The 57,671-nt window shown below is 60.1% G+C and carries 41 protein-coding genes and 2 pseudogenes (1 of these 43 running past the window's edge); 21 read left to right on the top strand and 22 right to left on the bottom strand.

Annotation, left to right across the window (positions count from 1 at the left end):
• Positions 1-110 precede the first annotated feature (110 nt).
• Both glmS and ACFR99_RS12370 read left to right on the top strand, forming a co-directional pair.
• Positions 111-1,922, top strand: a complete 1,812-nt coding sequence (gene glmS / locus ACFR99_RS12375; RefSeq protein ID WP_390287798.1) for a glutamine--fructose-6-phosphate transaminase (isomerizing) — start codon at positions 111-113, stop codon at positions 1,920-1,922.
• Between the two features lie 617 nt (positions 1,923-2,539).
• Positions 2,540-2,746 carry a DUF7563 family protein gene (locus tag ACFR99_RS12370; protein ID WP_373617812.1) on the top strand — a complete coding sequence of 69 codons (207 nt, stop codon included), beginning with the start codon at positions 2,540-2,542 and terminating at the stop codon, positions 2,744-2,746.
• A 76-nt stretch (positions 2,747-2,822) separates the two neighbouring features.
• Here ACFR99_RS12370 and glmM read toward each other — a convergent pair whose 3' ends face one another.
• The gene (gene glmM, locus ACFR99_RS12365) at positions 2,823-4,148 is read right to left on the bottom strand and encodes a phosphoglucosamine mutase (protein ID WP_390287796.1); all 1,326 of its coding nucleotides are present in this window, start codon (positions 4,146-4,148) and stop codon (positions 2,823-2,825) included.
• 354 nt (positions 4,149-4,502) lie between these two features.
• Between glmM and ACFR99_RS12360 the strand changes: the two genes are divergently transcribed.
• Positions 4,503-4,775, top strand: a complete 273-nt coding sequence (locus tag ACFR99_RS12360; protein WP_390287794.1) for a MarR family transcriptional regulator — start codon at positions 4,503-4,505, stop codon at positions 4,773-4,775.
• A gap of 130 nt (positions 4,776-4,905) precedes the next feature.
• Here ACFR99_RS12360 and ACFR99_RS12355 read toward each other — a convergent pair whose 3' ends face one another.
• Both ACFR99_RS12355 and ACFR99_RS12350 read right to left on the bottom strand, forming a co-directional pair.
• Positions 4,906-5,916, bottom strand: coding sequence for a lipid II:glycine glycyltransferase FemX (locus tag ACFR99_RS12355; protein WP_390287792.1), 1,011 nt, complete (start codon positions 5,914-5,916; stop codon positions 4,906-4,908).
• Positions 5,913-7,541: an alkaline phosphatase family protein gene (locus tag ACFR99_RS12350; RefSeq protein ID WP_390287790.1), complete on the bottom strand. Its 1,629-nt coding sequence runs from the start codon at positions 7,539-7,541 to the stop codon at positions 5,913-5,915. Before ACFR99_RS12350 ends, ACFR99_RS12355 begins: the two co-directional genes overlap by 4 nt.
• Positions 7,542-7,774: 233 nt before the next feature.
• On the opposite strand from ACFR99_RS12350, the gene ACFR99_RS12345 reads away from it, so the two are divergent.
• The gene (locus ACFR99_RS12345; RefSeq protein WP_390287788.1) at positions 7,775-8,890 is read left to right on the top strand and encodes a DegT/DnrJ/EryC1/StrS family aminotransferase; all 1,116 of its coding nucleotides are present in this window, start codon (positions 7,775-7,777) and stop codon (positions 8,888-8,890) included.
• Here the strand turns inward: ACFR99_RS12345 and ACFR99_RS12340 are convergent.
• Both ACFR99_RS12340 and ACFR99_RS12335 read right to left on the bottom strand, forming a co-directional pair.
• Complete coding sequence (locus ACFR99_RS12340) at positions 8,881-10,560, bottom strand: ATP-binding protein (protein WP_390287786.1); 1,680 nt, start codon at positions 10,558-10,560, stop codon at positions 8,881-8,883. The genes ACFR99_RS12345 and ACFR99_RS12340 overlap by 10 nt on opposite strands.
• Positions 10,561-11,005: 445 nt before the next feature.
• Entirely contained in the window at positions 11,006-12,928 is a 1,923-nt protein-coding gene (locus ACFR99_RS12335; RefSeq protein WP_390287784.1) for a DEAD/DEAH box helicase family protein, read from the bottom strand.
• 162 nt (positions 12,929-13,090) lie between these two features.
• Here ACFR99_RS12335 and ACFR99_RS12330 point away from each other — a divergent pair, with 162 nt between their 5' ends.
• Complete coding sequence (locus tag ACFR99_RS12330) at positions 13,091-13,267, top strand: hypothetical protein (protein WP_390287782.1); 177 nt, start codon at positions 13,091-13,093, stop codon at positions 13,265-13,267.
• Here ACFR99_RS12330 and ACFR99_RS12325 read toward each other — a convergent pair.
• Positions 13,260-14,225: a transcription initiation factor IIB gene (locus tag ACFR99_RS12325; protein ID WP_390287780.1), complete on the bottom strand. Its 966-nt coding sequence runs from the start codon at positions 14,223-14,225 to the stop codon at positions 13,260-13,262. The two genes, ACFR99_RS12330 and ACFR99_RS12325, sit on opposite strands and share 8 nt — an antisense overlap.
• A gap of 728 nt (positions 14,226-14,953) precedes the next feature.
• Between ACFR99_RS12325 and ACFR99_RS12320 the strand changes: the two genes are divergently transcribed.
• Positions 14,954-15,547: a DUF7344 domain-containing protein gene (locus tag ACFR99_RS12320; protein ID WP_390287778.1), complete on the top strand. Its 594-nt coding sequence runs from the start codon at positions 14,954-14,956 to the stop codon at positions 15,545-15,547.
• Positions 15,548-15,994: 447 nt separating this feature from the next.
• On the opposite strand, the gene ACFR99_RS12315 is transcribed toward ACFR99_RS12320, so the two are convergent.
• The 3 genes from ACFR99_RS12315 to ACFR99_RS12305 all read right to left on the bottom strand — a co-directional run bounded on the left by ACFR99_RS12315 (position 15,995) and on the right by ACFR99_RS12305 (position 21,430).
• The gene (locus ACFR99_RS12315; protein WP_390287776.1) at positions 15,995-17,806 is read right to left on the bottom strand and encodes a hypothetical protein; all 1,812 of its coding nucleotides are present in this window, start codon (positions 17,804-17,806) and stop codon (positions 15,995-15,997) included.
• A gap of 466 nt (positions 17,807-18,272) precedes the next feature.
• Positions 18,273-19,223 carry a hypothetical protein gene (locus ACFR99_RS12310; RefSeq protein WP_390287774.1) on the bottom strand — a complete coding sequence of 317 codons (951 nt, stop codon included), beginning with the start codon at positions 19,221-19,223 and terminating at the stop codon, positions 18,273-18,275.
• 413 nt (positions 19,224-19,636) lie between these two features.
• Positions 19,637-21,430 carry a hypothetical protein gene (locus tag ACFR99_RS12305; RefSeq protein ID WP_390287772.1) on the bottom strand — a complete coding sequence of 598 codons (1,794 nt, stop codon included), beginning with the start codon at positions 21,428-21,430 and terminating at the stop codon, positions 19,637-19,639.
• A gap of 286 nt (positions 21,431-21,716) precedes the next feature.
• Here ACFR99_RS12305 and ACFR99_RS12300 point away from each other — a divergent pair, with 286 nt between their 5' ends.
• Positions 21,717-23,024, top strand: coding sequence for a hypothetical protein (locus tag ACFR99_RS12300; RefSeq protein ID WP_390287770.1), 1,308 nt, complete (start codon positions 21,717-21,719; stop codon positions 23,022-23,024).
• A gap of 94 nt (positions 23,025-23,118) precedes the next feature.
• On the opposite strand, the gene ACFR99_RS12295 is transcribed toward ACFR99_RS12300, so the two are convergent.
• Positions 23,119-24,732, bottom strand: coding sequence for an alkaline phosphatase family protein (locus tag ACFR99_RS12295; protein WP_390287768.1), 1,614 nt, complete (start codon positions 24,730-24,732; stop codon positions 23,119-23,121).
• A gap of 371 nt (positions 24,733-25,103) precedes the next feature.
• On the opposite strand from ACFR99_RS12295, the gene ACFR99_RS12290 reads away from it, so the two are divergent.
• The 3 genes from ACFR99_RS12290 (at position 25,104) to ACFR99_RS12280 (ending at position 28,633) form a co-directional block, all read left to right on the top strand.
• Entirely contained in the window at positions 25,104-26,033 is a 930-nt protein-coding gene (locus tag ACFR99_RS12290) for a polysaccharide deacetylase family protein (RefSeq protein WP_390287766.1), read from the top strand.
• Positions 26,026-27,123: a GNAT family N-acetyltransferase gene (locus ACFR99_RS12285; RefSeq protein ID WP_390287764.1), complete on the top strand. Its 1,098-nt coding sequence runs from the start codon at positions 26,026-26,028 to the stop codon at positions 27,121-27,123. The genes ACFR99_RS12290 and ACFR99_RS12285 overlap by 8 nt, the downstream gene beginning before the upstream one ends.
• A gap of 259 nt (positions 27,124-27,382) precedes the next feature.
• Complete coding sequence (locus ACFR99_RS12280; RefSeq protein WP_390287762.1) at positions 27,383-28,633, top strand: RNA-guided endonuclease InsQ/TnpB family protein; 1,251 nt, start codon at positions 27,383-27,385, stop codon at positions 28,631-28,633.
• Between the two features lie 58 nt (positions 28,634-28,691).
• Here ACFR99_RS12280 and ACFR99_RS12275 read toward each other — a convergent pair whose 3' ends face one another.
• Complete coding sequence (locus ACFR99_RS12275) at positions 28,692-29,702, bottom strand: lipid II:glycine glycyltransferase FemX (protein WP_390287760.1); 1,011 nt, start codon at positions 29,700-29,702, stop codon at positions 28,692-28,694.
• A gap of 236 nt (positions 29,703-29,938) precedes the next feature.
• Positions 29,939-30,523, bottom strand: coding sequence for a metal-dependent hydrolase (locus ACFR99_RS12270; protein WP_390287758.1), 585 nt, complete (start codon positions 30,521-30,523; stop codon positions 29,939-29,941).
• Positions 30,524-30,641: 118 nt separating this feature from the next.
• Between ACFR99_RS12270 and ACFR99_RS12265 the strand changes: the two genes are divergently transcribed.
• From ACFR99_RS12265 to ACFR99_RS12250, 4 genes and pseudogenes are all read left to right on the top strand, one after another.
• A complete protein-coding gene (locus ACFR99_RS12265) occupies positions 30,642-31,922 on the top strand; it encodes a DUF1616 domain-containing protein (RefSeq protein WP_390287756.1) in 1,281 nt (426 codons plus the stop codon).
• A gap of 218 nt (positions 31,923-32,140) precedes the next feature.
• Positions 32,141-32,968 (top strand): annotated as a pseudogene (locus ACFR99_RS12260) (IS5 family transposase).
• A 337-nt stretch (positions 32,969-33,305) separates the two neighbouring features.
• Positions 33,306-35,123: a DUF6541 family protein gene (locus ACFR99_RS12255; RefSeq protein WP_390287754.1), complete on the top strand. Its 1,818-nt coding sequence runs from the start codon at positions 33,306-33,308 to the stop codon at positions 35,121-35,123.
• A 79-nt stretch (positions 35,124-35,202) separates the two neighbouring features.
• Positions 35,203-35,894, top strand: a pseudogene (locus ACFR99_RS12250) (transposase); the annotation flags it as partial.
• Positions 35,895-36,184: 290 nt separating this feature from the next.
• Here the strand turns inward: ACFR99_RS12250 and ACFR99_RS12245 are convergent.
• Positions 36,185-37,192, bottom strand: coding sequence for a sugar phosphate nucleotidyltransferase (locus tag ACFR99_RS12245; RefSeq protein WP_390287752.1), 1,008 nt, complete (start codon positions 37,190-37,192; stop codon positions 36,185-36,187).
• 395 nt (positions 37,193-37,587) lie between these two features.
• Here ACFR99_RS12245 and ACFR99_RS12240 point away from each other — a divergent pair, with 395 nt between their 5' ends.
• Positions 37,588-39,141 (top strand): flippase, encoded by a 1,554-nt coding sequence (locus ACFR99_RS12240; protein WP_390287750.1) that lies wholly within the window; start codon positions 37,588-37,590, stop codon positions 39,139-39,141.
• A gap of 156 nt (positions 39,142-39,297) precedes the next feature.
• On the opposite strand, the gene ACFR99_RS12235 is transcribed toward ACFR99_RS12240, so the two are convergent.
• Complete coding sequence (locus ACFR99_RS12235) at positions 39,298-40,473, bottom strand: glycosyltransferase family 61 protein (protein WP_390287748.1); 1,176 nt, start codon at positions 40,471-40,473, stop codon at positions 39,298-39,300.
• A 403-nt stretch (positions 40,474-40,876) separates the two neighbouring features.
• Between ACFR99_RS12235 and ACFR99_RS12230 the strand changes: the two genes are divergently transcribed.
• Entirely contained in the window at positions 40,877-42,388 is a 1,512-nt protein-coding gene (locus ACFR99_RS12230) for a hypothetical protein (RefSeq protein ID WP_390287746.1), read from the top strand.
• A gap of 133 nt (positions 42,389-42,521) precedes the next feature.
• Here the strand turns inward: ACFR99_RS12230 and ACFR99_RS12225 are convergent, their stop codons facing one another.
• From ACFR99_RS12225 to ACFR99_RS12215, 3 genes are all read right to left on the bottom strand, one after another.
• On the bottom strand, positions 42,522-43,541 hold the full coding sequence (locus tag ACFR99_RS12225; RefSeq protein WP_390287744.1) for a GNAT family N-acetyltransferase: 1,020 nt from the start codon (positions 43,539-43,541) through the stop codon (positions 42,522-42,524).
• A gap of 239 nt (positions 43,542-43,780) precedes the next feature.
• Entirely contained in the window at positions 43,781-44,944 is a 1,164-nt protein-coding gene (locus tag ACFR99_RS12220) for a glycosyltransferase (RefSeq protein ID WP_390287742.1), read from the bottom strand.
• A 29-nt stretch (positions 44,945-44,973) separates the two neighbouring features.
• A complete protein-coding gene (locus tag ACFR99_RS12215; protein ID WP_390287740.1) occupies positions 44,974-46,341 on the bottom strand; it encodes a prenyltransferase/squalene oxidase repeat-containing protein in 1,368 nt (455 codons plus the stop codon).
• A 252-nt stretch (positions 46,342-46,593) separates the two neighbouring features.
• On the opposite strand from ACFR99_RS12215, the gene ACFR99_RS12210 reads away from it, so the two are divergent.
• A complete protein-coding gene (locus ACFR99_RS12210) occupies positions 46,594-47,712 on the top strand; it encodes a DUF354 domain-containing protein (RefSeq protein WP_390287738.1) in 1,119 nt (372 codons plus the stop codon).
• 322 nt (positions 47,713-48,034) lie between these two features.
• On the opposite strand, the gene ACFR99_RS12205 is transcribed toward ACFR99_RS12210, so the two are convergent.
• From ACFR99_RS12205 to ACFR99_RS12185, 5 genes are all read right to left on the bottom strand, one after another.
• Positions 48,035-49,357: a PGF-pre-PGF domain-containing protein gene (locus ACFR99_RS12205; protein WP_390287736.1), complete on the bottom strand. Its 1,323-nt coding sequence runs from the start codon at positions 49,355-49,357 to the stop codon at positions 48,035-48,037.
• A complete protein-coding gene (locus ACFR99_RS12200) occupies positions 49,354-50,343 on the bottom strand; it encodes a polysaccharide deacetylase family protein (protein WP_390287830.1) in 990 nt (329 codons plus the stop codon). The genes ACFR99_RS12205 and ACFR99_RS12200 overlap by 4 nt, the downstream gene beginning before the upstream one ends.
• Positions 50,344-50,353: 10 nt before the next feature.
• The gene (wecB, locus tag ACFR99_RS12195) at positions 50,354-51,412 is read right to left on the bottom strand and encodes a non-hydrolyzing UDP-N-acetylglucosamine 2-epimerase (RefSeq protein WP_390287734.1); all 1,059 of its coding nucleotides are present in this window, start codon (positions 51,410-51,412) and stop codon (positions 50,354-50,356) included.
• 178 nt (positions 51,413-51,590) lie between these two features.
• Positions 51,591-51,833 (bottom strand): hypothetical protein, encoded by a 243-nt coding sequence (locus ACFR99_RS12190; RefSeq protein ID WP_390287732.1) that lies wholly within the window; start codon positions 51,831-51,833, stop codon positions 51,591-51,593.
• Positions 51,834-52,186: 353 nt separating this feature from the next.
• Entirely contained in the window at positions 52,187-53,779 is a 1,593-nt protein-coding gene (locus tag ACFR99_RS12185; protein ID WP_390287730.1) for an alkaline phosphatase family protein, read from the bottom strand.
• 268 nt (positions 53,780-54,047) lie between these two features.
• Here ACFR99_RS12185 and ACFR99_RS12180 point away from each other — a divergent pair, with 268 nt between their 5' ends.
• The 4 genes from ACFR99_RS12180 to ACFR99_RS12165 all read left to right on the top strand — a co-directional run.
• Positions 54,048-54,983, top strand: coding sequence for a polysaccharide deacetylase family protein (locus ACFR99_RS12180; RefSeq protein WP_390287728.1), 936 nt, complete (start codon positions 54,048-54,050; stop codon positions 54,981-54,983).
• A 185-nt stretch (positions 54,984-55,168) separates the two neighbouring features.
• Positions 55,169-56,284 carry a Gfo/Idh/MocA family protein gene (locus ACFR99_RS12175; protein ID WP_390287726.1) on the top strand — a complete coding sequence of 372 codons (1,116 nt, stop codon included), beginning with the start codon at positions 55,169-55,171 and terminating at the stop codon, positions 56,282-56,284.
• Entirely contained in the window at positions 56,281-57,216 is a 936-nt protein-coding gene (locus ACFR99_RS12170; protein ID WP_390287724.1) for a DUF362 domain-containing protein, read from the top strand. The genes ACFR99_RS12175 and ACFR99_RS12170 overlap by 4 nt, the downstream gene beginning before the upstream one ends.
• A gap of 5 nt (positions 57,217-57,221) precedes the next feature.
• On the top strand, positions 57,222-57,671 hold the beginning of the coding sequence (locus ACFR99_RS12165; protein WP_390287722.1) for an NAD-dependent epimerase/dehydratase family protein. It continues 522 nt past the right edge of the window; only the first 450 of its 972 coding nucleotides appear in the window; the start codon lies at positions 57,222-57,224; its stop codon lies beyond the right edge, outside the window.

Below are 57,671 nucleotides of genomic sequence, written 5' to 3'. Positions count from 1 at the left end.
GTCACCGTCGGGTGCACAGCCCAGACAGGCCGCCGTCCCGTCCGCCAAATCGGTGCTTCTCTCCGGGCCGTCCGACCACTCCCAGCGGCCCAACAGGCGGTGATCGATCGATGTGTGGAATTATCGGTCGCGTCGGCGACGGGAACGCCATCGAGCCACTGTTGACGGGACTCGAAAACCTCGAGTATCGTGGCTACGATTCGGCGGGTGTCGCCGTTCAGAACGGCTCCGGCATCGATATCGAGAAACGCTCGGGGAAGGTCGAAGAGCTGAAAGAATCGATCGGCGAACCGCTGCAGGGAGAAGTCGGCATCGGACACACCCGCTGGAGTACCCACGGGCCGCCGACCGACGCCAACGCGCACCCCCATACTGACGAGAGCGCGGACGTTGCCGTCGTTCACAACGGGATCATCGAGAACTACGCCGAGCTCAAGGAGCGACTGGCCGCCAACGGCTACGAGTTCACGAGCGACACCGATACCGAGGTCATCCCGCATCTCATCCAGTACTACCTCGACGCGGGCTTCGACAGCGAGCGTGCGTTCCGCCAGGCGATCAGCGAACTCGAGGGCAGCTACGCCGTCACCGCCATGATGTCGGGCGAGCACGTTCTCTACGCGGCCCGGCAGGGCTCGCCGCTGGTCGTCGGCGTTGAAGACGGCGAGTACTTCCTCGCGAGCGACGTCCCCGCGTTCCTCGAGTACACCGACAGCGTGGTCTACCTCGAGGACGGCGACGTCGTCATCGTCGACGAGAACGGCGTCGAGTTCACCGACCTCGAGGGGAATCCAGTCACGCGCACGCCCGAGACGGTCGAGTGGGACCCCGAACAGGCCGGAAAGGGTGAGTACGACCACTTCATGCTCAAAGAGATCCACGAGCAGCCGACCTCGCTGGCCCAGGCGATCGAGGGCCGGATCGATACCCGGAACGACCGGATCGCGCTCTCGGATTTCGAACCGGGGACGTTCGACGACGTTGAGAGCGTCCAGTTCGTCGCCTGTGGGACGTCGTATCACGCCGCGCTCTATGGCTCGCTCGGACTGAACCAGGCCGGCGTCCGATCGACCGCGCTGCTGGCCAACGAGTACAGCGTCTCCGCGCCGCCGGTCGACGACGACACGCTCGTCATCGCGGTCACGCAAAGCGGCGAGACCGCCGACACATTGAACGCACTCCGACAGGCCACCGCCGAGGGCGCACGGACGCTCACGGTGACGAACGTCGTCGGCTCGACGGCTGCTCGCGAAGCTGACGATGCCCTCTTCATTCGCGCCGGGCCGGAGATCGGCGTCGCCGCGACGAAGACGTTCTCCTCACAGGCCGTCATGCTCACGCTGCTGTGTCAGCGTATCGCCGCCGACCGGCAGGGGGAGCCGCCGGCCGACCTCGAGTCGCTGTTGCCGGCCGTCGAGTCGATGCCGAGTGCGCTCGACGAGGTGCTCGACTCCTCCGACGCCGCGGCGATCGCCAGGCAGTACGACGACAGCCAGTCGTACTTCTTCATCGGCCGCGGGCTCGGGTTCCCCGTGGCGCTCGAGGGCGCGTTGAAGTTCAAGGAGATCACCTACGAGCACGCCGAGGGCTTTGCCTCCGGTGAGTTGAAACACGGGCCGCTGGCACTGGTCACGCCCGACACACCGGTGTTCGCGATCTTCACCGGCCAGGAAGACGAGAAGACCCTGAAAAACGCCGAGGAGGCCCAGACACGTGGCGCACCCGTCGTCGCGGTCTGTCCCGACGAGCACGCCGCCGTCGCGGTGGCCGACGAACATCTCGCCATTCCCGACACGAACGCCAAGCTGGCGGGACTGCTGGCGAACGTCCAACTCCAGCTCGTCTCCTATCACGCCGCCGACCTCCTCGATCGCCCGATCGACAAACCGCGAAACCTCGCGAAAAGCGTCACGGTCGAATAAGACGACAGCAGGCCGTGAATCGGCCACGCGGCCGATTCGGTCACTATTCTCGAGCACCACACTGTCGTGTCTTCTCGACTCCGATCTCAGTGCAACGGTAAGCGATTCGAGGCCGCAGAACGTGAGGCCACCCCCGTAGTTCTGAGCCCACACGGCATCGGTAGCGACAATTCGTACTCGACCGCTGTCGAACGTGGAGGGTCCGCGGCGATTGAGACGCGATGACGATGTCCCCGCTATCGTGAATATCGAACACACCCTCCAATTCAGGCAGAGGTTTGCTACTGCATAAACGACACACCAGATCACTCCGGGCCGCCGGCGCGATCATCTGTGGGCGGTTTTCCCATAATCACTACGAATTGAGTGGCCCGCACAGACGAGAGAGATCGACTCGGCTCGAAGGCAACGAAATGTGAACACAAACACAGTAATTTCGGCCCGAAATACGGTATTTCGAGAGGGTAATATTATATTTCTCAGGAGAGTGGCGCTGATACGTTCGATATCCGGAGTGTTTCGTTCGAGTGCTACTCGTCGCCAACTGACTGACCGAGCGGTGGTCACACTGATTATGCGGTCTATAGTAAATACCGTTCTGTGGCTATGGACTGTTGATGTCGACGGACCCATCCGCGAAGTGGACGCCAATGACGTCCGGCCAGCAAACGACTGCCCCCCGATGTGTCAACTGTGGCAATCAGGTGACTCGACAGTTCGCTCGTGTCTTCGGTGACAACCGGGACGTCGTTCACGCCTGTCCCGACTGCGCGACGTACCGTGAGATGAAGACGTCCGATTTCATTCCGAAAGACGCCCGATAACTGGTCGTGCCAGTGGTGTCTGTCTGCCAGCACTTGTCGATGACTCCCTTCACGCGGGCCACCCCGAACCGGTCAGTTAAGACCTCCTCGTGACGGTTTCGGTCACCAGTGTCTGTGCGTCCGCGAACAACGTTTCGGCGTCCGCTGCCGACCGCGCTTCCGCCGTCACGCGGATCAACGGCTGCGTACCACTCGCGCGAAGCAGGAACCACCCGTCTTCGGTCTCGACCCGGACGCCGTCGAGCGTCTCGATGTCGTCGTAACGGTCGTGCACCGCCTCGCTGACTTCGGCCATCACCCCCTCCTTGTCCGTTACCTCGATCGACGTTCGCCGGATGGGATAGCCCTCGATCTCGGCGACGAGTTCGGACAACGGCCCTCGATCCGCGACGAGTTCGACCAGCTTACACGCCGCGAGCGGGCCGTCGGGACACCGCGTTTCGTCGGGCCAGATCCACGCCCCACTCGGCTCGCCGCCAAAGACGACGTCCGGTTCGGTCGTCCGTTCGGCGACGTAGACGTCGCCGACCTGTGTTCGCGTTACCGACGCGCCGACGGTCTCGAGCGCGTCGTCGACGGCGAGGCTCGTGTCGACCGGTGCTGCGACGCGATCCCCGTCACCGGCTGCCTCGCGGGCGAACAGGGCGAGCAAGGCGTCTTTCGGGACGAAGGTACCTGTCTCGTCGACGGCGACCATCCGATCGGCGTCGCCGTCGTGGCCGATCCCTACGTCGGCGTCCGTCTCTGCGACCAGCGTCGACAGCGTCTCGAGAGTCTCCGCGTTCGGCTCGCTGGGCCGGCCGGGGAAGGAACCGTCTTCCTGACCGTTGAGCGTCCGGACGTGACAACCCAGTTCGGAGAGCACCGCCGCGGTAACGCCGCCGGCTCCGGTGCCGAGATCCACGACGACGCTGAGTGGCCGCTCGAGATCGACCGCCGCGGTGAGTGCGTCGGCGTGGATCGATCGAACGCCGTCGTGACCCGTGCGATCGCCGACGCCGTCCCAGGCGGCCAGCTCGTAGTCGTCCTCGCGAATCCGGCGTTCGATCGCGTCGCGTTGGTCGGGGCCAAACGCCTTCCCTGACGGGTTCCAGAGCTTGAGCCCGTTGTCAGTCGCCGGATTGTGCGACGCCGTCACCACGACCCCCGCGTCGGCCTCGAGCGGGTCGATCGCCCGCGCGACCGTCGGTGTCGCCTCGACGCCGACCGTGACGACATCCGATCCACACTCACACAGGCCCGCGCTGACCGCGTCGACGAGCATCGCACCGCTGTCCCGAACGTCACGACCGACGACGACCCGATCGTAGCCCTCCGAGGCAACCGCACGACCGACGGCGAGCGCTACGTCCGCCGTCACCTCATCGCCGACGCGACCGCGAATGCCACTGGTTCCGAACATATCGGCTCTGAGACGGGCGAGTGCCTTACTATGCACGGGTTACTTCCGAACCGAGCGGGATGGGATCGATTCGAGCATGGCGGATACCGCCGCTCTCAGACGCCTGTCAGCGCTGATCGCGAACGCCATGACGGTGTGGATCCCACGAGCGAAACCGTCTTCCGTTAGTTCCTCCCTGTGATTCTGAACTGTCAGTGCCGTATATAGGACTCACGCGGATACGCTCGAGTGTACGATGAATCCGGCACAGCGTCTCTCCCACTACCGGTCACCCACAGCCGATACGATCGCCATCCGAACGGCCCCTCCGCGTCGTCCAGCAACCGCTCCCAGTCTCCAGACAGGTCGATCCGTATGAGTGCGACCGAACCGAACACCGAGGGCGACGAGCGAGCAGAGCGTGACGAGGCGGGCGACGTGCTCGGCGATCTCCCGCCCAGCGCGAAACTGGTCTACAAGGTCCTCGAGTACGAGGCGCCGCTGACCCAGGAGGGGATCGCGGCCGAGTCGCGGCTCTGTCCACGGACCGTCCGCTACGCGCTGGGGAAACTCGAGGATCGGGGACTCGTGACCAGCCGTGCCTGTCTCGAGGACGCACGGCAATCGAAGTATCGAATCGACGCGTAAACTACCCCACCCTACTCCCTCGGCGCTCCGCGCCTCGGTCCTTGAGGCCGGAGGCTCCACCTCGAATTACGCTGAAATTCGTCCGGTACCGGGTGCGGCAATCGGCATCCGAACGACTTTGACGGCTTCGCTACCGGTGTTTCTGATACTGGTCGACCAGCAGGTCGACCCCGAACGCGCCCGACGTGATCTCGTAGTGGATCTCGAGCCGCGGGTTGAACTTCGCCTTGTACCGGTTGATGCTTGGAACGCCGGCACCGACGAGGTCGTACTCCTCGATTCCCGCGTGGAGGCCATCGCGCATGACGTGCCAGTCGAGCAGGTCGTTGATCGCGATGTCGACGTCGGCGTCCGGTTTGACGCCGCCCTGCCATCGATACCGCGTCCGATCCGACTCGACGACGAGAATCCCGCCGAGGAACTCGCCGTCGACGCGACAGACGTAGGGCCGGATCGCGCCCTCGGGAAGCTGTTCGTGGACGGATCGAGCGAAGTCGACGCTCAGTCGGAACGGCTGGCCTTGACTCTCGTAGCGCTGGCGGACCTTTTCGACGATGCGTTCAACGTCGTCCGTATCACCTTCCTCGATGGTGTAGCTGTCCTCGTCGGCGTTCCGGATGTTGCTTCGTGCGTCGCTGCTGAACCGATCGAGTAGGTCGTCTTCGGAGCCATCGAGGTCGACGACGTACGTGTGGCTTGGCTTGACGTCGTAGTCGTTCCAGACGAACGGACGGACGTCGTCGAGCTTGCCGGTGACGAACTTGCTATACAGCGGCGAGAGTTCGGTATCGATCCACTCGAGACAGCCGTCGATGAACCGTTTGATCCGGCGGTCGGCCTTGCGCTGTTTGAGCTTGTCGATGTTCAACAGGGCCGGGCCAAGATACGTCGTCCACGAGTGCGGTGCCGGGGAGAACGCGCCGGTCACCGGCCCCTTGGTGTATTCGAAGACGGGGAAGATCCCGACCGGCTCCTGGCCCTTGAATCCGGCGAGGAGAAACGGTTTCGTGTCGGTATCCGTTGCCTGCAACCGGAGCGCTTCCGCACGGAAAAAGGGGTTCGAGCCGTCCGAGCGTTCGACGTACCGGTTCCACTCTTCCGCGTCGGCGTGCGGGTTGAGGGTGCGGATTTCGACGGTCATAGATACCCCAGGTCGGAGAGTCGGTCTTCGACGGCCCCATCGTCGGTTGCCGTGATCGGCTCGGGATCGTACGCCGGATACGATCGTTCGGTGCTCCCCTCGATGACCGGCAGTGGATCGCCGTCCATTGCGACGTCGATCGGAACGTCGAACAGCGAGCAGATCGTCGGCGCGATATCGAAAATCGTCGCCCCGGTGAGCGGAGCGGACTCGTCGAAGGCCGATCCGGCGGCCGCGACGATCCCAGTCCGCTTGTGGTTCCACCGCTCCATCGGCTCGCCGAACTGGCCGTTCCCGAGGGACGCGGCGATCGCGTTGTCGAAGTCCGCCGGGACGGTCAGGATGTCGGGTGCTTTCTCGAGATATGGTCCCTCGAAATAGGTCTCTCTGGGTTCGACGGCGTCGAACATCGGGTCGCCGTCGGGCGTCCGAACCGCCGACAGTTCGTCGATGAGCTCCTTGCGGACGCGCTCGTAGTCGTCGGTCGGCACCTGGCCGTTCGGCTCGCGACCCTCGAGGTTGATCCGGACGCCGAGTTCGCTTTTCGAACGGACGTACGCCCGGGAGTTCGGGAAGTCGACCTGCTCGCTTGCCGCCCGGATCATGTCGTTTGGCACCCGCTTGCCGATCGGCTCTTTCAGTCCGACAGTGTCGAGCGCGTTCGCGACCCGCTGGGTCGTGACCCCGACTTTCGCGGCCAGGTTCATCGCCCGCTCGAGCGTGCTCGGTCCGTCGTCGCTGGCGTCCGACCCCTCGAGTAAGTCGTTCTCCCAGGATTTCGACCAGTCGGGCATCCCTTCGCCCCCGCTCTGGGCGCTCACGTACCCTTTCGATCGGAGGAACTCGTTGACCCGGAACTCGTCGCCGGTCACCTTCCCCATGCCGTGATCGCTGACGAGCAGGACGTTCTCGGGGTCGGTCCGCTCGATGGTCTCCTCGAGCTGGCGGTCGACCGCCCGATACACGGCCTCGATCGCCGCCTTGTCCCCTGGGCGCTCGTGAAACACCGAGTCAGTCTGCTGGAACTGGAGGAAGCCGAAATCCGGCGCGATCCGCCGACAGAGGTATCGAAAGGCCTTCCCTCGGAGTTCGATCGTCCGCTCGTAGCCCTCGATCGACCGGTCCGATGCCGGGCTGTTCTGGGGATAGATCCAGTAGTCGCCGCCACACGCCAGTTTGACGTCCTCGAGGATCCCCTCGGGGTGACAGTCCGGGTCCTCGGGGGCGGTCAGTCCCGGAATCAGGGCCCCGTCGAACGCTCGAGCGGGATGGGTCACGGGCATGTTGACGACGACGCTCGAGTACCCGTGCTCGCTCAACAGCTCCCAGACCGGTCGTTCCCGGACGTGAGTCGCGTTGACGACGTCCCAGTCGTAGCCGTCGAACGAGAGGAAATCGTAGACGCCGTGTTTGCCCGGATTCTTCCCGGTATACAGCGATGGCCACGCGCTTGCGGTCCAGGGCGGGATCTGGGATTCGAGGGGGCCGGCAGTTCCCATCTCGAACAGCCGCTGGATGGTCGGCACCTCGCCCGATTCGAACAGGGGCTCGAGTATCGGTCGACACCCGGCGTCGAGTCCCACGACGAGCAGACGAAGGTCTTCTTCGTCCGTCGAACTTGCCATGGGTGCGGTATGTGGTCGGTTTGGCTTTGTTATGCAATTGCTGGATGGCTGTAACCTCGTACTGGTCGGCTGTACGGTCGGAATAGCGCTCACCGCGGCGTGTCTCGCGGCGGCTGTAAGGATCGATTGTCGCCCGATTCCGGCGAGTATCGTCTACATCACTAAGGAGTCAGGTGATACCGTATTATGCTGATGCGCACCGCGACTGGTGTTCGTCGACACCGATTCGACAGATGATCAGCGCTACCCCCTCCGTGTTCGACGCGTCGCTCACACGGTCGGGGGATGCAGGAATCGACGCGTTCGTCGACCGACACGCCCCCGACGTCGACTACACGTACTACGGTGCTGGCAAGGTCGCGCTCCGTGACGGCCTCGATGGCCTCGCCGAGCCCGGCGAGAACGTTCTCGTCCCTGCCTACCTCTCGCCAGCCGTCGTCGAACCCTTTTGTGACCTCGGGCTCGAGCCCCGATTCTACGCCATCGAGGAAACGCTCGCGCCCGATTTCGCCGATCTCGAGGATCGAATCGACGACGATACCGTCGCCGTCATGTCGGTCAACTACTTCGGCTTTCCCCAGCCCGGCCTCGAGCGAATTGCGTCGCTGACCGACGAGTACGACTGTTATCACATCGACGACAATGCACACGGCCCGATCAGCGTCGCGGACGGGACGCTGCTCGGGACTCACGGCGATCTCGGGATCACGACGCTGCGGAAGCTCCTGCCGATCCCCGACGGGGCGGTGCTCTACCGTACCGCCGACGAGGTCAAAGCGGAGTACGCTCCGTCGCCGCTTGCCGGCAGCGCAGATCGGATCGCGGCCGCCGACTGTCGGTTCGTTACAACCTCGGCCGCCGAAACTGCCCTCGGCCCGCTTTATCAATCGATCGAGTCGATGCTCGACGACGGGGCCGACGACCCGTCGTCCGTGGACCCGAGTGCACGATACGAGGCCACCAAAGCTCCGATGTCGAAGCTCACAGCGATGGTCACTGACGCCGCCGATCCGGACGCGATCCGAACTGCCCGCCGAGAGAACTACCGGACGTGGCAGCAGGTGTTGGCCGACCGCGAGGACATTTCGATGTTCTACGAGCGGCTGCCGGAGGGTATCAGCCCGTACGAGTTCCCCGTCCGAGCGCGCGATCCGGACGCGTTTCTGGCGGCGCTTCACGACTGTGGCGTCGTAGGTGCACACACCTGGCCGATACTCCGCCAGTCCGTGTTCGAGGCCGACGGCTACGACACGGCGACCCGTCTCTCACAAGAGGTCGTCACGCTGCCGGTCCATCAGGGGATCGAGCCGGCAGCGATCGAAGCGGCCGCCGATCGGCTTCAGCGGTGAACGTCGTCGCTCAGCGCGTACCGCCGGTCTTCCGTCCGCTCGAGGACTCCTTCGGTCCGCAACTCCGAGAGCAGACCCTGGACCGCGACCCTCGAGCGCTCGACTTCTGCTGTGAGGGCCGCTGCCGCGAGCGCTCCGTGCTCGTCGAGGGCCCTCAGGACTTCGTGTGCCGTCTCGCGCGAACACTGCGAGCCCTCGCACGCGCGATCGACGCGATCGCCGACGGCCGTAGTCGCGAGTACCGTCTCGAGGTCGCGTCCGTCGGTAGGAGGACGCGCCGACTCGTCGCGTGCAGGTGTTGCTGCGTCGTCCTCCGTATCGGTGTCCGCAATCGATGCCGTGGCTGCGTCCCAGTCGACCGGCGTGTAGCCGAACTCGAGGTCGTCACCGCCGGCCTGCAGGATCGTCGATCCCTCGTCGGTTCCGGTCTCGTCTGCGGTCTCCTGTTCGGTGGCGGCCTCGCGTAATCGCTCGTTTTCGTCCTGCAGGCGGCGCAGTTCGTCTTCCAGGGTCTCGATCCGGTCGTCGCGTGCCTCGAGTTGCTCGCGGAGGTCGTCGCGTTCGGCCTCGAGATCGGCAATCTCCTCGTGGAGTCGGCGCAGGTCTTCGCTGCCGCCGGGGAGTTGTGACTGGACCGTCTCGGTGTTCTGCAGGGCATCGGCCATCTGTTTCGCCGCACTCGAGACGTCCCGCGCCGAGGACAGTTCGTCTTCCAAGGTCTCGATGCGCGTTTTTTTCTTCTCGAGTTCGGCCTCGAGTTCCTGGATTCGGTCCTGTTTGCGGTCCTTCCGTTCGGAGATCTCTTGCAGGTCGCCGACCAGTGCATCGGAGACGGACTTGAGTTCGGGACGCTCGAAGTCGTCGAGTCCCGGCGTCGCGCCAGCGTCGAAGGTCCGCTTGCGGCGAAACTGGATCTTCCGGACGTCGGTTTCGGTCCAGTCGGTCTGGACGAACGCCTGCCCGTCGTCGAGCTCTGAGACGAGTTCCGCGTACTCGGTGTCGATGATCCGACCCACGACTTTCGTGTCGTTGTCCCAGGTCAGCCGGTGCCAGACGAGCCAGTTGGCCTGCGTGATGAAGTCCTTCTTGACGTCGGCCGGCCGCTGGCTAATTCCCAAAATCCCGAGGCCGTGTTTGCGCCCGCGTTTGCTGATCTTGATTAGCAGATTTCCGGTCTCGCCGACGCCACCGCCCTCCGGGATGTACTCGTGGACCTCCTCGACGACCAGCAGGAACGGCTTCTTGAGTTTCTTCTCCTTGACGAACAGGTTGCGAGCGACCTCTCGGAGCAGTTCGTCGGCCACGTCCTCGTCGAGATAGCCCGAGACGTCGAGGATGACGGGGACGTTCTCCTCGAGTGCGATCGTGGCCATCTGTTCGGCGTGTTCCGGGCCGATCTGGATGTCACACTCCTCGTCGGCCCCGGCGTGGAGCATCTCGTACTCCTCTTTGAGCCCGTAGTACTCCCCGTCCGTGTCGACGATCAGGAGGGGATAGCCGGCCTCGAGCAGTTCCTCGGCGATGACCGACGCAGTGTTCGACTTTCCGGAGCCGCTCTTGCCGGTCGCGAACCCGCGCCCGGTGAGGACTTCGATGACGGGCAGTTTGAGATCGGCACCGTCTGCCGTTTCGCCGACGCGGATCTGTCGCTGCCTGGCTTCGTCGCTCACCGGTCGACCACCTCAGTGACGCGCGATCCGTTCATGATATCTGTACTGTCCGAACACGTGACCTTGAAGATTGGCCTCGGGCGGTATCCAGTCGGGCGTTCCTGATCAGTTGTATCGTCCAGCCAGCACGATCAGCAACAGAATCGTCCCAAGACCGGTAGCCGTAACAGTGAGCGCAAATGTCGGACTCGTAAGGGGGAGACTCGCCAGATAGGCCGTGATTTGGCTGATCACCCAGGCAGAAACGACAGCGGTGAGTGCAAGTGCTATGATGAGGAGCTCATAGTCAAACCACGTCTTGAGTCCTTCCAACGACGGCACAGTGTCTAATTATACACGGACTGATATGATCCTTCAGAAGCACTGTCATGTACACATCCAAGCGATACCCGCTTGACAGGGCTGCTCGAGCCAAGGCCCTCGTGCGATCGGGATACAGTGACGTTCAGTGGTTCGTATCAGTTTCAGTGTCTCGCTCGACGGTCTGCTCGCGGATCGTCATCCCCTTGCGCCCCAGATGCTGGAGCTGTTTTCGCGCGAAGTCCTCCTCGCGCGTGCCCCGCGTCGCCAGCACGTAGACGAGCGCGCCGCCGGCCGGTCGCATCGTCCGGCCCGCCCGCTGGGTTCCCTGTCGGCGCGAGCCGCCCAGCCCGGAGGCGACGATCGCCAGGTCGGCCGTCGGCAGGTCGATCCCCTCGTCGCCGACCCGCGAGATGATCAGCAGATCGCGCTCGTCCCGCCGGAACTCCTCGAGCAGCCGTCGACGCTCGTGATGGGGCGTTTCCCCGCTGAGGAAGGGGACCTCGAGCGCGTCGGAGAGTTCCCGGCCCTGCTCGAGATAGTCGACGAAGACGATGGCCTTCGCGTCGGGGTGGGCCGACAGCAGGTATCGCACCTCGTCGATCTTGCCGCGGTTTTTCGCGGCGATGCGGTACTTCTCGCGGCCCTCGGCCGAGCCGTAGGCGTTGGCCTGCTCGTCGTCGCCCCACGGCACGTAGCGGATCTCGAGTTCGGGTTCCGCGACGAAGCCGGCCTCGAACAAGGCCTCCCAGTCGGTGCCGATCGGTGGGCCGACGAGCGTGAAGATCTCGGTCTGGCGGTCGTCTTCGCGGATGGGGCTAGCGGAAAGCCCCAGGCGGTGCTTGGACTGTAAGTGCGTACTCCGCCGATAGACGTCCGAGGGGACGTGCTGGCACTCGTCGAAGATCACCAGCCCCCACTCGCGGTCGTCGAACAGCGAGCGGTGGCGGTCCATCCCCGCGATCTGGTAGGTCGCGATCGTCACCGGGCGGACCTCCTTGCGGCCGCCGTGGTACTGGCCGATCTGGTGGGCCTCGAGCGAAGTGTACTCGACGATCGCATCGGCCCACTGCTGGGCGAGATCACGACTCGGCACGAGAACGAGGGTTTCGCCCTCGACGTGGGCCATCGCCCCCATCGCGGCGACGGTCTTCCCGCTTCCCGGCGGGCCGACGAAGACACCCTCGCCGGCCTCGGCGAATCGATCGACCCAGGTCTGCTGGTAGTCGCGCAGTCGAACCCCCAGTTCGATCGGTAGCTCCTCGCCGGAGGCGAGTTCGCGGTGGTCCTGGACCGGATAGCCGGCTTCGTAGAGAATTCGCTTGATCGCGGCCTCCGATCCCTCACGGACCCAGTCTTCGGTTTCGGAGATCGGCGCGTGGACGTGTTCCTCGTCGAGTTTCTGCCGGGCGACGTTGCCCATGATTTCTGGTGTTTGGGCCTCGAGCACGGTGTACCCCTCCTCGTGGGTCACGAGCCGGAACTGGTGTGCCCGGTCCCACTGGCTTTCGACCCACTCCTCGAGCGATTCCGATCGCTGGCCCAGCGCCTGACGCATCGTCCGGGCTAAGTCGTCGAAGCGATCGTGGGGCGTGCTCCAGACGTCTTCCGGCCGGACGACGTAGCGATAGCCGTCCTCGCCGTTGGCATCCGCGAGGTGGGCGAACTGGGAGAGTTGCGCGCGCGTGAACTGGTCGGGCCGGTCGACGATGATCTCGCGGCGCTTCGGAAAGACGACGACGCGCTCGCGGTCGGTCAGGTCCTCGAGTTCGCTGGGATACCAGACGACGGGGTCTGTGGACACGGAGAGTCGCTCGAGGGCACCCGACTCGGCGAGCTTCTCGAGCCGGTCGCTGGCCGCTTCGTGAGGAATCTCGAGCGCACGAGAGACGGCTGCGGCGGTCAGCACCGGCCGACCGGCCTGTTGGCTGGCGTCGTGGAAGTCGGCGATGGTGAACGCATCGTCTTCAGCGTTCTCCTCGCCGGCGTCGGTCGGCGTCGCAGCACCCGACACGTCGGAGTCGCTTCGCTGTTCGTCGGAGGGCGTCGAAGAACGTTCGTCGGTCACTGGGGGTCGTAACGTCGGTATGGGTAAACCGATTTCGTTCGGGGTCTCGAACCGACGGCCCTCGTCGCGACTGCACTGCCGATCGACTCGCTATCGGGTGTCCATGGGAGGCAGAGAATAGCACGCAAGAATATATGCAACAAGAGACCGTACTCACCGTGTATGTACCGTGCGATCCTCCCCGAAGGTCAGGTCCTCTGCGAACGCTACCAGCATATCGACGACGGCCTCGAACTCTACGACGCCGACGACAACTTCCTCGCGTTCGTTCCCTACAGTAACCTCCACGCCTTGCTCGACGAGGAGGTCTACGAAGAGAACGACCGCTCGGTCATGTAGCCGGTTGCTGATCGATCGCCTCGAGTTGCTCGCGATACCGGTTGCGGACAGTGACGACGGTCGTCTGGGCGGTTTCGGCGACGGCTCGCTGTGGGATCGTCTCGTCACAGAGCAGGCCGGCGGCATAGATGGCCGCGGCGGCGAAGCCGGTTGGTGATTTGCCCGAGTGCAGTCCCTGGTCGGTCGTCCGGTCGATAATCTCGATCGCCTTGGTCTCGACGTCTTTGCCGACGTCGAGCTCCGAACAGAACCGTGGGACGAACTGCCGGGGGTTCGTCGGCTCCAAATTAATGTCCAGTTCGTCCGCAATGTAGCGGTACGTGCGGCCGATCTCGCGCTGGTCGACGCGTGAAACCGACGTTACTTCCTCGAGGCTGCGGGGAATCCCCTCCTTACGGCATGCCGTGTAGAGGGCGCTGGTCGCGACGCCCTCGATCGAGCGCCCGCGGATGAGGTCTTGCTCGAGTGCTTGCCTGTAGATAACGCTTGCCGTCTCCTTGACCGGCTTGGGGACGCCTAATGCACTTACCATCCGATCGATCTCCGAGAGGGCGTATTTGAGGTTTCGTTCGCCTGCGTTTTTGGTTCGGATTCGTTCCTGCCAGACGCGCAGTCGATGGAGCTGGCCGTGTTTGTCAGCCGACATCGAGTGACCGTTGGCGTCCTTGTTGCGCCAGTCGATGGTTGTGGTCAGTCCCCGGTCGTGCATCGACTGGGTCAGTGGTGCGCCGACTCGTGAGAGGTCGTCGTGTTCCTGTGCGTTGAACGCCCGCCATTCCGGACCATAATCGATGGGGTCCTCCGTGAGGACGAGTCCGCATTCTTCACAGACTCGTTCTCCACGGTCCGGATCGTGGACGATCGTATCGGTCTCGCAATCGGGGCAGAGATCAGCTTCGGCAGCCTCCGACTCCGATTCCGATTCGTTGCTGGCGTGTTCGATAATAGACCGCGTCATCAGTACCCGACCGAAGCCGTGCAGGCATTGTAAGGGGTTAACATGGTTTCGCGGGAAACTCCGATTTACTCTGTTGTCGTCACGAGACAAATAAAAGAGGGGTAGACGAACGACACAGTCATCGGCTGTCTCGCAGACAGCGACGACGGTTACGTTCAGTTGGCATCCAATCTGGCACACCCGGACGAAACGGTTGACGATCAGTTGATCCTTCTACCGTGATTAACAGATTTATGGCGAATGCAACACGGTATCGCTTTCACGATTCGACAAGGTAAACACGTCTTTCGTGTACGAACTGTCACTCGTATTTATATTCGTTGAGTCGAACGGTCAATACTGGTGCCGTGTTGTCAGATAGTCGCCCGGGTTCGTGCCAGCTTCAGGTTTCGTTCCGACCGAATCGGCCGTACGCCGTGGATATATGCGTACAATCGGCTGATACTGCCTGGCCGAACAGGCGATCACGATCGACTGTTGTGGCGAGGGAAAGCCGCTGCTGTGACCCGGTTACGAAGTCATTCCGTACCTGCTTTGCAGCCGGTGCGAAACGTGGCCGTGTTTAAGAGTGTCACTGTTGGTGTACAACCTGGTGTGTCAATCGTGAGTTCGACTCGTCGTTTGAATGTACAGCGGTCGCCGCCACGCCGAGGCGTCAATAACTTCGGCTACCGACGACAGGAGACAGCGAGCGCGAATGGGGTCGCTACAGGTGGGTGGTTGCGATAATGTCGTCTATCGATCGGTCGCTGCCCGATGAAATTACGTCGGTCGCCGCCGACGAGGACGAACGGCTCTCCAAAGACGTCATTTTCGAGCTCTTAAAAAACCGGCGTCGGCGCGAAGTGCTTGCATACTTGCTCGAAGCCGATGAAACGGTCACGCTCGGTGAACTCGCAGAACAGATCGCTGCCTGGGAGAACGATACTAGCGTGAACGCCCTCAACTCCGACCAGCGCAAGCGGGTCTACGTTGCCCTCTATCAGACGCATCTCCCGAAGATGGACGACGCCGGGATCGTCGAATACGATCAGGACCGTGGGCTCATCTCGCTTGCGGACAACGCCGACCTGCTGATGATGTACCTCGATACGGACTCCCACCGACAAGATCGGTGGGACCGATGGTACGCCGGGCTCAGCGTGGTCGGAGCCTCCCTGCTGGGTGCAGCACTCCTCGGAGTGCCGCTGCTATCGGCGATTCCGATAGTCGTACTCGCAGGCGTCGTCGTCGTCGCTTTTCTCTGTCTTTCAACCGCACACGTCGTCCAAAACCGCCATCACGAGCAGAACGTCGACGGCAAACTGTCCCGCATCGAGTGAGCGTCTGTGCGATCCGCTCGTCGCTTTCAAGCGACGACCCGATCACGGCTTCCCGGCGACAGCCTCGTCACAGCCCGATTTCTGTAGTCACCACTGAAAGTCGTTGCACATCTGATCGCACGACGACTGTGTAATCAGTGTGTAAATCATTTCAGTTAGTCATTTCAGTTGTTACTATAGAGGACGTGTTCGAAGCCGGCGGCTCAACGAGTGATCATCTCCTTTTGATCGAATCGCATCGCTATCCCTGAGGTTCTGCTAGTCCGACCCTCTTCGAAGAAGACTTTTACGACCCGGCTTCATATGTTCAATCGGCTCCCGACGACCGTCATCCAGTACCGGAACAGTCGCGTGCCAGCAGCTGTTCTCGGCGCGGGGGCCTTTTCACGCAAATCGGTGATGAGAGCGCACCGTCGAGAGTCGTGTGTACTGTTTCAATCCGCTTCGTCACTGATTCCGCGCGTTGTACTGAACGTCGACGCTCGCATCGCCACACAGTCGGAAGTCGGTAATGTCGCCGTCGAACCAGTAGGCGTCGAGCCAGTTGTCGACGCCGCCACGGGCGGTCGTCCCCTCGAGGACGTCGCCGTCGTCGATCGAGGCGTCCCGATAGGTGGATTTGACGACCGTGCCGTCAATATCGAAGGCGTACGTACTCGGTCCGTCGGTGTCGGTGCCGTCGATCACGAGCGCGTGGGGTGGCAGTTCGGTGTCGCCGTACTCGCTCGGGTCGATCGATTCGTCGTCGAGCGTGACGTCAGCGGTGCCGTCAGTGAAGGTGACGTCAGTCAGCGCCCCCGAGAACTGGAAGGTCTGTGTCTCCTCAGTGAGCGAACTCTGAACAGTCGAGCCCGAGATCGTCGTCGCTTCTGCTGCCGGATCGTCAGTCGATGCGAGTTCGATCGTGCCGTCGACCGTGATCTCGTAGCTCGTCGGCGTCCCGCGGCCCGCAACCTCCAGAACGTGGGGCAGCGCTTCGCCGTAGTCGGCCGGGTCGACGGCCTCGCCGTTGACGAGCACCGAACCGGGCCCGTCGACGGTGAGTTCCTCGAGTTCGCCCGAAAAGCGGAAGGCGTCTTTCCAGTCGGCGACGCTGCCCTGTACGGTCGAGCCGTCGATCGTATCTTCGGCGTCGATCGAGGCTCCCTCGGCGTTCGAGGGCTCGAGTTCGCCGCTGACGGTCACCTCGTATCGCGTCGCGTCCGACGGACTGCCGTCGACGAGCAGCAGGTTCGACAATTCCGGTTCGTCGCCCGCGTCCGTGTCGTTCGAGCCGCTGCTCGAACCTGTACCACCGGAGCCGGACGCGGCCTCCTCGGGCGATGTCGGGACGCCGTCGGGAATCGAAAGATCAGGGTTTCTCGAGACATCACTGTCGATGGACACCGTCGAGCCGCTCGTGCGCTGGATAGTGCCGCGGTAGCCGCCGCTCTGGAAGTCGACGCTGCCGGGGGAGCCGTTTGCGCCGGCCACGAGCGCGTACGAGTAGGGACCATCGGCGAAATGCGAGTCGCGGATCGTCACCGTGCCGCCGTTCCAGACCCAGACTGGTCGGCCGTTGGTCTCGTTGTAGCCACCGTAGCCGCGTCCGTAGTCGGTGTTGTCGTTGTAGGCGACACAGTTGACAATTTCGTCGTCTTCGCTGCCACACCGGAAGGTGGTGACGCCGTTGTTCTTGCCGAAACAGCTCTCGAAGCGGACGCTGCCGCCGTAGGGTGTGTTAGAACAGTAGAAGCCGTTGTTCGGGAATCCCTGCACGTTGCAGTTGCGGAACGTGAGGTCCGCCTGACTGCCTTTGTGCATGAAGACGGCACCGGGGCCGTGTACGAAATCGGCGCCTTCCTTCGTCGCACCGTCTCCGAGATAGATGTTTTCGAAGAGGATGTCGCCCTGGCCGGCCTTGATCGAGATAATGAACGAGTCTCCCCGGTAGAGTCCCTTGAACCCGATGTTCCGAATCACGGAGTTTGCGCCGTCGACGTAGATCAGGAAACTCTCACCGGTGGTGAAGTCGATAAGTTTGTTCTCGAAGGTTTCACCCTGACCGACCCGGATCGTCTGTCCGCGTGCTTCGATGACCTCGTAGTCATCGCCTGCAGCACTCGCCGCTCCTGTCAGCGTCGCCGCGGCGGTCGTCGCGCCGGCCACCTTCAGGTACGATCGTCGATGTAGTAATTCGCTGTTACCACCGTCGTCGATCGTCTCTTCGTCAGGAGAGAACGACGACTCGTCATCCAGTTCCGAAAGGTCGCGTGCCATGCAATCGGGTAATATGAGACTACCCAGATAAACTTTCCCAATTCTAGAGCCTAAAATTTACAGACTGTATCTATTATCTGTAGAAGTTATACATGATTGTGTGGGAGAAAACGCCGAAATTTGAATTCGGATAATATTCCACTCTCCTTGCTGGTAATACTATATTACCACACCAGCAGCACCGGAACTCGCCCGGCCTCGAGCGCTGGTCCCGAGTAAAACAGTATTACCCGAATCGTGGCGGTTCAATTACAGCCGCTCGAGCGGGAGAGTCCGAGCTGCTCGGACGAGAACGAGCGTTCCGAAGCCGGGAGGGAAACGAAAATAGCGTGATGCGCCAGCGCGGGTCGTGGAGGGGACGGAGTGATCCGCGCTGGGGAGAGTAGTCGCGTCAGCGGGGACTGATCGACGGAGGGCTTACGTCAGCAGGGCTACAGTCGTGCGGTAGCTCGATGCAGAAGTAACTTCAGTTCGACGCGCCAGACGCAGCTTCTTCGGGGGAGGTCGGGACGCCATCCGGGATGACTGCCTCGGGGCTGGTCCCGACGTCGTCGCCGAGTTTGACGTTCGAACCGGCGTGTTCGGCGATACCCGCCTGTTCGTCGTAGTCGGATTTTTTGACGACGACCTCGGTCGGGTTGCCGTTCGCACCGGCGTCGATGGCAGTGTTCTGGCCGTTCATTTCGATCTGGCAGTTCTCGACCTCGATCGTCCCGGGGGCCCATGCCCAGATGCCGCGGCCGACGTAGCCCTCACTGTTGTCGACGTAGACACTGGAGTTCGTGATCTTGCTGCCTTCAGTGGCCAGTCGGAAGTGGGAGACATAACAGTTCGCGGCGAAACTGTTGTCGATGTGGATCGTCCCGCCACCTTTGTTCCCGGGTGCGGAGCCGTAGATCGCGTTGTCCGCGAAGCCCTGGATGTTGACGTTCGTGAAGTCGATGTGACCGGAGTGGTCGGGGGCGACCCAGAAGGCGGTCTGGCCGTGCCCGTTCGGGTTACCGTTGCCCGTGCTCGCACCGTCGCCGAGGTAGATGTTTTCGACGGTACAGGTGCCGCCGGCAGTGTCGGAGATGCCGAAGGTGGCAGAGCCGGTCCCAGAACTGTTCTCGCCCTTGAATCCGATGTTTCGGATCGTCCAGTCGCTGCTGTGGGCGGTGATGACGATGTCTTTGCCGGTCGTCATGTCGATGAGCTTGTTCTCCCAGGTCTCGCCGGCGTCGATAGTGATCGTCTGTCCCTGGGCTTCGATGACCTCGTAATCGTCCGCGGCCGCAGCGGAGCCGGCCCCGCTGATCGCAGTCGTCGCGGTCGCCACTGCGGCGAGCGAGCGAACGTAGTTGCGGCGGGTTAATCCGGAGTTACGGCCTGTATTCGGAGTAGATTCCGTTTCGGACGTACGGGGATTCTGCGCCATACAATTCCGTAACACCACCTTACGCTCATAAACTTTTTCTTGCTGCTATCGCCAATATTTTCAGAATCTGTTTCGATCGGTACATAATATTGAACAATTCAGTACAATTCGTTCTCGAAGTTACGAACGAAATATCGACCGAAAGCAACGACGAAACCGGAGCGTTCCTCGAGTAATTCAGTTATACACCGAGAAGAAGCCGTTTCGCCCTCGAATTCGCTGCGACGTGATCCTACTGTTTCGTAGTGTAAGCAACTGTTTCACATGGCCAGCACTGATCTTCGACGGCCCAATATGTAGTTACAGACGAATGAGCGGCCGACGAGTGCCCCGGTCGATCGCCTGGAACGCGAGCGCATTCACATCTGCTGTCTGCGTGTGGCGTTCGATGGCGTTCCGATCAGACGGCGATGTCACGCCGTGCCGTTGACCACGTACATTTTGAACTCGTCGTTCGAGACGACCTTGTTCGTGTTCGGATCTCTGTCGAGTCCCTCGAGTGCGGCGTGGTCGTAGTTGAGCTCCTGGTAGATGTCGATCTCTTTGGTCCGGTCCCACTCCGTGTAGACGAAGTAGTACTCGTCGGAGGGGTAGGCACCGGTGTAGTTGCCCTCCGAGAACACGCTAGCGTTGACGGTACCGGTGGCAGCCGACGCGCCACCGACAGTATTGGCCCCGCCGGCGACTCCATTGAGCCCGTGATCGTATCGGTATGGGTCGTAGCCCATGCCAGCGTAGGGAACGCTCTCGTTTCCGTGTTCCAACGCGTCCTCGTAGCCACTCATCATTTCGTCGGTCACGTGCTGGCTGGGGTTGTAGATCATCGGCGACGTAAACACCGTCAGCAGCCCGAGCACGAGACAGGCACTGAGTACCAGCGCGACGACCGCGTTCGCGCCCGGCCTCGTGATTATACCCGAGAGACCGCCGACGAGCCGCGCGAGGGCAATCCCGGCGAGGATCGTCAGGAGCACGTAAATAAAGCCGACCTGCCGGAACGCCATCGTCGGCGTCCCGAGGAAGTAGACGAAAAACATGCCGGTAAGCGGGAACAGCGAGAGCGAGACGTAGTTGACGAACGATCTGGGCTCGTCGTCGAGGCTCGTCCGACGGAGCCAGACGACTAGGATGAACAGCCCGACGATGAGGGCGATGATGGCCTTGTCGAGGAACATCTTCACGAACAGCTCGGTCAGGCTCCCACCGATCTCGGTCAACGACGTCCCGCGCTGGTTGACCGTCGAGCTCCCGCCGATATCCTGGGAGAGGAGCCCAGTGACGAGTGCGGCGGTGGCCTGCCTGAACCGCTCGTTGCCGAGCGCCCAGAGGCCAAAGAGGGCACCAAGCGAGACCGTGTGGACGTAGGTCGTCGGATGCTCAAGCATCGGGTGGTCGTCGAAGCGTCGTCGGGCGAGATACTGGACGCCGCTTATCGCGCCGATGAGGACGACGACGTTGACCATCTGCTGGGGATGGATTACCAGGAGCGCGAACCCGGTGAGAACGATGAGGGCACTAAACGGCGACACATCGAGGGGGAGCCGTTCGATCGTCGCACGTCGCCGGAGGTACGTGACGATCGCGAAGAGAACAGCCGGAACGAGAAACAACGCGTTCGAGTTAGTGTGGACGGCCATGTGCGTCGCGATGTTGTTGACCGGCAACACCATCCAGGAGACGATCGCCGCGAGGCCGACCGCGACCCCGCTGGCCCCCATCCCGCGGACGACCAGCGGGACGAAGACGACGAAGGGAACGAACAGGACGACCATGCCGATCAGGAGACCACGCTCGATCGAGACTCCAGCGAGGAAATGAAACACCGTCGCGATCGCGTGCAGTCCGGGATAGAAGAGTTCGTGCGGTTGGGTTGCGCCGGTGACGATGTCCCGTGCTAGCCCCAGATGCGTGAGCGCATCGCCCATTCCGGCGAAGCGATAGTTCCGGACCAGCGGCAGGCTCACGATCGCCGTGACCGTAAACGCGCCGAGGCCGATCCCGACGCCCTGCTGGCGACCGCGACAGACCAGCGTCGTTCCGACGGCGATCGCGAGCGCGAGCGCGAAACTGGCCCACGTGATCGTCGGGGTCCCCACGTAAATCGACGGCTCGTAGGCAGTCGCGGGATTCGCTCTCGCCACGAGGAGCCCGATCGCAACCGCGAGAAAGCCGACCGCGACCGTCACATCGATCGTCGATCGTCTCATGGGCTATCACCCGGCGCGGCCGAACCACTCTCGAGACGCATGTATTGCCCCAGTCGTCGGGGCTGCGATGAATTGTTATAGGGATCATACCTGGCGAACACAGCCGTCGTCGTCGCTCGCACAACGCTGTGAGCGACTGTCACAGGCCTCGCGCGTGCCCGATATGCTGTCCCTGTCGTAGCGGTTGCGTGCCTACAGCTCGCCTTCTCTGCGCTCGACCGTTCAACGGTTCTGATGATTTTTGTAGCCGGTCGTGATCCAGTCCGGACGACCCGACCGTACCCCTATGTCATCGATCATCATCGACGAGATTTCAGTCCACGACGGCCGCCTCGAGTGTTCGGTCCGCACCTCGGCCGACCTCGAGCGGTTCGTTACCGGCGAACCGTTCCGAACCAGCTACGACGTGCCGATCGCCGACGTCCCCGACGGCGTGCTCGCCATTCCGGTCCTCGCACAGGTCTGTCCGGTCGCGTGGGCCAACGGAGCCGACGTCTACGTCGACGAGGTCGACGCGACGTTCGCCCGGGCGCTCGAGGACGTCCAGGCGTCGCTGTGTGGGATGTACGACTTCCTCGAGGGAGGGACGCTCTACGCGCGCCGAACGATCGAGCCCGAGCCCGAACCCGGCGACGAGAGCGGCCTGCTGTTTACCGGCGGCGTCGACTCGACGTGTTCGTACGTCCGCCACCGCGAAGAGTCACCGACGCTGATCAGCGTTCGGGGCTGGACGATCACGCCGGACGCGGCCGACGACGACAAGTGGGATTCCCTCCGCGAGCGCGTCTCGCGGTTCGCCGCCGACCACGGCTGCGAGACGGCCTTCGTCGAGTCGAACATGCTCTCGTTTCTCGACCATCCCATGCTGCTGGCCCACTACAAACGCTACGTCGACGGCGGCTGGTACAGCTCCGTCGGCCACGGCCTCGGACTGCTGGGGCTCTGTGCGCCGATGGCCTACGCACGCGGGATGACAGATCTCTACGTCGCCGCGACCCACTGGGAGGGCATCGATCTCGAGTGGGGCTCTCGGCCCGATATCGACGACCACGTCCGCTGGACCGGCACGATGTGTCAGCACGACGCCTACGAACTCACCCGCCAGGAACGCCTCGACGTCATCGCCAACTACGTCCGCGACGAGGATCCGGACCTCCAGTTGCAGACCTGTAACGACCGAATGGACGGCAACTGCGGCGAGTGTGAAAAGTGTTACCGTACTGCTGTTGGACTCCGCCTGTCGGAACTCGAGCCGTCGGCTCACGGCTACCCGTTCTCGGACGCGGACTATCACGATCTCCGGCGATCGCTCGAGCGCGGCGACTGGGTGCTCGGTCAGGACGAGCGCCACATGTGGGCCGACATTCGCGAGCGCGCACGCGAGACCGAGCCCACGACATCGGCCGAACGGACCTTCTTCGAGTGGCTCGAGACTGTCGATTTAGACGATCTCGTCTCGTCGTCCGAGCCGCCGTTGACTCATCGGCTCTTCTGGGTCGGTGCGAGAAACACGCCGAACAGCGTCTATAGCACGGTGTATCCGGCGTGGCGGACGGCAAAAGCCGGCCTACAGCTCATCCGCTCTGACCGGTAGCACGACAGCCCGTCATACGATTTGCTGTAACGATTTACTGGTGCAACCGCAGGGCGGTCGCGGTTGCACCGGCAATGATTTACAGTAGACCGTATCACTCGAGATAGCCCAGATCCGCGAGTCGTTTTTCGACGCCCTCGTCGGCCGTGTCGACTGACCGATCTCCCTCGAACCGCGGATACTGGCGCGTTCCGGCAGCCTCGACACACGGGAGTGGCTCGCCATCCATCCGTTCGTCGGCCGGCACACCGAGCGTCGCGAGGACGGTCGGCGCGATGTCGAAGAGGTGAGCGTCGCCGACGCCGGCGGCGTGGTCGATATCGTCGCCAGCGGCCGCGACCGTCCCCTCGAGCTTGTGATTCCAGGGCTCGCTCGGCGGGCCGAACTGTTCGTCTCGTAGCGTCGCCGAGATGAAGTGCTCGAAGTCTGCCGGGACGGTGACAATGTCGACGGCGTGGTCGCTCTCGGGGCCGTGGAAGTACCCCTCGCGGGGGCGAACGGCTTCGAAGACCGGCTCGCCATCGGGCGTCGTGACCGCTCGTAAGGCGTCGATGAGCCGTTCTCGGACGTCGTCGTATTCTGCCGGCGGGACGACGCCATCGGGTTCGCGCCCCTCGAGATTGATCCGAACGCCGAGTTCGATTCGCGAGCGCACGTACGCGGCCGAGTCATGGAAATCGACCTGCGTCGCTCCCGCGCTGACGAGTCCGGCCGGGGCGTACGCCGCGACGAGGTCGTCGAGCCCGAGGCGCTCGAGGGCGGCCCCCAGTCGCTGGCTCGTGAGGCCCACCTTCGCGGCGGCTGCCATCGCCCGCTCGGTGGCACCGCGCTCGTACTCCGTCGCATCCTTCCCTTCCTTGAGATTATCGTCGCGAACTGTCGCCCACGTCGGCATTCCGCTTCCGCCGCGTTTGGTCTCGACGAACCCTGCCTCGCGGAGGTACTCGTTGACCCGGAACTCGTGGCCGTCGTACGGCCCCATCCCGTGGTCGCTGGCGACGATCACGTTTGCCGGCTCGTGGGCCTCGAGGATCTCGTCGAGCTGCCGGTCGACCTCGCGGTAGATGGCGCGGATCGCCGCGTCGTCCTCAGGTCGCTTGTGGAAGATCGAATCGGTCGCCTGGAACTCGACGAACCCGAATTCGGGATCGAACCGATCGGCGAGATAACGAAACGCCTCTCCTCGCGTGCGCACGCAATCACTATAAGACTGCCCGAGGTCAGTGGCATCGTCATCGGGATACACGCGGTACTCGCCGATCGCATCCCGGACGTCCTCGAGCACGCCGTCGGGATGACAGTCCGGATCCTCCGGCGCGGTGTAGCCCGGGATCAGTGCGCCATCGAACGCCCGTGGCGGATACGTGACCGGGACGTTGACGACCACGCTCGTCACATCGTGGCGATCGAGCAACTCCCAGAGCGCTCGCTCGCGAACGTCAGTCGCGTTGACGACGTCCCAGTCGTAACCGTCGAACGAGAGAAAGCCGTAGACGCCGTGTTTGCCGGGGTTCATCCCCGTATAGAGTGACGGCCACGCCGAGGCCGTCCACGGCGGAATCTGGGATTCGAGGGCCCCGCTCGTTCCGGTCCGATAGATCGACTCGAGTGTGGGTACCTCGTTGTCTTCGAACAGCGGTGCCAGTACTCGATCGCAGGCAGCATCGATGCCGACGAGGAGCGTTTGGAGGGAAGAACCGTCGTCCATTACTGACGGATCCAATAGACCCACCATTTGTTATTGGTTTAATTACGTCACTAAACGGATTCGCGAATGGACTCACCTGACCTGTTGTCGATAGTAGCCACTGAAAGTCAGTGCGCACCTGATCACGCGACATCTATTCGATCAGTATGTAAATCGTTTCACTCGTCACTATAGAAAGACGCCGTCTATGTTCGATATCTCCCATACACTCGCCACGGGCTAACAACCATCTCGGGGAGGTGTTCCTATCCTGATTATAAGCTACTAACAGTATAACTGCCCCGTAACTAACGTCTTCCAATGAGTTTCTATGTAATATGGGAACTGTCGTCGTCTCTCTCGATTCCGAGCTTGCTTGGGGATTTCACGATTTGGAGTCACCACCCGAACAGCGGATCCGGAACGCCCGCACGGGATGGCAGCGGGCTATCGAACTGTTCGACAGCTACTCGATACCCGCGACGTGGGCCATCGTCGGTCACCTGTTACTTGATGAGTGCGAGGGGACTCATCGAGATCATCCGGCTTCGGAGTTCGGCTGGTTCAGTGCCGATCCGGGCGGTGACGAAACCGAGAGCGAGCAGTGGTTCGGCTTGCCTCTTGTCGAGGAGATCATAGACGCAGATACCGATCACGAACTCGGGTGTCACTCGTTCTCGCATGTTGTTTTCGACCGGAATCAAATCACAACCGAAATCGCGACAGCTGAGGTACGACGCTGTAACGCCATCGCTCACGAACGGGGACTATCTTTTTCGTCATTCGTTTTCCCACGAAACGTCGTCGGCTTTCGGGACGTTCTCTCCCGACATGGATTCGAAGCGTATCGGGGGGCATCACCTCCGCGTTGGTACGACGGGTCGTCGCTCTATCCTTTCGCGAAATTCGCGACCTACACCGGCGGCGATACGCCGCCACCGCTCGTTCGACCGGTCGTAGACGAACACGGTCTCGTCGATATTCCGGCGTCGCTCGATCTCTTCTCGTTCGAGGGCATCGCCCGTCGACTCGCCCAATCGGTTGGCGAGGATCCGGTCGTCAGACAGGCGAAAATGGGCATCGACGCTGTGACGGAACGCGAAGGCGTCTTCCATATCTGGCTTCATCCGAACAACCTCGTTCGGAAATCCGACTTCGACCGCCTTCGGCAGGTTCTCTCGTACATCGCTGACAAGCGGGATCAAGGGCTGCTTTCCGTTGAGACGATGGCCGATGTCGCGCAGCGAGTCTCGGAGGAGGATATCACGAACCCAGCAGAGACAGAAGACATCGCACGACGCGTCGAAACGGACGATGACTGAGACGTACACGATACGGCGATTCCGCGAAGGGGATCTCGAGGGATACCTGTCGTTGTATGCCGACGTGTTTGGGACTCGTCCGGACGAAGAGTGGTTCCAGTGGAAGTACCGCGACAATCCGTACGTCGATCACGTTCCCATCTACGTCGCAGTCGTGGCGGACGAAATCGTCGGCGCTCGGTCGTTTTTCGCGCTCCCGCTTTGGACGGGACAGGGGACGATCCTCGCGTTACAGCCCTGTGATACGATGGTTCACGAGGCACACAGACGAAAGGGACTGTTCACCCGAATGACTGAGGCAGCGATCGAGGGGTACCGAAATGGAGAACCCGAGCTCTGTTTCAATTTTCCAAACAGTAAAACCCGCTCCGGTAATCAGAAGCTCGGATGGCGGATAACCGCGGAAAAAGAATTATACTACCGGATCCACGATCCAGCCGCAGTCGCGGGAGCAACCGGTAACAGAGGTGTGATTGAACTCGCTTCGAGCGTTGTCTCCCCAGTCGCGAAGGGATATCTGGCTGTCCGAGACTTCCTTTCAGATGCGGCGGAACCAGGGGTCACTGTTCGACGCCACGAGACGATCCCAGCCGAGTGCCTCGAGTCGCTCTACCGTGAAGCCGTCCCGGATGGGTTTCACGTGGTCCGGGACGAGCAGTTCCTGCAGTGGCGGTTTCGGAACCCAAACTGGGAGTACGAAGTGTATATTGCGACGTCGGACAATCGGGATGTCGCTGCGATGATTACCGGAACGGACAGGTCCGCCGACCTCACGAAGACGATGATCGTCGACGTTCTATCCGTGGACGGTGAGTCGGCTGCCGTCCTTGATCGGCTTCTATCCGCCGTTCTCGAAGACAACCAGACAGCCGATCTGATCGTCGCGCTGGGTAATTCGATTCACGATGACGTACTACTGAAGCGAGGGTTCCTTCCGGACAGCAAGCCGCCACTCTCACCGATTACAGAAACGACGACGTTGATGGTCCGTCCGCTCTCGGATGCCGAATCACAGTGGACCATCGGTGGGAAAGCGATAGACGATGCGAGGAATTGGGAGACGACGTTCATCAGCCACGACAGGAATTGAGTCTGGGAAGCCGTCGGTTCCCGTCCAATGATACCGACGTAACGAACCTGTTTGAAAAGTCGGCCATCGATTCTGGACAATCGAGGTATCGTGGGCCGAGAATCTCTCGAGGTCGAGCTATCTTTGAACAGCGAGAGAATCCCGGCGTTTACGCCGGGCGTGAATCGCGTCACTCGACTATACAATCCACAGTCGATGGCAAGCTGGATATTCACCGTGAATCCACACCACTAAGTTGGATTATTTATATAGGCTATGTATGGCGATCCAGGTCACTCGCACCTCTGTTGGTTCCATTCAGAACCAGCGACAGGTCTGCGATGAGCTGGATTTGCTCGGAGACGCCGCCTCGAAGATCTGGAACGTCGCACGCTGGACAGCCGACCGCATCTGGGATGAAATCGGCGAGATTCCCGATGAAGGGACGCTCAAAGCGTACATGAAGAACCAAGCGTGCTGGAAAGACCTAAACGCACAATCCAGTCAGAAAGTCATCGAAGAACTTTCTGACGCTTTCCAGTCGTGGTTCGATCTACGACAGACCGACGAGACGGCGAATCCGCCCGGCTACCGCAAACACGGCGATGAACGACCACGTAGTACGGTCACGTTCAAAGCAGACGGCTTCAAACACGACCCCGAAAATAACCGAGTCAGACTCTCGAAAGGGTCGAACCTGAAAGAGAACTGGTCGGACTTCATTCTTTGTGAGTACCAGACCCGGCCAGACGTCGACCTCTCAGAAGTCAACAAGGTACAGAACGTTCGTGCGGTCTGGAACGGCGACGAATGGGAGCTGCACTTCGTCTGCAAAGTCGAACTCGAAACCGCGGATTCAGCAGGTGACGGCGTAGCAGGCATCGATCTCGGCATCACGAACATTGCTACGGTCGCCTTCCCGAACGAGTACGTCCTGTACCCCGGCAACTCGCTCAAGCAGGACAAGCACTACTTCACCCGAGCTGAATACGATACTGAAGGTGAGAACGGCCCATCAGAGAAGTCGATGTGGGCACGGAGAAAGCTCGCTGACCGTGAGACACAGTTCTACCACGTTCTCACGGACGCCCTCATCACTGAATGTGTCGAACGCGGTGTTGGCACGCTCGCGGTGAGTTGGCCTGAAGATGTGCGTGAGTCCGACTGGGGGAAGACGGGGAACAAGAAGTTGCACTCGTGGGCATTCGACCGCATCTACCAGTACCTCAACTACAAAGGCGAGAGACGTGGCGTCGAGGTGCTGAAGGAGAACGAGTGGGACACTTCGAAGACCTGCTCGCACTGTGGCGACGACACGAAGTCAAACCGGGTCGAACGTGGCCTGTACGTTTGTTCGTCGTGTGAATTGGTAGCCAACGCGGATTGTAATGGGGCGGAGAATATGCGCCAGAAGATAACTCCGAGTCCTCACGGTGAGGATAGGAGTAACGGCTGTGTGGCACAGCCCTCGGTACACCTGTTCGACCGCGAGAGCGGGACGTTTCAGACGAGAGAACAGGTCGTGTCGTAGACCAGCAAATATCCCACCTGCGGTACGGGAAGCCGCGCCGTTTACGGCGCGGAGGATGTCACTTAACAGAGTTATAGAGAGATGCGATCTGTCGGGCTCCCCATTTCCCGTTCTCGAGGCTATAGTACGTCTGCAACTCGGGGTTGAACTTCGCTTTATACCGGTTGATCCGACGTGTATCGGCACCGACGAGGTCGTACGTCTCGAGCCCGCGCTCGAGTCCGTCTTGCATGATCGCCCAGTCGAGCAGGTCGTTCGTCGGGAGGTCGACGTCGGCGTCGGTCCGGACGCCACCCATCCACCGCCCGGTGGTGTCGCCGTACTCGAGAGCCAGGATGCCGCCGACGAACTCGTCGTCGACGCGGAGTGTGTACGGGCGAACGTGGCCGTTCGGCGACCGCTCTGCGAGATCGAGGACGAACTCGACCGGCACGTCGAAGCTAATTCCCTGGGATTCGTATCGATTCTGGACCTGCTCGTGAATCAGGCGGATCTCTTCGGGGCCGCCGATTTCGATCTCGTAGGCGTCGTCGTCTGCGTTCCGAACGTTGCTCCGTGCGTCGCTGCTGAAGGCCATCAGCAGGTCGTCTTCGTCTCGCTCGAGGTCGACCACGTAGGTGTACTCCGGGGTCACGTCGTACGCCTGCCACTTGAACGAGCGTGCGTCCGCGAAAGCCGTCGCGGTACGGACGTGGCTGTACTTCGGGTTCAGTTCGGTCTCGATCCACTCGAAGCAGCCGTCCATGAACCGCTGTCGCCGCCGCTCACGCTTTCGCTGTTTCAACTTCCCCATGTTCAGAAACGCCGGCCCGAGATACGGCACGCGGAGATGCGGTGGCGGCGAGAACGCCGTTGTCACGAACTGCTTTTTGATCTCGAAGACGGGAAAGAGCCCGACCGGCTCCTGTCCCTTGAACCCGATCAGCGGGTGCAACGTCGCACCGGCATGGTCCGCCTGGACCCGCAGTGCCTCGAGTTCGTGACACAGTGTCCCCTGTGGCGATCGTTCGACGTATCCGTTCCACCGCTCGCGGTCGTCCTCGGTCGCGACGCGGATGTCGATACTCATCGGTGCGATCCCCCGCCGTCGGTCAGCTGACTCGGTTGGCCACTCACAACGCAGTCCATAGGTGTCGCCTCGCGGCAGAGTTACTTTGTAAGCAACTTGTTTCCGAAATCACTGCGAGACAGGCTCGATCATCTCGCCAGCTACGGTACCGGTCGGTGTCGACAATACACGTTACGATGGTCCTACCCCGTCGGTAACGGGTACGCTGTCGATATCGTGTCGTCGCTACCGAGCCCTCAACTCAGCCGCTTGTACAGTAGTCGGTTCCACCGAACGACGAGCCGACAGCCCGGCCAGCCGTCGATGATCCAGAGTCCGATTGCCGCGAGGGCGATCCCGAGTTGCACGACCAGGTAGGGCGTCGGCTCGAGTGCAAGCACCTCCGCGAAATATGGGCCGAAGTTGTGACGGAATCCCTCGAGTAGGCCGCCGTGATTGCGACCCTCGATGATGACGACCGGCCAGAGGAGGTGGTGGATCGTCCACTCGCCGCTCGAGATGTAGATAGGGATCACGTCGCCGACGAGATGCAGCGGATACCCGATGGCGAACGCGAGTCCGAGCGTGGGTCGACCGTACTCTCGAGCGACCAGTCCCGCAATGATCACGAGTGGGACAGTGATGAATATCGAGTGAGCGAGCGCGTAGCCGGAGTGAAACACGTCGAACTGCCAGGCCAACGTTTTGTCGACCACGTCCGGCAGAACAGACGCGACCAGGACGATCGCTGTTTCGTACTCGCCAGGTGCGGTCTGATAGTACGTATGACAGAACACCGAATAGATGACGTACGCAAAAATCGCGTGCTCCCACGGCCACATGGATCTGCACACGTCGATGCCGCTATTGGTAATGGAGATGATACGCAGCCGTTCGGACTCGTTATCTAACAAGTAACAATGGCTAGGGGAAGCGAGCGACCGATAACTGCCAAGTACAATGAAAGGCCTTCCGTTTCAGTCTGGTTCGACCCTGCGTCGGCGAAGCAAACGCCTCGCTACAGCGGTCCCGGTCGATCTGGTCGGTGTCGTGGTATTCACCGTCGTCGCGACCGTACTCTTAGGTGTCACTGACGTGTCGTCATCGGTGGTTCGTGCAGCGGTCGGATTTCCGCTCTTGTTTCTCGTGCCAGGCTACGTGACCGTTTCGGCGCTCTTTCCCCGATCGGCGCCAGCGCAGAAATCGCAATCTGGTATCCGGCAGCTCGTCAGACAAACGCAGACGCTAACCGACGTCGAGCGAGTGGCGCTCTCGTTCGGACTGAGTTTCGCGCTCTTGCCACTCCTCGGGCTGGTCATCGCTGTGACACCGTTGGGGTTCACTGGTCCAGTCGTCAGTAGTGCAGTGGCCTGCTTTTCTGTCGTCGGCGCGAGTCTCGCGGCCGTTCGACGGCTCTCCGTCCCTGCAGCCGATCGCTATCGGATCGGACTCGGTCGACGACTCGAGGCGGCTCATACCGCGATATTCGGTGCGAAATCGACGTTACGTGTCGTCGTCAACGTCGTGCTCGTGCTCAGCATGGTGCTCTCGCTGACGACGGTCGGGTATGCACTCGTCTCACCGCAACAGGGCGAACAGTATACGAGCCTCCGATTGCTCACCGAAAGCGAGTCGGGAGAACTCGTTGCCTCTGGATACCCGTCGGAAATAGAACCTGGTGAGTCGGTCCCGTTTGTCGTTGGTGTCGAGAACCAAGAACAACAGGAGATGACCTATACCGTCGTCGTGCAGGAACAACGGTTTGTTGACGGTGAACTGGTCGAACGTACGGAGTTACAACGGACTGATACGCAACTCGACCGGGGGACGACTGACTACGTCGATCACACTGTCACACCAACGACCGAGGAGGGAACCGTTCGAATTGCTGTCCTGCTGTATCCTGATGGAGCACCGGAGGAACCGACGCTCGAAAACGCGTATCGGCAGGCGTACTTCTGGACAACAATAACCGGATCCGACAGTCCCGATTCTGAAGCCGGCAGTGGTGAGGACGGATCTGGTGATACTGCCGTGGATGACGATCCGTTCGACGGCGTGCTCGACGACGAAGGAACTGCTGATACCGACGGTGAAACTGAATCAGCCGACGAAACCGAGGATGGAAGCGATGATGATGAGACGGCCGACGAAGGTGATGAAGCAGCGGCGAGCGACGACGAAGCGACGGATGAGGAGGCAACGGGAGACGACGTGACTGGCGGAAGTGACGCCGTCTGAGACGGCTTGAGGCCACTCACACGGCGATATTCGGTGCGAAATCGACGCTATATGTCGCGGTCAGCGTCGTGCTCGTTCTCGGCATGGTGCTCGCGCTGACGACAGTCGGTTATGAACTCGTCTCACCGCAACAGGGCGAACGGCTGTGTTGAATCACTAGACGGAGTCAGGATAGGTCGCTAAATCAAAGGAGTTGATGCGGGAGAGTCGAGTTGTCCATGACCCAAATCTCCCACTTCATTGGGGAGGTTGTCCCGATCGCTCAAGGAGTCACTGGTGATGGAGACGAATCTGCCGCCACCTTCCGGGGCGGCGGATTCGCCGACTATGCCCTTGTTTCCCTGCACTGTCTGTGGATTTACCTCGATGCGTCCTGCCGAATGACGATTGACCTGCTCAAGGAGATGCCACAAATAACCGGGGAGATCGGCCTCATCGCGGCCTATCTCCCCTCACCATCCACGTTGTGTAAGGCGTTCGATCAGATCAGTATGAGCGTCTGTCGAGTGTTGCTGCGCCAGTCGGCGCAGCTACACGATCCATCCGAACACGCTGCTATCGACGCAACATTCTACGAACGTGATCGTGCGAGCCGCCACTACTGCCACCAAACGAATTACCGCGTTCAAACGTCAAAGCCACAAAACTCGTCGATACAGCAACGCAAGCCGTTCTCGATCTCCACTGTTCGACGACGTTAGAAGGAGTGACGCAGACCTCGCCGAGCAGATCGCCCACCGGAATGCGGGCGATCTGCGGTCGCTTGCTGCTGACAAAGGCTATGACAAGCAACAACTCTGAGAACGACTGCGTGAACTCGACATTCGCCCACTGATCAAACACCGGATCTTCGCTCTGTACGATCACGCACACAACGCCCATATTGACGAAGATCGGTACGCTCAGCAGTCAATGATCGAAACCGTCAATTCAGCCGTCAAGCGCTCGCTCGGCTACGCCGTGCGAGCGCGTCCTGGTATCGAGAGTTTCGTGAAATTGCCTTGATGTGTGTCGTCTATAACATCAAGCAGGCCGTCAAACAGTGAAATCCAACGCCGTATGGCGATTCAATACAGTCGGGCGAACAGTATACGAGTCTCCGATCGCTCATCAAAAACGAGTCGGGAGAACTCGTTTCGTCGGGTACCTCTGGGTTGACGTGACCAATGACGGACGAGGCGTTCCGTAGTATCATTGCCTTCGATATCGTGTGAATCATCTGGCAGTGGGTGAGAATAATACTATCCGCTGTTCTCCGTCTTTTCGACTTCTGAAGAACTCGCCGTCGCCTTCGTAATTTCTGCGATGAATATACGTCTGGACTTACGATCAGCAGTCGGTGAATAACAAGGGAGACGTTCAGTAAACGTCAGGTCAGTTCGAATGTCACCTCACTATGCGGCTGATGACGACCCGTTCCGGAAACTGGCGCTCGCGATTGCTTTTCTCGCTGTCAGTGTGAGCACGCTCAGTGCACACGCCAACCCGGCGACAGGGTACGAGCTGTCAATATACACGATGACTCCCCGAGTGGTCTGGGTGGGTCTGTTGATCGCGCTGAGCGTTTCACTCGCAGTCGTGTTCGTTCCGTTCTCGGAGACGAGCCGCGATCGAAGCAGCCGATCACTCGCGGTCGTGCTGGGTGGCCTTGTGTTTGCTGTTTTCATCGGGATGCCGATTATCCGCGGATATCGATTCTATGGACATCACGATGCGTTAACACATCTTGGATGGGCTCGAGGAATACGTGAGGGAACGTTTCTCCCATTCGACCTGTTTTATCCAGGGATTCACACAGTAACGGTGTTCATCAGTTCAACGATCGGAATTTCTCTCTCGCGATCGATGCTCTTTGTCGCTTTTCTTGCCGTACTTCTATTTTGTCTATTCATTCCTCTCTGCGTCTTGACAATCGTCCCAGATGATCGGGCAGCAGCGATTGCTGCGTTTTCGGCATTTCTGTTGTTGCCAATTACGACAATATCGATGTACCTATCAGCCCACGCGATGTCACAGGCAGTGTTGTTTTCGCCCGTGCTGCTCTTCCTGCTCACAAAGTACCTTGGCACCGATCAATGTGGATCGATACTTTCCGCTGTCGGCGTCGCGCTTGCACTCTCCTCGGTTGCAGCCGTTCTCTATCATCCACAGCTCGCCGCTCATCTGATCATCGCATTGCTGGGTATCTGTGCCGTCCAGTACTTTGCTCGACGGACTGTCAGTAGTAGTCGGGTCACCGAACAGACTTCCGTATACGGACAGACGTTGTTTCTGATCGCGGTGTTCTTGGTATGGAGCTCAAATTATGGCTTCTTCGCCGGAACGATGGAGTACTTTCTCGGTTCAGTAGTCGAATTCCTCTTCAGAGAGGGTGGCGCAGTGGGGGACACAGTTGGTTCACAGAGTGCATCGCTGGCGGCGATCGGCGGAAGTCTGACTGAAATCTTTCTCAAGTTGTTCCTCCCGCAACTCGTCTTTTCGCTGCTTGCGGGTGGTCTTGCCCTCAGCGCAGTGTTATCTGGAAAGTCACAGTGGCTCAAGCAAATGCCTATCGAGACGGCATACTTTGCTGTTGCCCTCTTTGCGCTCGGACCCGTGTTCCTAGCATACTTTTTCGCTGCCGGGTCGAAAATGTATTTCCGCGTATTCGGGTTGATGATGGTATTTGTTACCGTACTTGGTTCGATCGCGATCTATAGGATTGTAACGAGATCCGGGCCGAGTCAAAGTCGGTCCGGTCGCTCAATGCTAACTGTTGGGTTCGCTCTTCTGCTGGTTCTCTCCCTTGTAGCCGTTTTCCCGTCACCGTACACCTATAATGCATCACCCCACGTCTCCGAGCAGCATTTCAACGGCTATCAATCGGCGTTCGACTCTCAGGACGAAGCGATCACGTTTGTGGGGTTGCGTGACGGCCCGAACCGAATTCATGACGCAATTCATGGTAATGAGGAGCGAATGCGACTCTATCAGGGTCTGTCTGACGAGGCAATTGAAAATGGAGTTCAAAGCCAGTCCGATGATGGTCGCTATCTTGCACTTACGCAAGCTGATTATGAACGTGAAGTAGACGCATACCGTGAACTTCGGTACTCCGAGCAAGAACTCAATGCTATCGGCACACAGCCGGGTGTCAGTCGAATTCAATCGAACGGCGAGTTCGATCTCTACTACGTCGATGCTGGCACAGCAGACTCATAATTTTTGCTCTATTGAAAATGGCCGACAGCGTCGAGTTTGGTCGGTACTGGTTTGAGAGAACGAGGTCAAGAAGCCGATTATGGCAGTCGCACTCCTTGACCCCGTTGAAAAGGCACTACGCGTAGCAAAACAAGCGTTGGGGAATCATGCGGGGAAGCCCGAGTCAGGCGGGCTTCCCCGCGAAGCACACATTGTTGCTCATTGTATTCGGAAGAAGGCCACACGTTCACGGAACTTGTTGATCGACTCGGACTTATGCTGGAGGTATGCGACCGCCTCGGCATTCATCCCGAGGCGTTGCCTGATCCAACGACGTTCTACCACTCTCTAGACCGATACGCGATGTACGTGTGGCGGGCGTTGCTGCGCATCTCTGCGCAGCAACTCCGCCAGTCTGGACACGCCGCCTTGGACAGCAGATTCTTCGAAAGTGACCAAGCCTCGCAGTACTACCTCCAACGGCAGAACCGGACGGTCACGACGATCAAAGCGACGACATTGACCGATACAAAGTCATTGGCAGTGCTGGACGTACATTGTTGTATCGAGCGTGAACACGATACGAAGGCTGGCCCGCGGGTCGTCCGCCGGAACGCGGACGACCTGCGGGCCGTCGTCGCCGACAACGGTTTCCAGGACTGGCACACCGAATACGAACTGTCCGCGTACGATCTCGATTATCGTGTTCATCGTCGTAGATCGAAACTGATGGCTGTAGCACACAACGCGCTCAACCAGACGAACAGCTACACGCAATGGGCAGAGACGTCCAGAGAAGGTGACGACGAATAGCGCTCTGCCGGTTTATTCACGCGTTTGACTGCTGATCAAGATCCGTGAAATCAGTGACAGACCACAGTTATCCCGTGCCCGACTAGCGCTCACAGCAGTGTGTGGTATGGCTCGCTACAGATAATCTCACCCCCCCTCTCTGAAGCTTTTAGTACCAACTGAAGCGATTCACACCTGATGACATAGCCGTCGTGCGATCTGGTGTGATTTGCGTTCAGTAGTGATCAGACGATTGTCCATTAAATGGTGGGAACATGATGTTAGTGACTCTATATCGAAGATCTCCATGCGGCGCGTTCGGTGCTTTGGGATCGATCGTTCAGAATTTGCGTGTGTGAGTCTACCAACGATTCTCGAAGTGTGAGTCCCACAAGTTCGACATTGCTATCAATAATCGACGAGCGTATGTCACACTCACAAACTGCCGTCTCAGGGAATACGACCACGTTGTGGAGTGTCGCATCAATGATCTCTGAACCGGCCATCACCATGACGTTCTCGCCGAGGTCCGAACCACGGACCGTCGCACTCGACGCGACATGAGGGCCGTCATCGAGTTGCCAAGCCAGCGCAGAAAGATAACTCTCCCGTGTCCCGATGTCGAACCATGCCTCATCGAACGTGAAGGCACGGACATCTGTTTTATCATGAAGCCACTGAATGAACCAGCCAGGCTCATCAGGATTGTTCCCCTGCTTGAGGTAGTCTTGTAGTGACTCGAGCGTCGCAGCGGGGAACCCGTAACAACCGATCGAGACGAGCGTGCTGGTAGGATCCGTGGGCTTTTCTTGAAAGTCCGTCACGAGGCCATCTTTAAGCTCGAGAACACCGTAGGATGTAGCTCGCTCCCTCGATCGAACATCATACGCTGCGACTGACGGTGATGCAACCGTTTGAAAGAAGTCGATGAAGCTGCTGATATGAAAACTGAGGAGGTTGTCCCCCGCGATAACCAAAAGGTCGTCGTCGATTTCCTCTCGATCGACGAGCTGTGCGAGTGCGCTGACGACGCCGGGTTTCTCGTCTTCGCTGGTTGTTTCCTCGATCGAGAGGCGTGGTTTCTCGAACGTGCTCTCGGTAATGTGCGTGTCGAAGTCATCCGCGAACTCCTCATTTGTGCTGACGTACACCTCTTCGATTCGGTCGTCTCTCTCGAGTTCGGCAAAAATATGATCGATCACTGTATGACATCCGATCGGAAGAAACATTTTCGGTCTATTTTTCGTTATCGGCCAGAGCCGCGTCGCGTAACCACCAGCGAGAATGACTGCTTTCATCGTGTTTGTGATACTTATATTCTTTCATAATGTAATGTGCGGACTACTGATTATGGACTACACAGTATGTGATCGGTGTTACCCGAACACGGTATGAACTGGCCTGGGAAAGGGGAAAACCGTTCATGGTGGAACGAACAGTAGGCCGTCCGAACATGACGATAGCTGTTGGGCGTTCGGAACGGGTCTGTTACTTACTTGGAAACTGATTGATAACAAAGACGGCTCGTGCAGTTGATCGACATAATGTGTCGACTGATCATCCCTCCTTTATTCAACATGCCACGCTCGTGCCGACTTCACCAACGAATTGCACAGACCGTGTTTGAGGCTGTTTCAGTAGGACCGCTTGCTGTCGCATTACCGTCTGGCCGGACTACTGAACGCATAAACTAATGGCCGACCGAGAGCACGAACTATCGGCGTTACTCTCGAGCGCAGCGCTCGTCATGGTCGGTGGCATCGTAAGCACCGTCGCAAACTTAGGCGAGCGGATCGTAATCGGGCGACTGCTTTCGCCGGATGCCTATGGAGAGGTGAGTATTGGAATTGCACTCATGATGTTCACTCTGACGGTCGCGTTAGCTGGCTGCCCGCAAGGGGTTTCACGATACCTCCCGCGGTATGATGCTGTTGAAGATCGGCGCGGTGTCTGGATGAGCGGGCTATTTATATCGACCGTCCTGTCGGTGATTATCGGTGGTTCGACTTTCCTCTTTGCAGATGTGTTCGTTGTACATTTATTTGAGACTGATACTGCAGTCCCGTTCGTTCGCCTGCTCGCACTCTCGCTTCCGTTTACTGTTGGATTTCGAATCGCCGTTGCAGGTATACGTGGATACGAAAATACAGTCTATCGAACAGTCATTCAGAATTTTCTTTATCCTGCTCTTCGAATCGCTCTCATCGCATTGTTGATCGGTTTGGGAATGGGAATCGTTGCAGCGGGTGCTGCCTACCTCGTTGCCGCGATGCTGACATCTATTGCTGCCATCTATTTGTTCAGCCAATTCATGCCACTGCGTGGCCGATACAACACTCGCGTGAGAGAACTGCTCTCCTTCTCTGTGCCGCTGGTCGTCTCGAATGTCATCGGTGTTGTGCTTATTCAGACGGATACTCTGATGCTCGGTTATTTCAGAAGTTCGTATGAGGTTGGCCTATATAACGCGGCCTATCCGCTTGCCACTGGACTCACTGTCGCCCTCTCCGCGTTTGGATTCCTCTATCTGCCCATCGCCTCGCGGCTCGACGCGGATGGAAATCAAGATATGATCGATGCCATCTATGCGACGTCAACGAAATGGGTATTCATCGTCACATTCCCGCTCTTTCTTCTGTTGGTCGTCTTCCCTCGAGATATGATTTCTATCTTTTTCGGCACCACCTATACCGATGCAGCCACTGTGCTCCCGATTATCGCCACCGGATTTTTCTTTAGTGTCGCCGCAGGACGTGATCGAGAGACACTCTCTGCAGTCGGCGCAACGACCTGGATCGCTGTTGGGAACATCATCAGTTTGTTCATCAATGTAATCGTCAATCTCGTTCTCATTCCACGGTATGGCTTTCTTGGTGCTGGTATTGCGTCTACGATCTCACTGATTACTGTTCATACGATCTTCTGCGGAATACTCGTAATTAGGTATGATACGACTCCGTTCTCTGCTGCGGCGATCCGTTGTTATATATCTCTCCCTGTCGTGTTATTGCCGATTGCGACAGTTTTCTCGACATGGCTCACACTCTCCGCTGTTACGTTCGTTCCGGCCCTGATTGCGGTTGGTACCGCTGCTCTTGTAGTTGTTGGATTTGTCGGCGCCTTTGAACCAGACGATGTCGTCGTGATAGATCTCTTTGAGGCGAAAACTGGGATCACCATCCCGTTTATTCGTCGATGGATGCCGGACACAACCCATGAGCGGATTGACTCGTTTTCTGTCGATTGACACACATCTCAAATAGACTGGAACAACTCTCGGTGTCTGAGACCTCGTGACAAACTACCGACTTGGATCTCGCGAGTACGATGATCACTATCGCAATATTGATCCAGACATCAGTGTCCCTTCACACCACACCCGGCGATCAATGTGAAAACAAGCCTACCGAGTGCTAGCCCTCCGGCAGTCCCGTTCGAGTGCTGCCTTGAGTATTGACTTGAGCTGCTCCGTTTCGACAACTACATCCCGTTGATTAGGCCGATCACAGACAAGATACCCATACCAGTCACCGACCTGTTTTGCGAGCATGAAATAGATCCCGTTTATTCTATCGCGTGGCATCAATTCAACCACGGCTGCATCGTTGGTGTAACTCAAATCGGTAAACCCTGCACCGTGTGGGCCGACAATACAGTCTGCCTGTGCGAACAAGGCGATCGTCTCTTGCACGCACATATCTGATAGCTCATATGATTCGAAGTCATATCTCTCGAGCATAGCGTTTACTTCGGCATCGTTGCTGACACGGCGACTTGCTGCATCGCGACGGCTTATGTATACTCGGTCGGAGAACTGTGTCGTATCGACTTCGTCGAGTGCCTGCTGGCGAAGTTGTGATCGCAACCAACTATGTGAGAAGGGTGATGGATTAGGTGGATCAATCTCTCGGCGCATCGAAGGCACCACGAGTCGATCGACTGTACAGTATGCGGATCGCCAATTTATGAGATCGTCCTCACCATAGCCAAGCAGCGCCAACGATTGTCGCTGGAACGAGTTTAGTTCCGGCCCGACGATCAACTTTGGTCGGCGTCCAGTTTTGGACGTATATCGTTCGACTCCTTCCAGCCGTGTCAGGGTTTCAGCGACCCAGTGGAAGTATCCATCAACCCAGCTGTGATGCAGGAGCACCGCTTCCTCGATTCGCTCGCTCTGAGTGTTTCCGGATACAACACGTCTCGGCATTTCACTCGCCGAGTTTATGATGTTGAGTGTCTGAACGTTACGGCTTACGGACGCATCCGCGATATATTTCGACCCGGTGAACGCTAGCGGTGGTGAACCGACGAGTCGTGCATCGTGGACGATGCCTACGAACGGTTTCGAAATCGTGTGTGTGCCGACCCATCGATCCATATCTGCCAACTTCTCATTGTAAGCATCGGGCTTTGGGACTGTCACTGATTCGAACTCGCCATAACTAATCAACGAATCGTTCTGCACAAATAAATTATATAACTCACTCCGCGTTATTTGACTGTGTTTCATTCCAACTAGTTTTGTCGCATGTGAGAAGCCGCGCTCACCGAGCCGACGACCAAGTGTTTTCACTTTCATTGAAAGACATCACTACAACGGATATCTTTACTATGTTCGCGTTTACCTCAGCCTTCACCGCAAACGTGGCTCACCGCTTTTGTTCGCCAGTGTGGTAGCGAATCCTGTTTGTGATTAATTGACGAACTGAAGCTCTTTCCGAACAAATCTGCTGAGTCGAAATCCAATAACGAATTTAGAATCGCATGCTCAAATATATTTAACTCCTATAATTTAAAACGAATGTTGGAAATGAGAGTGGTTATAAAGTAAGCACTGATTAATACAATCATACTCGGCAGTAACTCAGTAAAGCCTGAATTGCATGAGCAATCGAGAAAACGAGAATGAATCTCGTTGGGACAGTGTATTTGACCGCCGATCATATTTAAAAAGTGTTGCTGGCGTTGGTGCTGCAGTTGCTATGAGTTCGGGCGTCACTGCACAGACTGATACTGACTACGAAGAGGTTGTCGTCGATTCAAACGATTCTGTCACCTATCGTGTCGGTGATGGGGAAACGCTCGAGAACCTTCTAATCGATATCTCGGCCCAGAACGCCAAATTCTATATCCGTGCAAACGGTCGTGACTGGACGGTCCGAAACATCGGTATCAAGGGGACGTGGGACGACGATAAGAAAGAGGAGCCATTCATCGTCAGTGTCTCCTCCGACGGGACCGGTGTTGTCGAGAATTTCTACTGGGCCGATGGGACTGCACCGTTCGATCGTCAGCGGACGTACGGTGGTGCAGCGACCGGTTGCTACGTTGCGAACGCCCATTCTGGTACGCTGATCATGGAGAACCTGAACCTACAGGGATTCTCCGACAACGGTGTGTATGGCTCATCGCCTGGTGACTTACCGTCTCACTCGAGCGGGGGTGGTGGCGGCGGTGAAGTCATAATCAAGAACTCGTACGCAGCAAACTGTGCTCCGGCCGGATTCCGTCTCGGTAGTGATGGCTCTCGGCTCGAGAACTGCGTGGTGACGAACTGTACCCGAAACTATTGGGGGTTCTATCATGATACGAAGGTCGTCGATTGCGACCTGAGCAACTCGAGTCAACATGGAGACATCGCTGTCAGTGACAGCTACTGGGATCACGCAGCGACCGTCACAGCCGAGAATGCGTACTTCGAAACAACAGCGAAACACGGTACTAACGGTCGAGTCATCGGAACCTCCGCAGAGAGGACACCGCGTACTCGACCCGACCAAGTCGAAGGCGTCCCATTGACGCCAGAAGAAGCAGCATCGGGATCCTCGAGCGCACAGCCGTCTTCGCCGCCAACCAGCGATGAGGATGACGAAACAGACGCGGCGGATGAGCATCTGCTTGCGTTCGTGACCGATCCGGACGCTCAGTACGCAAGCTACGAGTTGACCGCGAAGGAGGCTGCCGAATTTGCCACGGCACCGTACAACAGTCCATCCGGTAGTCAAATCGAGAGCGGATCGTCGAACGACACAATCGAGGAGAAAGACGGAGTCTACCACGTTAGCGGCGTTACCGGGGGCGGCTACGGTGATGCGTACCGCGTCCAAGGACCAGTTACGTCGATCAATATTGATCAGCCTGACGTAATGTGGGTCGAACTCGACGGCGAGAAGCACTCTCCCGAGGAGATTATCGACAAAACAGCTAGCAACGATGACGGTGAACAGGACACGGGCTCCGACAGCCCCTCGAACGCGATCGTTATCGACGGAACCGAGACAGATGGCTCGTCATCGTATCGGTTCGTAGTTTCTGGATCGGTCGAGAAGGCATCCTATCAGGACGCATCAATCGACGACTCCGACAGTATTGACGGCACCGCAGTCGAAGGAACTGTCGACGGTTGGAAAGATGCATACTGGTTCAGCGGAGACGTCACCGACTTCTGGCTCAATGGGGATGCATTGGTCGATGTCGAGTATGATGCACGATAACCGCCGCTCACTGGCACTCGGACGGTAAGCGAATCCGAAACGTCGTAGCTTCTCACGTCCGAACACATATGATAGCTATCGTCTGATACTCCCGCCACCTCTCAGGAATAGTCGCAATCGAGAAGACAGACAGTCATTTCAGTGACTTGTTCATCGCACTGTGAAGGGTTTTTGCGAGTGTCATCTCAACGCCTGACGACTCGACGACATAGTACGGACGAAGCTCTCCATTGAACTTCCCCTTGTATTCACAGAGCCGTTCAGTGTTAGCGCCAACAAGGTCGTACCCAGCTATTGACTCGAGTGAGGGGTCAGAGACGATATCGTCTAAAATAACACGATGAAGAAGGTTATTGACACTCACGTTCTCGTACGACGCTGTGACGCCGCCTTGCCAGTAGTAGGCCAGCTCGTTTGAAAAGAGCGTAATAATTCCGCTTTTATATGTCCCATCGGGAGTTCGCGCTACATATACGCGCCAGCGGTCGTCGTCCAAGTTCGAGAGGAGATCACGGAGGAACAGACGCGACATCGGTGCAGTATCGTCGTATTCCGTATACTGGTTCACTACGTCGTCGTAGATCCGGAGGGCAGCGTCGATACCTTCTGTTCCGATCGATAGCTCCATCTCGTCATACCGTCGCATTTCGTTTCGCAGACTCTTGCTGAAACCCATCATTGCGTCCTCGAGATCGGTCACACCCTCGAGATCGACAACATACGTAAATTCCGGTTCCACTGAGAAGTCGTTCCAGACGTATGGGCGTGGGTCGGTATACGTGAGCGGACAGGTCATCCGGAAGAGCGTCGACCGCTTGTCAGCCTCGAGGTCGTCGGTGACTGCCTCGGCGAGAGCGCTGTTGATTCGCTCCCATTTGCGCCGTTTCGGACTCGTCGGATTGATGATCGGCCCGAGACGGGGAACGCCAAGTGACACGGCTGGTGAAAAGACGATCCGACCGACCGATTTCTCGCCGACGAAAACTGGGAGCAACCCAACTGCTTGTTGTCCCTTGTAGGCCCCATAAAGAGTGAGCTCAGCGTCGGTATGCGTGTCGAGAACGGCCAGCGCGTCCGGATCGTGGAACACTTCGAACCCAGTTTTGGGGAGTGCATCACCCCACTCTTCGAGCGTCAGTCGTTCAACATCCATGTGGTTATTCTCGTGATGACGATCTGTTTTGTTATCCAGTCACTACCGAATAGTGATTTCGCGACTATTCGATCAAGCTGTGTCTCGATGTGTGACCAGCTTTCGGCCATGATGCTGCCGGATGTCCGCCGTAACCGCCTCATACGGTCTGCTGTCACTGTGCCCCAGCGTACCCGCATGGCGGTCGCAGGTGCGCCGACACCCACTGACAGGAGTCCGTATAATCTGTTCAGTCGTCACTATAGTGTCGTCAGAATACGCCGCCAGTCTTCGCTCGCCCGTTCTAGTGAGAAGTCAGACCGAACCGCCGTCGCGTTTGCTGCGAGTGAACGCCGGAAATCTGGATCGTCCAGACAGCATTCCATTGCCGCGGCAAAGGTCGTGGGATCCCGATCGCGAACGATGATCCCGTTTTCCCCGTCGGTAACGACGTCCGGGATCGATCCTACCGACGGAACGATGGGAGCGAGCTGGGTCGCCATTGCCTCGAGCATCACCAACGGGAGTGCGTCCCGCTTCGACGTCAGAACGAAGACATCGGAACGGTAGTAATATCCCAGGGGATCGTCCACCCAGCCGGGGAGGTCGACGCAGTCTGCCAGCCCGCACGCAGCGACCTTGGCGGCGACCTCCGACCGAAGTGGTCCGTCGCCGACCATAACTGCTCGAAACTCTCGTCCGGAGGCGTCGAGTTCGGCGAGCGCGTCGACGAATCGGCAGGGATCCTTCTCCGCGCTGAACCGCCCGACCCAGACGAACTCGTAGTCAGTGTCGATATCGGTTTCCGGTGGACGGTACGTTTCGGTGTCGATCGGGTTCGTCAGGAGATCGATTCGTTCGTCGGGAACGCCGACTCGCGCGAGGCGGTCGGCATGAGAGGGGCCAGGAACGGATACCACGTCGAACTGCCTGAACGCCCACCGTGGCCCCACGCCGTACCACTGGTTAGCGTGGTAATCGAGGTCGATGCCGATGATTCCGAGATGGGCGGGGTAGCCGTATACAGTCTTCAATACGAGCGCGTAGAGTCCGTACGGAACGAGCGAGATCGACGCGACCGCATCATAGTCGTTCCGATACCCTTCATAGAGGGCAACGAAAAGTAAGAGTACGATCCGAACGATCCGTGGACCGACTTCCGGGACTCGGACGTAGTTCGCCGAATCGATGTCGTACGTCGGATCGAGACAGACGAGGGTCGTTTCGCCGGCGACATCCGCGAGTGGACCGTAATGCCGCTCGTTCTTGTGGGCCAGTCCCGAAACGACGAGGATGCGCTGCTCGTCAGCCCGACTCGTTCCATCTGTCGCAGATTCCTGATTCTGACGTGACCGCCTCGAGCGTCGATTAGCACTGCCCGCCTCGGGCGATGGTGACGTGGTAGTTGATTCTGTCGCTGCCATATCTGCTCTCGTTGAGGTGGCCGATCGCCTCATCGCTCGATGTCCGTTGCTGATCGGTCATTGCCCGAACCGAGACGGTTCGAAGCCGAACCAATCCGTGATCGATCCGTCTTGGCCAGCAAAAACTCCGACAGCGCGTAGGCCATCCATCCCTGACACCAGCGCATCAGCGTTACCCGCTTCGTGTGGTGGCGGTACTTCCGGTAGTAGAACTGTCCTTCCGCTGCCTGCAGGTTCGCGAGGACCCACCGGAGGATTCGATCAGCCAGCTCGAGGTCGCCCTCGTAGGTAAACACCAGAATCCCTTGCGTGCTGGCGTGGATGTCGCGGGGATAGGCGTTTTTCTCGTCGAAGTTAGGTGCCCCGTCCAATTCGAACAGGTCGGTCCGGTAAAACTCGAGGGCCGATGACAGCGTGTCGGCGTATCGATCCGAATCGACGATGTCGCGATAGCGCTGGAAGGACTCGATAATGAACCCGTTGTGGTGGCTGTCCATCGAGAGGTGTGATGCCGAAGTCGGAATTCGATAGGGCCAGCCGCCCCGCTCAGTCTGGTGGGCGGCGACGTGATCGAGGATCTTCGTCGCGCGCTCGCGGAGTTCGTCGTCGCCGAAGTACGCGTAGAGGTCGACGAGCATTCTCGCACCGAGTGCGGCGGAGTTGAGCGTGTAGGAGTCGTCCGGGTGGTTCAGGTGGTAATCGATCTTGGCACCCTCGGGCACCTCCCGGTAGTTCAGCTCGTCGACCAGAAACGAGGTCGCGGTGCGTGCGATCTCTGCGTACTCCTCGTCGAGGTGGGCGGCGCGCAACAAGGCTTTCACCGCGTACGCGGTCGATACGATGTCGGGGTCGTTGGGGACCCCTTTCGTGTGGAAGTGCTGAATCTCGTGGCGATGACCCCCACAGAAGCCGCTGTAACCGGTACAGCGTTCCTCGACGAGCCAATCCGCGAGCCGTTTCGTTTCGGCGAGCGGATCGAAGTCAGGCTCACGCGCTGCGTCGCGTTCCGCGAGCAGCTCGTGGTAGTTCAGATTCGCCATCGAAAAGAGAGCTCCCCCTTTGTAGTTTCGCCGGGGTTCGACACGGAGCAGCGGCCTGACGTCGACCGGGGCTCGTTTGACAGTCTCCTGGACGGCGATGTTGAGCCACCTGTTTTCGACCGGCAGTGCTTGCAGGAGAGCGCTGCTCATTCCATCGCCGTAATCCGGCCCGACGTAGTCTCGCTGGCGAGCGTATTCGAGCGTGGATTCGAGCACGGACAGATAGCGGTCAGTCGGATGAACGGTCGCCTCCGGTCTGGATCCCGCCGTTGACTCGTTGGCCTGCTCTGTCGATGATGTAGGAGCGGTACTCGAACGCCGCTGGACGTCGAGCCACGGAATCTCGTCGAACTGCATCTATCGTCGTCTGGACACGTATCTCCATTAGTATATGATGACTACCGAGATGCTGCAACGCGAGTAAACCGATTTGCGGAGCTGATACTACCGGTTGGATGTCAGTTTGGAGATACCTGTGAGTCCCCGTACAGTCGTGTCGGTAACCAGTTACAACTGGTATTGTGAACTGTCCCTGTCGAACTGGTATGAGCGAGATAACAATTGTGGTTGATTATATCATTCTCCGTCACGGAACGGGTGGTTTCCAAGATGAGATATCTGTTCTTCACGAACACGCCAGCACACGTTCACCTGTACAAACACGCCGTCCGGTCCCTGCGTGCGGACGGCCACGAGGTCCGCATCCTCGCTCGAGATTACACCTGCACGACTGACCTCCTCGAGTGGTACGACCTGCCCTACGAGGTCTACGGCTACTGTGGGACGTCGAAACAGTCGCTACTGAGTCGCCTGCCGGCTCACTACGTCCGCGCGATCCGGCAGGCGAGACGGTTCGATCCGGATCTGATCTTCGGAATGGGTGGATATGCGGCACATACGGGTGCGATGATCCGAACGCCGACGGTGTTGCTCATCGATTCCGAACCGGCGTCGTTCGACCACGCGATTTCGACGCCGTTCGCTCGCGCCATTCTCACGCCGAATACGTTCCAGAAGGACCTCGGGGAGAACCACTACGTGTTTTCGGGCCTGAAAGAATGCGCGTATCTCCATCCGGAAATCTACGACCCGAACCCCTCGATTCGCGACCGACTCGGCGTCGCCTCCGACGAACCGTACGTGATCCTCCGACTCAATGCGTTCGGCTCACAACACGACGTGGGCAAAGACGGGATCACCCACGAACAGTGCCACCAGCTCATCGAGCGATTGAGCGACGACGCGACGATCCTCGTCTCCGACGAGGGCAAGAACGTGGATCTCGAGGACCTCCCGGCGCGGTCGTTCGACCTCCATCCCGCCCTCATCCACGACGCGCTCGCGGAGGCGACGCTGTTGATCGCCGACACGCAGACGATGGTCACCGAGGCGGCGCTGCTCGGGACGCCAGCGATTCGATCCAATTCGTTCGTCGGCGACTCTGATATGGGGAACTTCGTCGAACTCGAGAACCAGGGATTGATTCACAACGTGGCTCGCTTCGCCGAGATCGTCGATATCTCGACGACGTTGCTTCGCGACGAGGGCGTCGGCGAGGAGTGGACTCGGCGACGAAACGACTTCCTCTCGGACAAGGCGAATCTCACGGAATTGCTCGTCGACGTCGCGACGGCACGTGGTCGTGTCGACGATCTCGACGCAGTCCGTCAGTTCGGCCGGGGGACGCCGCCCGAATCGAAACCACCCGTTGGCGTCGGCAGCGATTGATATCACAGGCTAACTGTTGAGACACGGTCGTCGGCCGTCGCCCTTTTGATTCTCGAGAAAATCCCGCCGTTCACTGAGACTGTCGGACAGAAGTCAAGACGAAGTCGGTCGGAAATTCGTGGCCGTCTCACCGGAGACGGCCGCAGCAGAGCGACCGATCTTCGTGTCGTTCTGTCTGGCAGTATGACTCAGGATTTGCTCGTCGTGTCGCGGTACTACCGTCTCACAACCTGATCTGATAACAGGACAACAGGCAGTGTCCACGCAGTCATAGTGCGTGGCTCGTCGTCACGAGCGACAACGAATCTCTATTACGGTGCGATCAGTTACGGGCGCGCGTCGTCACCAGCCAGCCAAGGCCCAGCACGGCACCGGCAGCGAGCCCCACACCGATCCCAACGAGTCCGATCGAACCCGCGCTGGCCGCGTCCGGATTCGGTGCGACGGCGAGTCTCGAGAGCGACGACGCGTCTGCCTCGAAGTGATATGCATCGCCGGACTCGTCGCTGACCGTCGTTTCGACGGCGGTCCACTCGTCACCGCGTTGCTCGTAGAGTGCAACCTCGTCCGCCTCGAGTCCGCGCTCCTCGAGGCGGTCTTTCGAGACGGTAAACGAGACCGTCGCTGACGCGTTATCGGTCCCTGACTGCTCTGTGACCGTTAGATACGAAAGCGGCTCAACGTCGGCGGGTGGTGTTTCCGAGACTTCCGAAAAGTGGCTTTCGAACGTGAGCGACGCATCGCCCTCGATATCGGTCAGTTCGAGCCGTTCGAAGCGAACGCCGTCGTCCGTCCCTGCCGTCGGTTGCACGCCGACGGGGTCGTCCGACGAAGCGTCCGTCACGGTTGCAGTGATCCCGTCGCTGGTCCGGTCGTACGTCACGGACGGATCCTCGCAGGTGCCGGTTCGAATCGTGACCGGTTCGTCGAGCGACGGAAGGGACGTCCGATCCGGGTCCTCGGCGCTGCCGGAGAGCATATCCCACTCTTCGATTCCGCCCTCCTCTGGAATCCCGGAGACGGGCAAGTCCGATCCGGCAAACGCCGCGTCCTCGTTAAACTGAGGGTGGACGGTCACGGCGAACTCGCCGTCGAGGCCGCCTCGCAGCGCACCGCCATCGGTTCGTCCGTCTCGATAGGCCCAGGACGCTGACGCCCACCCGTCGCCGCGTTCGTACTCGTCCATTCGCGTCTCGCCCGTGTAGTTGTCGTCTTTCACCACCCACTCGCTCTCGTGGGGCAGCCCAGCGGCCTCGAGCGTGACGAGCGCTCCCGGCGACTCACCGCCGAGTCGATCGTGGACGGTTCCGAGGCTCACCCCGTCGGGCCCCTCGTAGAGGAAGAGCGTGCTCGTGTTGTCGCGCTGGAGGTGTGTCGTCCCGTACGAACTGTAGCGCCGCTCGACGTCGTCCGAATGGGTTTCGTGGCTCCGGTACTCGTAGAACGATTCGATCGTCTCGTCTCCTGACAGCGGCTCGATCGGCTGGCAGAACGATCCCTGTTCGACGACGTACGAGTCTGCCGGTGGCGAACGCACCTGTGCCGACGAGCCGGTAGTCGAGTGTGTCTGGCCGGCGGCACTTCCGATTCCGCCGACGATCAGCATTCCGATCAGTACGACAATTGTGAGGCGTCGTCCAGTCATGGGTTGGCTCTCTCGTAGGTGAAGTGGACCTCGTTGGCTGTCGCGTCTGCACGGCTCGCTTGCGCTGGTCGGTCGGCACAGAGTGCACGCGGCGGTCCGATCCACGCGCCGAGCTCCGACGCCCGCTCGACGAGCCACTGATACAAGTCCCGGTAGCCGGGGAACTCCCGTTCGTTGAAATACCGCGGATGCCAGAGGACCGTCATCACGGCGCCGTTGTCTGCGGCTTCCAGCAGGAGCCGCTCACAGGTCTCACGGGCAGCCACAAAGGCGGACGCCGGATCCGGAAGCGCTTGCTCCATGATCGTCAGTGGAAAGACCAGGAAGTCGTCGTCGAAGGGACGAAGCGGATGGTACCCGGCGTGAAAGCCACACTCCGTACTCGAGCCGAGCGTCGCATCGTATGCGAGGCCGATCGTGTGGTGATACTGCCACGTCTCCGGCACCGACAGCTTCAGGTAGTGTTGGCGACCGCCGGTGACGGAGTCGCCGAGGACGTTTTCGAGCACCGTCTTTTCCTCGCGTAACCGCTCCGGATCGTTCGCAGAGTGATACGAGCCGTGTAGGCCGACTTCCCACCCGCCGTCGTCCAGGTCGCGGATGACGTCGACGAGGTCGGGTGCGGTCACGTCGTACCGGCCGAGGTGCTGGACCCAGTTCGCCGGTGCAAACCACTCCCTGATCGGGCGATCGGCCAGCAGGTGTTGTTCGTTCAGGAAGTAAAACGCCGAGCGCACACCCAACTCGTCCTCAAGGGCCATGATCTCCTCGAACTGCCAGTAGGGGTTGGCCGTCGAGAGTGCTGTTCGAAGGTGATACGCCGGCCGTTCTCGAGTCGCGTAGTAGAGCGACCGAATCCCCTTGTACGGCCGGTCGACGTCGTGTGTCAGACAGAGCGCGAACGTCGAATCGTCCGGGAGCGCGTCCTGCTCCCGTGGCAGCCCCTCGATGGATTCGGCGGCCAGTGCGGGCCGTTTCGCCGTCATGTTGTTCATCTCAGTGAACGCTCCGTTCGAGTTGCTCGACGATGCGGGCTGCTGCGTTCCCGTTGCCGTATAGATCCGGCTTGGCTGGCGGATCGACGGCAGTGCGAACCGCGTCGACGATCCGGCTCGTCTCCGCGCCAACGAGGGTATTCCAGCCGGCGTCGACCGTCTCGATCCATTCGGTCGTCTCCCGCAGGGTGACACACGGCGTATCGAGGTAGAACGCCTCTTTCTGGACCCCACCGGAGTCCGTCGCGACGCAGATCGCGTCTTCGACGAGCGTGATGAACTGTCCGTAGTCGACGGGGTCGATGACGCGAGCGGCCTCGGTCGCCCGGTCCCAGAGTCCGTACTCCTGGAGCGCTGTCACCGTGCGCGGGTGCGCGGGGAACACGACCGGGACGTGCAACTGCGAAAAGGCATCGACGATCGACGCGAGTCTGTCCCGATCGTCGGTGTTCTTCGCCCGGTGGACCGTTGCGAGCACGTACTCCTCGGGGCGTTCGATGCCGGACACGTCGGTGTCGTGAAGCCGGTCACGGATCTGTACCAGCGTATCGTACATGACGTCGCCGGGGACGAACACGTTCTCCGAAATCCCCTCCTGTGCGAGGGTCTCCTTTGCGTGCTGGCCCGGCGCGAAGAGGATATCCGAACAGTGATCGGTCAGCTTGCGGTTGACTTCTTCGGGCATCGACCAGTCGTACGAGCGCAAGCCAGCCTCGACGTGCGCGAGTTTGGCCGACGATTTCGCCGCGACGAGCGCAGCTGCGAGCGTCGAGTTGGTATCCCCGTAGACGAGGACGGCGTCAGGTGATTCGTCGTCGACGATTCGTTCTAACTCGGTCATCATTTCGGCGGTCTGGTGGGCGTGGGACCCGGAGCCGACACCCAGATGGAACGCCGGCTTGGGCAACGCGAGTTCCTGGAAAAACACCTCGGAGAGTTCGGGGTCGTAGTGCTGACCGGTGTGGACGAGCAGTTCGTCGTGATCGTGCTGGAGCTGCTGTGAGACGGCAGCTGCCTTGACGAACTGTGGCCGCGCACCGACGACCGACAGGACGTTCATCGAACGGTCACCCCGGCCGGATTGGCACCTGCGAGCTGGATCATAGTCTGGTTGAACTGTATCTCGAGTGACACAGACACGGTGTTAGTAAATAATCGCGTAACCGAGTTTCAGCTCGGACTGTTTCTATGGCGTCTCGAAACGACGATAGCTTGCTGGCCGGTCGGATGGACGGACCCTACGGCGTTTGGAAGATCGGGTCAACATGTCGTTTCGCCGCCTCGCGGCGCGTCGTCGATCGAGACGACTCGCGAGTCGACGTGACGTCGTTTTGATCGAACTGTACGGTCGCGTGCGTCTCGGACTGATCTGACCGGTCTGGGTCCTGGTGACCTCGCGAGGAGAACACGCCGGAACCGAGCAGGGCGAGGACGCCGAGCGCGACGCTTGCGATCCCAAACAGGGCTTTGTATACGTTCATTGGTATCACGCTATGATGGTCACACGCTAGAGTCCACCACACCCAGTCGGCGCTCGTCGTCTGCGGTCGACTGGGGATGGCGTCTCAGCATGTATACGAAACCCTGTCTTCACAGCGGTGCTTAATTATACAATAACTTATATTCGGCAGGAAACACTTGTGGTGCTGTAGCAGCGCCCTACGCACAGTAAGAGCGGTCTACGCTCTCGAGCAGTCCTGTCGATAGGAGAGGACACAGCGGGCTGTCGGATCAAAACGACACTATCGACACATACTGTCTGCAGTACTGTGAGGGCGCTTTGATTATCATCTCAGGGATATTCGGCGAGAAGAGGCGCCGAGGATGGCGGACGTCATTCCATATACCCGAGCCCTTTCAGCCGATCCTCGACGTCGTCGAAATCCTCGTCGACGTCGCCGCCAGCATCGACCTGGGCCACTGCCGAGCGTTCGACTTTCGTCGTCGCAGGAGACGTTTTCGCGGCAAACGCGTCGAACAGCACTCTGCCGTCGGCGTTTTTCGGCACCGGTTCGCCGATCCCGTGCAGCAGGGTCGGCGCGATATCGACCACGCGGGCCCCGCGAAGCGTCGCGCCGGCGTCGATCGACGGCCCGCGACACAGCACGATCCCCTCGCTGCGGTGACTCGCGTCGTAGACGCCGGTATCACCGAGGACCTCGTCTGAGACCGTACTGCGTGACTCGTAGGTTTCCCTGCCACAGACGACCAGGTCGGGGGCGTCCTCGTCGGTCGGGAACAGCTCGTCGCCATCGAAGACCTCGAGCAGCTGCTCGCCGTCGGCATCGGTCGCCGACTCCAGTGCAGTTTTGATATCCGCTTTCACCTGTGGGACCTCGCTCGGCGAGACGACGCCGTCGTCGAAGCGGCCGCTATCATTAATATAACAGTTCCCGGTGTCGTGGACGAACGCGACGGTGCGGTCGAAGTCGACGTCGTAGAGGGCGTGATCACCGGGGATCTGTTCGGCCACCGAGTCGACCAGTTGCCGAGGCAGCGACTGTACGAGCGTCTCTTCGGTGATTCCGACGCGGTTGAGCGCGCTCGTGATCGCGTCTCGAGAGATCCCGAGACTCGCGAGCGCGCCGCGGGTCCCGTCGTCCTCGCGCCGGAACAGGTAGCCCTCCTGCTCGAGAATGCGGTTGACGTAGACGAGTCGGTCGATCGGGCCGAAGCCGTGATCGGAGACGACGTAGAGGTCGGCGTCGTAGTCGTCGGTGTAATCGATGACTTCGCCGAGGATCTCGTCGAGTTGCTTGTAGTGTTCTAATAGCCGATCCATGTCCCAGATGAGGTGCTGGAACCGGTCCGGGGCGGTGTAGACGAAGAAAAACAGCTGCCAGTCGTCGTCGGCACGGTCCATCTGGAGGCGCATCAGTTCGCGGCGTTTCGCGAGCATCTCGTCGACGGCGACCTCGAAGTCGTCCAGCCGATCGCCGTACTTGTGATAGTCGAGGCTGATTTCGTAGTCCGGAATCCGCGACTCGATCTCGTCTTGCAGGTCCGGGGGCCGCGTGAACTCCCGATCCGTCGAGGGCGTCATCATACCCGTGACCATGGTGCCGTCGATCTCGCGGGCCGGGTACGTCATCGGGACGTTCCCGACGTGGGACGGCCCGAGCAGATCCCACAGCGCCGGCTGTGCGAGATCGTGGCTCGTGTACATCTCGTGGCTGTACTCCGACGAGAGGTTTTGAAAGCCGTAGATGCCGTGTTTGTCCGGCCAGACCCCTGTTGCGATCGACGGCCACGCGAGTGGCGTCGTCGGCGGACGGGTGCTCTCGAGCGTGCCGGATGCGCCCTCCTCGCGCATCCGGGCGACGTTCGGGAGTTCGCCCTCGTCGCTCCATTGCTCGATGAGTCTCCACGGCACGCCGTCGAGTCCGAGCACGAACGCTCGCTCGGAGGGGGCTGTAGATCCGCTCATGATTGTATTCTGAGACGTCGAAGACGCCTGCTGTCCCCCACGTTGGCCGAGGTCCGCTTTGTTATAGAGATGATTCACCACTCCAGGTAACTGACGTGTCCCTGTTCGATGGCATTAATACACGTCTCACAGGCTGTTCTGCCGCTCTCTGCGTATGTCATCAACACGCACATTGGTGGGTGTCGCCAGCCGGCAAAAGACGGGCATAACAAAGCCCGCTACTGGAGACGGTCTCGACCATGGGACCGGTTCAAATCAGGTGGTTGCTGTGGGCAGCGTAGTGCTCTCTCTCGATGCAGAACTCGGGTGGGGCTTTCACGATCTCCCGAACCCGCCAACGAGGCGCGTCGAGGCCGGCCGTCGAGGCTGGTCGACGATGCTCGAGTTGCTCGAGGAGTATCGCATTCCGGCGACCTGGGCCGTCGTCGGCCACCTCATGCTCGAATCCTGTGATGGGCGACACGCCGATCATCCAGCCCCGGACGGCTGGTTCGAGCGTGAACGAACCGACTGGCAGGACCGCGAGGACGTCCGCTTCGGGCCCGATCTCGTCAGCGATCTCCTCGAATCGGACGTCGACCACGAGTTCGCCAGCCACTCCTTTTCGCACGTCCTCTTCGGTCATCCCGAGACGGATCGCGAGCTCGCGTCGGCCGAACTCGAGCGCAGCCTCGAGATCGCTGCCGACTGGAACCAGTGTGTCGAATCGTTCATCTATCCCCGCAATTCGGTCGGCCACCGCGACGTGCTGGCCGAGCAGGGACTGCGAGCGTATCGGAGCAAATCGCCGACCGGCTACGGTATCCGGTGTATCTTCGACCTGATGGTGCGTAACAAGTCGTTGCTCGTGACGCCCACGATCGACGAACACGGGCTCGTTGATATTCCGGCGTCGCTGTTTCTCTTCGGCTTCGAGGGGTCTGCACGGACGGTTGCCGAGTCGGTCTGGGACGATCCGATGGTCGCGCTCGCCCGCTACGGCATCGATCAGGCGACCGAACGCGACGGGATCTTTCACATGTGGCTCCATCCGAACAACCTGACACACGAACGTGACGACCAGCGCATGCGAGCGATCCTGTCGTACCTCGCACAGCGTCGTGCCGAAACCGGTCTCACCGTCGAGACGATGGCCGATGTCGTTCATCGAGTGACTGGGGCCACAGCCGAGACCAGCGTCAAACCGACAATGAGCCGACGCTGACGCGTTCCAGGTGGGGTCTGGCCGCTTTTTCCTTCTTTTTCAGGTGCCGGCGGGCTCGCGACCGTCCTGCGGGCCACCGGTCACTCGTGACAGCAGACCGTATCAGTGAATGAACGATCTACACGAGTACCCCGAACAGATACGACGACGATAACAAAGCCCGCAGCGACCCCGTTTGTGAGCAGATGGCACCAGCACTTCTGAATCGATTGACGGACTCGAGCGCACTGTCGCTTGGGATACTCGGCGTCGGCAACATCGGTCTGGTACACCTGAAGTCGGCAGTCGCCATGCCCGACGTCGAAGTCGTCGCGGCCGCCGACGCCGTTCCCGAGAACCGCGATCGCGCCGAGCGCGCCGGCGCCTCGCGCACGTACGACGATTACACGGCACTGTTGGACGCCGAAGACATCGACGCGGCAGTCGTCGCGCTCCCGCCGTTTCTCCACGCCGACGCCGTCGAGCAGGCCGCAGCGGCCGGCGTCGACGTTTTCGTCGAGAAGCCCCTGGCGCGCTCGACGGAGGAGGCCGACGAACTGCTCGCGACCGCCCGCGAGGCAGACATCGCTGTCGGCGTCGATCACACGCTGCGCTACCAGCCGGATATGGCCGGTGTCAAAACCGCCTACGACGAGGGCAGGGTCGGTCACGTGCCCTACGCCTCGATCACCCGACTCAACGACGGCCCGCTCGGTCGGCCGCCGGCTGAGAGCGCGCCGCCGTCGTGGCCGCTTGATCGGGACGCGGCCGGCGGCGGCTCCTTACTCGAGCTCGGGGTCCACTGTTTCGACGTCTTAGAGTGGCTGTTCGGCGAGCTCGAAGTGCGTGATGCGTCGATGGGACGGACCCTCGAGGTCGACGTCGAGGACGCCGCGACCGTGCTTATGGACGCCCCGGAGACGGGAACGACGGTCACGCTCCACTGTGGCTCCTACCAGTGGGAGCAGCTGCCGGAGGTCAACACTCGGCTGCGCCTCGAGGGTGTAACCGGCACGATCAGCAACCGGGACCACCTGCCCAAGAATTTCTACGCCGGCGCGGCTAAATCCGCCCTCTCGAACGTCGCCAGTCGACTCACGCGCGACGAGCCAGATGTCTTCGGGCCGACGTTCTACCTGCAGGCTCACTACGACGCGCTTGCGGATTTCTGCGATGCGATCCGCAACGACGAGGCGCCCCCCGTCGACGGGACCGACGGCCGGCGGACGCTCGCACTCGCCGAACAGGCCTACGAACTGGCGGCGCGAAAGGCCGACGACGCCGGCGGTGACGGCCTCGAGACGCCGGAGGTGACCCTATGAGCCCGGCGTCGGTCCGCGCGGCCGCCGTTGAGACCGCGGGCCGCCGTGGCGGCTGGGTGCCCGACGTCGACGCCCGCCTGGCTGCCCTCGAGTCGCCCGTGCGAGACGTCCTCGACTCCTCGCTCGGAACGCTCGCCGACGCCGACCGGATCACGCTCGTCCCCGACGCTCACTACCCGTTTCACCCGTCTTCGGGGATGGTCACCGATCCGGCCGTGATCGGTGCGATGGTCGCCCTCCTCGAGGACGAGACCGATACCGAGATTGCCGTCGCGGGCGCGAGCGACGACACGATCGCTTTTGACCGCACTGCGGACTATCTCGGCTACACGAGCCTGCTCGAACGGTTCGACGCGACGCTCGTCGATCTGGCTGCCGAATCCCGCGTCGACGAGGGCTATACAGTCGACGGAACGCCGGTCATGTTTTCGATTCCCGAGCGGCTCGTCGAGAGCGCCGTCGTCGTCGTGCCATCGTTGCGTCCGACCGCGGACGGGCCGGTCGCCGGCGCGATGCGAACGCTCGCCGACTTCGTCGACTCAAGTGGGGCTCCCGATCAGGCCTTATCCTCCGTCGCGGCGACGCGCGTGCTCGAGCCCGCGGTTGCCGTCGTCGACGCGACGACCGCCTACGGCGGCGAGCCGGTGGCGGCAGACGTCCTGTTTTCGGGTGCGCCATCGGCCGTCGACGCCGTCGCGAGTTCCTTACTCGGGCGCTCGCTCGAGACCGACGATGCGCTGAAGACGGTCCGCGAAGACGAGGAGCCGGTGTCTGTCGACGGCGCTGTTGACTTCGATCGGCTTCGGGCCCGGATTCCGGACGGTGAGCTGCCGCCGCCGGACGATCCCCATCCGGCCGTCTCGACTGCCTACCGCGTCTACGCGGCGGTTGCTGGCGACGCCGTCCCGCCGCAACTCGAGGGTGGTCGATGACCGCGATGACTGACTCCCCTACTGCGGCGGTCACCGGCGCAACCGGCTTTCTCGGCTCGCGGCTCTGTGAGCGCCTGCTCGCGGACGGCTGGGCAGTCCACGGACTCAGTCGGCCGACCTCAGACCGGGGTGGGCTCGAGGAAGTCGAGTGGCACGTTGGCAATCTCGCCGACGAGGAGACGCTGCGCTCGCTCGTCGACGGCGCCGATGTCGTCTTTCACCTCGCGGGAATCGGCCTCTGGAGCGCCGGCCCCGAGACCGTCTGGGAGGTCAACCGCGACGGAACCGAGCGAGTGCTCGCGGCCTGTCGCGACGGCGACGCCGGACGGATCGTCTTTACCAGCACCGCCGGAACGCGCCGGCCGCAGGGGGACGACGACTTCGCGGACGAGACGGACGTAGCCGAGCCGATCGGTGCCTACCAGGCCTCGAAGGCCGCGGCCGAGGAACTGGTC

This window comes from Haloarchaeobius amylolyticus, assembly GCF_042678045.1.
Lineage (GTDB): Archaea > Halobacteriota > Halobacteria > Halobacteriales > Natrialbaceae > Natrinema > Natrinema amylolyticus_A.
The sequence above is the reverse complement of the archived record's forward strand: the minus strand, read 5'-3'. Positions and strand labels throughout refer to the sequence as shown.

Excerpts from the sequence above, each read along its gene's own strand:
- glmS (WP_390287798.1), top strand. The coding sequence starts at position 111 with ATGTGTGGAATTATCGGTCGCGTCGGCGACGGGAACGCCATCGAGCCA.
- ACFR99_RS12370 (WP_373617812.1), top strand. The coding sequence starts at position 2,540 with ATGTCGACGGACCCATCCGCGAAGTGGACGCCAATGACGTCCGGCCAG.
- glmM (WP_390287796.1), bottom strand. The coding sequence starts at position 4,148 with ATGTTCGGAACCAGTGGCATTCGCGGTCGCGTCGGCGATGAGGTGACG.
- ACFR99_RS12360 (WP_390287794.1), top strand. The coding sequence starts at position 4,503 with ATGAGTGCGACCGAACCGAACACCGAGGGCGACGAGCGAGCAGAGCGT.
- ACFR99_RS12355 (WP_390287792.1), bottom strand. The coding sequence starts at position 5,916 with ATGACCGTCGAAATCCGCACCCTCAACCCGCACGCCGACGCGGAAGAG.
- ACFR99_RS12350 (WP_390287790.1), bottom strand. The coding sequence starts at position 7,541 with ATGGCAAGTTCGACGGACGAAGAAGACCTTCGTCTGCTCGTCGTGGGA.
- ACFR99_RS12345 (WP_390287788.1), top strand. The coding sequence starts at position 7,775 with ATGATCAGCGCTACCCCCTCCGTGTTCGACGCGTCGCTCACACGGTCG.
- ACFR99_RS12330 (WP_390287782.1), top strand. The coding sequence starts at position 13,091 with ATGTACCGTGCGATCCTCCCCGAAGGTCAGGTCCTCTGCGAACGCTAC.
- ACFR99_RS12325 (WP_390287780.1), bottom strand. The coding sequence starts at position 14,225 with ATGACGCGGTCTATTATCGAACACGCCAGCAACGAATCGGAATCGGAG.
- ACFR99_RS12320 (WP_390287778.1), top strand. The coding sequence starts at position 14,954 with ATGTCGTCTATCGATCGGTCGCTGCCCGATGAAATTACGTCGGTCGCC.
- ACFR99_RS12315 (WP_390287776.1), bottom strand. The coding sequence starts at position 17,806 with ATGGCACGCGACCTTTCGGAACTGGATGACGAGTCGTCGTTCTCTCCT.
- ACFR99_RS12310 (WP_390287774.1), bottom strand. The coding sequence starts at position 19,223 with ATGGCGCAGAATCCCCGTACGTCCGAAACGGAATCTACTCCGAATACA.
- ACFR99_RS12305 (WP_390287772.1), bottom strand. The coding sequence starts at position 21,430 with ATGAGACGATCGACGATCGATGTGACGGTCGCGGTCGGCTTTCTCGCG.
- ACFR99_RS12300 (WP_390287770.1), top strand. The coding sequence starts at position 21,717 with ATGTCATCGATCATCATCGACGAGATTTCAGTCCACGACGGCCGCCTC.
- ACFR99_RS12295 (WP_390287768.1), bottom strand. The coding sequence starts at position 24,732 with ATGGACGACGGTTCTTCCCTCCAAACGCTCCTCGTCGGCATCGATGCT.
- ACFR99_RS12285 (WP_390287764.1), top strand. The coding sequence starts at position 26,026 with ATGACTGAGACGTACACGATACGGCGATTCCGCGAAGGGGATCTCGAG.
- ACFR99_RS12280 (WP_390287762.1), top strand. The coding sequence starts at position 27,383 with ATGGCGATCCAGGTCACTCGCACCTCTGTTGGTTCCATTCAGAACCAG.
- ACFR99_RS12275 (WP_390287760.1), bottom strand. The coding sequence starts at position 29,702 with ATGAGTATCGACATCCGCGTCGCGACCGAGGACGACCGCGAGCGGTGG.
- ACFR99_RS12270 (WP_390287758.1), bottom strand. The coding sequence starts at position 30,523 with ATGTGGCCGTGGGAGCACGCGATTTTTGCGTACGTCATCTATTCGGTG.
- ACFR99_RS12265 (WP_390287756.1), top strand. The coding sequence starts at position 30,642 with ATGAAAGGCCTTCCGTTTCAGTCTGGTTCGACCCTGCGTCGGCGAAGC.
- ACFR99_RS12255 (WP_390287754.1), top strand. The coding sequence starts at position 33,306 with ATGTCACCTCACTATGCGGCTGATGACGACCCGTTCCGGAAACTGGCG.
- ACFR99_RS12245 (WP_390287752.1), bottom strand. The coding sequence starts at position 37,192 with ATGAAAGCAGTCATTCTCGCTGGTGGTTACGCGACGCGGCTCTGGCCG.
- ACFR99_RS12240 (WP_390287750.1), top strand. The coding sequence starts at position 37,588 with ATGGCCGACCGAGAGCACGAACTATCGGCGTTACTCTCGAGCGCAGCG.
- ACFR99_RS12235 (WP_390287748.1), bottom strand. The coding sequence starts at position 40,473 with ATGAAAGTGAAAACACTTGGTCGTCGGCTCGGTGAGCGCGGCTTCTCA.
- ACFR99_RS12230 (WP_390287746.1), top strand. The coding sequence starts at position 40,877 with ATGAGTTCGGGCGTCACTGCACAGACTGATACTGACTACGAAGAGGTT.
- ACFR99_RS12225 (WP_390287744.1), bottom strand. The coding sequence starts at position 43,541 with ATGGATGTTGAACGACTGACGCTCGAAGAGTGGGGTGATGCACTCCCC.
- ACFR99_RS12220 (WP_390287742.1), bottom strand. The coding sequence starts at position 44,944 with ATGGCAGCGACAGAATCAACTACCACGTCACCATCGCCCGAGGCGGGC.
- ACFR99_RS12215 (WP_390287740.1), bottom strand. The coding sequence starts at position 46,341 with ATGCAGTTCGACGAGATTCCGTGGCTCGACGTCCAGCGGCGTTCGAGT.
- ACFR99_RS12210 (WP_390287738.1), top strand. The coding sequence starts at position 46,594 with ATGAGATATCTGTTCTTCACGAACACGCCAGCACACGTTCACCTGTAC.
- ACFR99_RS12205 (WP_390287736.1), bottom strand. The coding sequence starts at position 49,357 with ATGACTGGACGACGCCTCACAATTGTCGTACTGATCGGAATGCTGATC.
- ACFR99_RS12200 (WP_390287830.1), bottom strand. The coding sequence starts at position 50,343 with ATGACGGCGAAACGGCCCGCACTGGCCGCCGAATCCATCGAGGGGCTG.
- wecB (WP_390287734.1), bottom strand. The coding sequence starts at position 51,412 with ATGAACGTCCTGTCGGTCGTCGGTGCGCGGCCACAGTTCGTCAAGGCA.
- ACFR99_RS12190 (WP_390287732.1), bottom strand. The coding sequence starts at position 51,833 with ATGAACGTATACAAAGCCCTGTTTGGGATCGCAAGCGTCGCGCTCGGC.
- ACFR99_RS12185 (WP_390287730.1), bottom strand. The coding sequence starts at position 53,779 with ATGAGCGGATCTACAGCCCCCTCCGAGCGAGCGTTCGTGCTCGGACTC.
- ACFR99_RS12175 (WP_390287726.1), top strand. The coding sequence starts at position 55,169 with ATGGCACCAGCACTTCTGAATCGATTGACGGACTCGAGCGCACTGTCG.
- ACFR99_RS12170 (WP_390287724.1), top strand. The coding sequence starts at position 56,281 with ATGAGCCCGGCGTCGGTCCGCGCGGCCGCCGTTGAGACCGCGGGCCGC.